This window comes from Agrobacterium sp. ST15.16.024, from assembly GCF_027956545.1.
GTDB lineage: Bacteria > Pseudomonadota > Alphaproteobacteria > Rhizobiales > Rhizobiaceae > Agrobacterium > Agrobacterium cucumeris.
Genome location: NZ_JAQKGO010000008.1, coordinates 115,344 through 173,014, shown reverse-complemented (window position 1 = coordinate 173,014; position 57,671 = coordinate 115,344). Strand labels below are relative to the sequence as shown.

At 60.8% G+C, this 57,671-nt stretch carries 35 protein-coding genes and 1 pseudogene (2 of these 36 cut by a window edge); 18 read left to right on the top strand and 18 right to left on the bottom strand.

Features of this window, described 5'->3' with window-relative positions:
• Both PL640_RS20740 and PL640_RS20735 read right to left on the bottom strand, forming a co-directional pair.
• A protein-coding gene (locus PL640_RS20740; protein ID WP_271363342.1) for a bifunctional aconitate hydratase 2/2-methylisocitrate dehydratase crosses the window boundary here: on the bottom strand, position 1 shows a 1-nt sliver of it. It extends 2,789 nt beyond the left edge of the window; only 1 of the gene's 2,790 nt is visible here; only part of the start codon is in view: it crosses the left edge, with 1 base visible at position 1; its stop codon lies beyond the left edge, outside the window.
• A 275-nt stretch (positions 2-276) separates the two neighbouring features.
• Complete coding sequence (locus tag PL640_RS20735) at positions 277-2,220, bottom strand: methyl-accepting chemotaxis protein (protein ID WP_271363340.1); 1,944 nt, start codon at positions 2,218-2,220, stop codon at positions 277-279.
• Positions 2,221-2,682: 462 nt separating this feature from the next.
• Here PL640_RS20735 and PL640_RS20730 point away from each other — a divergent pair, with 462 nt between their 5' ends.
• The 6 genes from PL640_RS20730 to PL640_RS20705 are packed head-to-tail and all read left to right on the top strand — an operon-like array spanning position 2,683 to position 8,226.
• Positions 2,683-3,834, top strand: coding sequence for an extracellular solute-binding protein (locus PL640_RS20730; RefSeq protein ID WP_065116457.1), 1,152 nt, complete (start codon positions 2,683-2,685; stop codon positions 3,832-3,834).
• Positions 3,835-3,875: 41 nt separating this feature from the next.
• A complete protein-coding gene (locus tag PL640_RS20725) occupies positions 3,876-4,715 on the top strand; it encodes an ABC transporter permease (RefSeq protein WP_271363379.1) in 840 nt (279 codons plus the stop codon).
• 1 nt (position 4,716) lies between these two features.
• On the top strand, positions 4,717-5,541 hold the full coding sequence (locus PL640_RS20720) for an ABC transporter permease (RefSeq protein WP_271363338.1): 825 nt from the start codon (positions 4,717-4,719) through the stop codon (positions 5,539-5,541).
• 8 nt (positions 5,542-5,549) lie between these two features.
• Positions 5,550-6,584, top strand: a complete 1,035-nt coding sequence (locus PL640_RS20715) for an ABC transporter ATP-binding protein (RefSeq protein WP_271363336.1) — start codon at positions 5,550-5,552, stop codon at positions 6,582-6,584.
• Between the two features lie 2 nt (positions 6,585-6,586).
• Positions 6,587-7,423, top strand: a complete 837-nt coding sequence (locus PL640_RS20710) for a glycerophosphodiester phosphodiesterase (protein ID WP_271363334.1) — start codon at positions 6,587-6,589, stop codon at positions 7,421-7,423.
• Positions 7,420-8,226, top strand: a complete 807-nt coding sequence (locus PL640_RS20705; protein WP_065116462.1) for an inositol monophosphatase family protein — start codon at positions 7,420-7,422, stop codon at positions 8,224-8,226. The genes PL640_RS20710 and PL640_RS20705 overlap by 4 nt, the downstream gene beginning before the upstream one ends.
• A 76-nt stretch (positions 8,227-8,302) precedes the next feature.
• On the opposite strand, the gene PL640_RS20700 is transcribed toward PL640_RS20705, so the two are convergent.
• The 9 genes from PL640_RS20700 to PL640_RS20660 form a co-directional block, all read right to left on the bottom strand.
• Positions 8,303-9,064, bottom strand: a complete 762-nt coding sequence (locus PL640_RS20700) for an SDR family NAD(P)-dependent oxidoreductase (RefSeq protein WP_271363332.1) — start codon at positions 9,062-9,064, stop codon at positions 8,303-8,305.
• A gap of 3 nt (positions 9,065-9,067) precedes the next feature.
• Entirely contained in the window at positions 9,068-10,750 is a 1,683-nt protein-coding gene (locus PL640_RS20695) for an SMP-30/gluconolactonase/LRE family protein (RefSeq protein ID WP_080839107.1), read from the bottom strand.
• Positions 10,747-11,730: an NAD-dependent epimerase/dehydratase family protein gene (locus PL640_RS20690; protein ID WP_271363329.1), complete on the bottom strand. Its 984-nt coding sequence runs from the start codon at positions 11,728-11,730 to the stop codon at positions 10,747-10,749. The genes PL640_RS20695 and PL640_RS20690 overlap by 4 nt, the downstream gene beginning before the upstream one ends.
• Positions 11,727-12,809: an ABC transporter ATP-binding protein gene (locus PL640_RS20685; protein ID WP_271363328.1), complete on the bottom strand. Its 1,083-nt coding sequence runs from the start codon at positions 12,807-12,809 to the stop codon at positions 11,727-11,729. The genes PL640_RS20690 and PL640_RS20685 overlap by 4 nt, the downstream gene beginning before the upstream one ends.
• A 2-nt stretch (positions 12,810-12,811) precedes the next feature.
• Positions 12,812-13,642: a carbohydrate ABC transporter permease gene (locus PL640_RS20680; protein WP_271363326.1), complete on the bottom strand. Its 831-nt coding sequence runs from the start codon at positions 13,640-13,642 to the stop codon at positions 12,812-12,814.
• A gap of 10 nt (positions 13,643-13,652) precedes the next feature.
• Complete coding sequence (locus PL640_RS20675; RefSeq protein ID WP_080820109.1) at positions 13,653-14,579, bottom strand: carbohydrate ABC transporter permease; 927 nt, start codon at positions 14,577-14,579, stop codon at positions 13,653-13,655.
• An 83-nt stretch (positions 14,580-14,662) separates the two neighbouring features.
• Positions 14,663-15,934, bottom strand: coding sequence for an ABC transporter substrate-binding protein (locus PL640_RS20670; protein WP_065116468.1), 1,272 nt, complete (start codon positions 15,932-15,934; stop codon positions 14,663-14,665).
• Between the two features lie 24 nt (positions 15,935-15,958).
• On the bottom strand, positions 15,959-17,125 hold the full coding sequence (locus tag PL640_RS20665) for a mandelate racemase/muconate lactonizing enzyme family protein (protein ID WP_271363324.1): 1,167 nt from the start codon (positions 17,123-17,125) through the stop codon (positions 15,959-15,961).
• The gene (locus PL640_RS20660; RefSeq protein WP_271363323.1) at positions 17,122-18,030 is read right to left on the bottom strand and encodes a dihydrodipicolinate synthase family protein; all 909 of its coding nucleotides are present in this window, start codon (positions 18,028-18,030) and stop codon (positions 17,122-17,124) included. The genes PL640_RS20665 and PL640_RS20660 overlap by 4 nt, the downstream gene beginning before the upstream one ends.
• A gap of 115 nt (positions 18,031-18,145) precedes the next feature.
• Between PL640_RS20660 and PL640_RS20655 the strand changes: the two genes are divergently transcribed.
• Positions 18,146-19,057, top strand: coding sequence for a 2-dehydro-3-deoxygalactonokinase (locus PL640_RS20655; RefSeq protein WP_271363321.1), 912 nt, complete (start codon positions 18,146-18,148; stop codon positions 19,055-19,057).
• A gap of 117 nt (positions 19,058-19,174) precedes the next feature.
• Here PL640_RS20655 and PL640_RS20650 read toward each other — a convergent pair.
• Positions 19,175-19,276: pseudogene (locus PL640_RS20650) on the bottom strand (ABC transporter permease); the annotation flags it as partial.
• A gap of 198 nt (positions 19,277-19,474) precedes the next feature.
• Between PL640_RS20650 and PL640_RS20645 the strand changes: the two are divergent.
• Both PL640_RS20645 and panD read left to right on the top strand, forming a co-directional pair.
• Complete coding sequence (locus tag PL640_RS20645) at positions 19,475-19,963, top strand: Rrf2 family transcriptional regulator (protein ID WP_142843115.1); 489 nt, start codon at positions 19,475-19,477, stop codon at positions 19,961-19,963.
• A 23-nt stretch (positions 19,964-19,986) separates the two neighbouring features.
• The gene (gene panD / locus PL640_RS20640; protein WP_142843117.1) at positions 19,987-20,454 is read left to right on the top strand and encodes an aspartate 1-decarboxylase; all 468 of its coding nucleotides are present in this window, start codon (positions 19,987-19,989) and stop codon (positions 20,452-20,454) included.
• Positions 20,455-20,486: 32 nt separating this feature from the next.
• Here panD and PL640_RS20635 read toward each other — a convergent pair whose 3' ends face one another.
• The 6 genes from PL640_RS20635 to PL640_RS20610 all read right to left on the bottom strand — a co-directional run bounded on the left by PL640_RS20635 (position 20,487) and on the right by PL640_RS20610 (position 33,863).
• Complete coding sequence (locus PL640_RS20635; protein ID WP_271363318.1) at positions 20,487-21,008, bottom strand: Rrf2 family transcriptional regulator; 522 nt, start codon at positions 21,006-21,008, stop codon at positions 20,487-20,489.
• A gap of 131 nt (positions 21,009-21,139) precedes the next feature.
• Positions 21,140-22,492: an MATE family efflux transporter gene (locus PL640_RS20630; RefSeq protein ID WP_271363316.1), complete on the bottom strand. Its 1,353-nt coding sequence runs from the start codon at positions 22,490-22,492 to the stop codon at positions 21,140-21,142.
• A gap of 31 nt (positions 22,493-22,523) precedes the next feature.
• Positions 22,524-25,904: a non-ribosomal peptide synthetase gene (locus PL640_RS20625; RefSeq protein ID WP_271363314.1), complete on the bottom strand. Its 3,381-nt coding sequence runs from the start codon at positions 25,902-25,904 to the stop codon at positions 22,524-22,526.
• A 13-nt stretch (positions 25,905-25,917) separates the two neighbouring features.
• A complete protein-coding gene (locus PL640_RS20620) occupies positions 25,918-26,985 on the bottom strand; it encodes an LLM class flavin-dependent oxidoreductase (protein ID WP_271363313.1) in 1,068 nt (355 codons plus the stop codon).
• Between the two features lie 39 nt (positions 26,986-27,024).
• Positions 27,025-31,584: a type I polyketide synthase gene (locus tag PL640_RS20615; RefSeq protein ID WP_271363312.1), complete on the bottom strand. Its 4,560-nt coding sequence runs from the start codon at positions 31,582-31,584 to the stop codon at positions 27,025-27,027.
• A gap of 41 nt (positions 31,585-31,625) precedes the next feature.
• Positions 31,626-33,863 (bottom strand): AMP-binding protein, encoded by a 2,238-nt coding sequence (locus tag PL640_RS20610; RefSeq protein WP_271363378.1) that lies wholly within the window; start codon positions 33,861-33,863, stop codon positions 31,626-31,628.
• 337 nt (positions 33,864-34,200) lie between these two features.
• Here PL640_RS20610 and PL640_RS20605 point away from each other — a divergent pair, with 337 nt between their 5' ends.
• The 9 genes in view from PL640_RS20605 to PL640_RS20565 are tightly spaced (at most 37 nt apart) and all read left to right on the top strand, a layout consistent with a single transcriptional unit that may run on beyond the window.
• Complete coding sequence (locus PL640_RS20605) at positions 34,201-38,769, top strand: non-ribosomal peptide synthetase (RefSeq protein ID WP_271363311.1); 4,569 nt, start codon at positions 34,201-34,203, stop codon at positions 38,767-38,769.
• Complete coding sequence (locus PL640_RS20600; RefSeq protein WP_271363309.1) at positions 38,766-39,662, top strand: class I SAM-dependent DNA methyltransferase; 897 nt, start codon at positions 38,766-38,768, stop codon at positions 39,660-39,662. Before PL640_RS20605 ends, PL640_RS20600 begins: the two co-directional genes overlap by 4 nt.
• Positions 39,659-41,134, top strand: coding sequence for an aspartate aminotransferase family protein (locus PL640_RS20595; protein WP_271363308.1), 1,476 nt, complete (start codon positions 39,659-39,661; stop codon positions 41,132-41,134). The genes PL640_RS20600 and PL640_RS20595 overlap by 4 nt, the downstream gene beginning before the upstream one ends.
• 14 nt (positions 41,135-41,148) lie before the next feature.
• Complete coding sequence (locus PL640_RS20590; RefSeq protein ID WP_110760101.1) at positions 41,149-41,388, top strand: MbtH family protein; 240 nt, start codon at positions 41,149-41,151, stop codon at positions 41,386-41,388.
• An 11-nt stretch (positions 41,389-41,399) separates the two neighbouring features.
• On the top strand, positions 41,400-41,918 hold the full coding sequence (locus tag PL640_RS20585; protein ID WP_271363306.1) for a siderophore biosynthesis protein: 519 nt from the start codon (positions 41,400-41,402) through the stop codon (positions 41,916-41,918).
• Entirely contained in the window at positions 41,915-42,478 is a 564-nt protein-coding gene (locus PL640_RS20580) for a siderophore biosynthesis protein (RefSeq protein ID WP_271363304.1), read from the top strand. The genes PL640_RS20585 and PL640_RS20580 overlap by 4 nt, the downstream gene beginning before the upstream one ends.
• A gap of 37 nt (positions 42,479-42,515) precedes the next feature.
• Positions 42,516-46,949: a type I polyketide synthase gene (locus PL640_RS20575; RefSeq protein ID WP_271363303.1), complete on the top strand. Its 4,434-nt coding sequence runs from the start codon at positions 42,516-42,518 to the stop codon at positions 46,947-46,949.
• A complete protein-coding gene (locus tag PL640_RS20570; RefSeq protein ID WP_271363301.1) occupies positions 46,946-54,160 on the top strand; it encodes a non-ribosomal peptide synthetase in 7,215 nt (2,404 codons plus the stop codon). Before PL640_RS20575 ends, PL640_RS20570 begins: the two co-directional genes overlap by 4 nt.
• A gap of 11 nt (positions 54,161-54,171) precedes the next feature.
• A protein-coding gene (locus PL640_RS20565; RefSeq protein ID WP_271363376.1) for a non-ribosomal peptide synthetase crosses the window boundary here: on the top strand, positions 54,172-57,671 show its start. Its footprint extends 4,204 nt past the window's final position; 3,500 of the gene's 7,704 nt are visible here — the first part of the coding sequence; the start codon lies at positions 54,172-54,174; its stop codon lies off the right edge, out of view.

Sequence of the window (57,671 nt, the reverse complement as noted above, 5' to 3'; positions counted from 1 at the left end):
TCGCTATCCCAACGTCCTGATATGTATGGAGCCAAAACCCAGCACCACCGAACTGCCACGTCAATAGGTCTGGGTCTTTTACCGGTTTCGAGTACGCCAACCGGGGCCGGCTGACAAGATGTCGCATTTCAGTATAATCGTTTCAATCGTTCCGTTGTCCGACTGTCGCGACAAAAATGGGCGGCCCTTCTGCGAACCGCCCATTCCTATATCAGACCATCGTCTTTTCGGCGATCAAAAGGAGCCGTGAATCCGCCGTCAAAAACGCGGCAATCATCAAAACTCCTCCCAGCTGTCCGCAGAGGTGTTCAGCGCGGCATTGCCGGAAAACGCAGCCCTGATCCTGCCGCCGAGCGCGCGCGCCGGAGACGCCGCGGGCCTGTCGGACGAAGAGACGGTGCGGACCGGAGCGGAAGCTTCACTGTAACCGCCTTCGGACAGCTTGAACTGGGCGATAAGTCCGTTGAGCGAAGACGCCTCTCGTGCAAGACCGTGGCTTGCAGCCGTGCTTTCTTCCACCATGGCGGCGTTCTTCTGGGTGTCCTGATCCATCTGGTTCACAGCCGTGTTGATCTGCTGGAGGCCGGAGGACTGTTCCTGTGCCGATTCCGCGATCGCCGCGACGTGCCGGTTGATATCCTGCACTTCGGTGACGATCAGTTCCAGCGCCCTGCCGGTTTCGCCAACCAGCTGCACGCCCTGCTCCACCTGACTGTTCGATGTCGTGATCAGGTTCTTGATTTCCTTGGCGGCACCGGCGGAACGCTGCGCCAGTTCACGAACCTCCTGCGCGACAACGGCAAAGCCCTTGCCCGCATCACCGGCACGCGCCGCTTCCACGCCGGCATTCAGCGCCAGAAGGTTGGTCTGGAAGGCGATCTCGTCGATCACGCCGATGATGTTGGAAATCTGATTGGCGGATGTCGCGATCTGTTCCATCGCCGCGACGGCCTTCTGCACAACTTCGCCCGACTTTTCCGCGCCGACCTTTGCGCGGCCGACGAGATGACCGGCTTCCTGTGCACGTTTGGTGGAGTCCTTCACCGTGATGGTGATTTCTTCCAGCGCCGCCGCAGTCTCTTCCACGGCCGCCGCCTGCTGTTCGGTACGTCTCGCCAGATCATCTGCCGCAGACCGGATTTCGTTGGCGCCGGCATCGATGCCACGGGCATTCTGTGCCACTTGGGTAAGGGTCGATTGCAGCTGTTCGGCCGCCCGGTTGAAATCACCGCGAATACCGTCAAGCCCGGCAACGAACGGCTGAACGATCCGATAGGTGACGTCGCCCTGGGCGATCTTCGAAAGCGCGGTGGCAAGATTGTCGACGGCAAACTGCACGTCGGCACCCTCTTTCGCCTTCTGTTTCTCGCGCTCTATCCGGTCCTTTTCAGAAGTCGACCGGTTGGCCTCGGTTTCATTTTCAAGCCGCACACGCTCGATTGCATTTTCACGGAAGGCCTGAACCGCAGCGGCCATCTGGCCAACTTCATCCTTGCGGTCCATTCCGTCGATTTCGCCTGCCGTATCACCGGCCGCCAGCGATCCCATGCGCTCACGAAGCCGCGCAATCGGGGTGGTGATGCCACGCGACGAGACAAACAGGCCAAATGCGATCAGGGCCAGGGAAACAAGCGCAATGCCGATCAGGCCCGTCCAGATCGTCGTATCGGTGCTGGCGCTGAGCTGCTGCCGGCCGTCATTCATGACCTGGATAAGCTGCTCGTTGCCGGCGCTGATCTTCGGCGACACTTCGCCGATTTTCCGAAGGACGTTCAGTGCCATCTGCTGCGCTTCGGCGGTTTTTCCCGCCTGCATCAGGGCGATGACCTGATTGCCTATCTCCTCGACTTCAACGACACCCTTCAGGATATCGCGGGCGGCATCCGTGCGGGCCGGCACCAGTTCCATGATCTTGTTCTGGCGCTCTTCGAGCTGTTTGCGGTCTGCCCTGAACGTCTTGACCGCCGATTCGAAATCACTGCCGGCTGGATCATTCAGGCTGGCGCGAAGCATCTGCATGCCGAGCGCATTGAGATTGCCGCTGGTCCGGGCGTTCAGCACCGCCGCAAGAGCCTCGTTGGCGATGAAGTCGCTATAGACGCGGTCGGTATTGTTATATTGCAGGCTGACGTAGCTAATGCCGGAAAGCGACATCAAACTCATCAACGAGATGACAAAAACGACCTTCGTTTTTATCTTGGTATTCTTCAGGAAAGACATGAATGGCCTCGGGGCAAGCGCTCCGCCAGCCGTCCGCGTGGGGTGGCCGGGGAGAGATATAAAGAAACATCGCGGGTAGCTGTGCCCTTCATAGGGCTACAAGCGGACATCAACTCAAAACCGCAAAGGCTTGGGTGAGATGGGGGTCCGATTGCTCTACCGGCTCCGCCGATGAAACCTTGGAACCTGCGTATTTTAGATTTCACAAAACCACTGAATGAAGTGTTACCCGGCCCATGCAAGTCATGACAATTTGCGACATTGCTAAATTATTTAGACGCTAATTTTCATCAGCCGATCTGCGTCTCCGGGTGTCACGAAAGCGTTAAGGAAAGTCATTAGAAACGCCGCCGACCCGTTAAAAAATGCACGGCTGTGCAAAAGCGGGCCAGCGCCGTTCCGATCTTTCCAAAAAGGGTCAGCGCTCAACAATTCCACTCGCCGAGAGCACTGGAGACAGAGATGAAACGCCGCACCTTCATGATATCAGCAGCTGGCGCCGCCGCTGGCCTTGCCCTTGCGCCGCGCATGAGCTTCGCCGCCCCGGGCACGATCGACTGGTATACTGGCGCCGACAGCAACATCCTCGATTTCTGGACCAACACGGTCAAGCCCGCTTTCGAGGCGGCCAATCCGGGCATCAAACTCAACCTCGTGGACGCCGGTGACAATGCCGGCATTATCGCCATCGGCGAACGCGCCATTGCAGCAAAGCAGACAGGCACCGACCCGCAGGCTGACTATTTCGAGCATTCCGATCCGCTGCTGCCCGCAGGCGCGATCGATGCCGGCATCTATGTGAACATGGCGAAAGCCGGTCTCTCCAACTATTCGCGCGTCAACCCGCTTGCCATCCGCAGCGAATACAGCCTGCCCTATCGCGGCAGCCAGGTTCTGCTCGCCTATGACACAGCCAAGCTGAAGCCTGCGGACGCCCCGAAGACCTGGGAGCAGCTGGTCACCTGGATCAAGGCCAATCCCGGCCAGTTCGTCTATAACCGTCCCGACAAGGGCGGTTCCGGCGGCAATTTCGTTCGCCGCGCCATCCATCAGGCCAATGGTCTCGACCCCAAGGCTTTCACGGTCGACAACTACACCCAGGAATTCGGCGACAAGGCACTGGGCAAGGCGTGGGATCTGCTGACCGATATCGCCCCGTCGCTTTATGACAAGGGCGCCTATGCCTCCGGCAACACCCAGTCTCTGCAGCTTCTGTCGCAAGGCGTCGTGACGATGACGCCCGTCTGGTCCGATCAGGTTCTGAAGGCGATCGATCAGGGTGTGCTTCCTGCGGAAACAGGCCTCGTTCAGCTTCAGGATCTCGCGCTTTGCGGCGATTTTTCCCGGGCCGTGGTGCTGGCGAACGGCACCAATCGCGATGCCGCCCTCAAGCTGGCGAATTTCGTTCTCTCCGAAGAAATCCAGGGCGCCATCCTCACCGAACTCGGCGGTTTCCCCGGCGTTTCCTGGGACTATGTCCCAGCCGATCTGCGCAAGCGCTTCGCCGACATCATTCCGCAGACCATTCCGACCTTCCCGGCCGGCAAATGGGAAACCGCCATCAATGACGGCTGGTACCGTCACGTTGCTCCGAACGTCGACCGCAAGTCGTGACCGAGGCAGCAGAAGGAGCGGTCCGCCCGCTCATCGACAATATGGCAGGCAGGAGACCAATCGGCCTCCTGCTCGTCGCCATTCCCGTTTTCCTGATGATCTGGCTCGTCATCTGGCCGGCCATCAACGCCATAGGGCGCACCGTCTGGCGTACCGGGACCAATGGAGAAACGACGTTCGATCTTTCGAGCTACGTCTTCTTCTTTTCGGATCGCTATAGCCTCGACAATCTTGCTGTCACGCTCTGGACCACTCTGGTCTGCGCCATGCTGCTTCTGGTGATCTGCCTGCCGGTCGCGCTTTATCTGCGCTTTTCCCAGGGCCGCCTTTCGGCCTATGTGCAGGCGCTGGCGATCTTTCCGATGTTCGTGCCTTCCATCATCCTCGCCTTCGCCTTCATCCGCGTGCTTGGGCCCAATGGCATGGTGGATATTTTGCTCAACGCGGTCGACCTGCCGAAAATCCGCACGCCCTATCTGACCCCCTGGGGGCCGGTCATCGGCCTTGTCTGGGACAATATCCCGCTGACGGTGCTGATTTTGCTGGCGGGCCTCGGCAGTGTCGCCAACCAGTCCGTGGAAGCGGCGCGGGATGTGGGCGCCAACGCGCTGCAGGTTTTCTGGCACATCATCCTGCCGCGCATCTCCAATTCCATTCTCGTGGCGCTTTCCTTTTCGGTGCTCGGCATTTTCTCCTCCTTCACCCTTCCTTATCTGCTTGGCCCCGCATCGCCGGAAATGATTGGTCCCTTCATGCAGCGCACCCTTCGCGATATGCAGGACCCCGTCGGCGCCATGACCCAGGCCGTTATCGCCTTCGGCTTCTGCATTGCCTTCGGCCTCTTTTATGTGCGCTCAGTCGCACGCAATCAGGGGAAGTGACATGGCCGTTTTTGCACCGGCGCGCAGGCGCCTCGACTGGCCCGGCATATTCTTCGCCGCCCTTCTGACCGTTGCGATCGTCGGGCCGCTCATCGTCGTCGGCACCTGGGCTTTCACCGAAGTATGGCGTTACCCCAACGTCGTGCCGCAACAGTTCGGCTTCCGTTTTTGGGGCCAGACACTCGGACGCCCCGATGTGTGGAACGCCCTGATGCTGAGCTTTCGGCTGACGACGGTGGTGACCCTGCTTTCGGCGCTGATCTGCCTTCCCGCCGCCTATGCCTTTGCCCGCATGAGCTTTCCCGGCCGCAACCTCTTGTTCTTCTCCTTCCTTGCCGGTCATGCCTTCCCGAAATTCGGGCTGCTGGTGGCAATTGCGGCGATCTTTCTGCAACTCAACCTCATCGGCACCTTCTGGGGCGTCGTCCTGATCCAGCTCGTCGGCACGCTGATGTTCATGATCTGGATACCCGTCGCCGCGTTTCAGGCCGTCGATCGCCGCATGGAAGAGGCGGCCCGCGATGTGGGGGCCAGTCCCCTGCGGGTCTTCTGGTCGATCACGCTGCCACAGGCCGGGCCGACCATTGCCGCCGCCGTGCTCCTGAGCTTCGTCGGCACCTTCTATGAAACCGAAGGGGCATGGCTCATCGGCGCCCCCGGCATCCGCACGATGCCGGTGCTGATGATCAGCTACATCAACAACCAGATGGTCATCCAGTATGGCGCGGTCCTGTCCGTCGTGCTCTGGGTGCCGTCATTCATTGCCCTCATGTTCGCCCGCCGCGTCATTGGCGGCGGCGCCTTCGCCCGCGGCTTCGGCGGTTAGGAATATTCATGTCCGTACTTCATATCCGCGGGGTTACGAAAACCTTCGCCGGTGGCACCAAGGCAGTCGACAACTTCTCGCTCGACGTCGCCGATGGTGAACTCGTCTGCCTTCTCGGCCCCTCCGGTTCCGGCAAATCAACGCTGCTGCGCATGGTCGGTGGTTTCGAACAGCCGACCGGCGGACGGATCACCATCGACGGCGAAGACGTCACCCATCTGCCACCCGAGCGCCGGCCCACCGGCATGGTGTTCCAGAGCCACGCGCTCTGGACCCATATGAACGTCTTCAAGAACCTCGCCTTCGGCCTCAAGCTGCGGCGCATGCCGGCCTCCGTCATCAACGAGAAGGTCGAAGCGGTACTCGAACTGGTCGGGCTTTCCGGTTATGGCGAACGCGCCACCAGCCAGCTCTCCGGTGGCCAGCAGCAACGCGTGGCGCTCGCCCGCTCACTGGTCCTGGAGCCGAAAATCCTGCTTCTGGATGAACCCTTCGCCAGCCTCGACCAGCATCTGCGCGAGCGCCTGCGGGAAGAGGTGCGCGATATCCAGCAGCGTCTCGGCATCACCACGCTGTTCGTCACGCATGGACAGGACGAAGCCCTTTCCATGGCCGACCGCATCGTCGTGATGGCCAATGGCAGGACCGAGCAGATCGACCGGCCGAACGTCATTTATCGCGAACCGCAGACCCCATTCGTCGCCGGCTTCATCGGCACCATGAACCTGATCGAAGGCGTGGTTTCGGGCGGAAACTTCACCCATGCCGGCCTGACCGTGCCGCTGCCCGTCTCCGACGGTCCCGCCATTCTCGCCATCCGCCCCGAGGCCGTTGATCTGAAGGCATCCGAGACGCCGCAGGCAAGCGTTCACCGGGTAACCGATTACGGCACCCATGGCCTTGTCGATCTCGATCTTCCCGATGGTGTCAGGATCAAATCGATGGTCGCCCATCCCGATCTCTTCCGGGCCGGACAGGGGGTCGATATCCTGCCCCGCTCCGTCACGGCCTTTCGCGACAACCGGCAAATCTACCGGAGCTGACCATGAACATGCCCATCCTCCTCGAACGCGACGGCCACCGCACCTGGCTTAAATGGCATCGCGGCCGCCGCCGCGCCGCCGATCCCGCCTTCACCGGCGAGCGCATCATCGAGGCCATGTGCCTTGGCGCGAGCATCGAAGTCGATCTCGTCATTCACGCCGACCACGGCTGCGCCGTGCTGCATGATCTGACGCTGGAGCGGGAAACCACCGGCGCCGGAAGGGTGCGAGATGCCTCCGCCGCCAGCCTGCGCCAGCTGCATCTGCGCGATAATCAGGGTCAGCCCGTATCCTCAAGGGTGATGCTGCTCGAAGACCTCTGCGCCCTGCTCGCCCGCGAGATCATCCATCCCGATGCCCTGCTGCAGCTCGATTTCAAGGAGAACCGGCACGCCCTCACCCCGCAGGTCATCGCCGGTTTCAGCGCAAGCATCGCGCCATTGGCGGGCTCCATGATCCTGTCCGGCGGGGATTTCGACGCCATCGCCGCGCTTGCTGCATCGGTCCCCGATCTCAAGACGGGATATGACCCGTGTGAGGAAGACACACTCACCAGGCTGCAGAGGGGCGAAGACTTTTCCGGCTTCATCGAACAGGCGCTCGCTACGGCACCGGCTGCCGGAATGATCTATCTCGATTACCGGATCGTCCTCGCTGCCGAAGATGCCGGCATCGATATCATCGCCCCCGTCCACGCCGCAGGCCGCCGCGTCGATGCATGGACCATCAACAGCATCACGCCGCAATCGATCACCGATGTCGGGCGGCTGTTGCGGCTCAAGGTCGACCAGATCACCACCGATGACCCGGAAGGGCTAACCGAGGCATTCAGCCGATGACCGTCAACTACACCGCCATTCTGGAAGACATGATCGCCACCACCCGCGAGGCCGGCGCATTGACGCTCGAGCATTTCAGGCGCTTCCGCGATATCGAGATCGGCGTCAAGGGACCGGGCGACTTCGTGTCCGATGCGGACCGGCAGTCCGAAACGCTGATCCGCGAACGCCTGCTCGGCCGGTATCCCTGGGGGCTGACCGGCGAGGAATTCGCTCCGGTTGACGGCTCGGATGCCGAACATCGCTGGCTGGTCGATCCCATCGATGGCACCACCAATTTCATCTATGGCCAGCACTACACCATCACCATTGCGCTGCGCCGCGGCAACGAGACGATCTGCGGGCTTGTCTATAATCCCGTCGCCGACGAGATGTTCACGACGATCAAGGGCGAAGGCGCATATCTCAACGGCGAACGCCTGCGCGTCAATGCCAGCAGCGATATCGCGCTCATGTGCGTCGGCACCGGCCTGCCAACACCCAATCTTTCGCTTTATCCCGGCGCCTACCAGCGTCTCGACGATATTCGTGCCCCAATCGGCGCGGTGCGGGTCGTCGGCAGCGCCGCCAATTCCTGCGCTTACGTGGCCTGTGGCCGGCTTACCGGTTATTACGAGGAGACGGGGTTTGTCGATACCGCAGCCGGCATCCTGCTCGTTGAGGAAGCCGGCGGCATCGTGACGGACTGGTGGGGGCGTGGGCCTGAAATCTACGAGCGGACCGGCACGCTGATCGTCGCCAATGCCGCAACCCACGCCTATCTTCTCGAGCGGCTTCGCGGCGTTCCGCCCAAGGACCCCTGAGCGGCACAGCGCGCGTGGTCAGTACATCCGCCGGCACGTATCCGCCAATATGCGGGTCCTGCGAAGGATAGCGTGATCAGTAACCGCCCGTCATCAGCACGGTTTCACCGGTCATGAAACTGCAGGCCTGCGACGACAGGAAGATGGCGGCACCCACCATTTCTTCCGGCTGCCCGGCACGGCCCATCCAGTTCAGCGTCCGGACGTATTCCGCCCAGCCTTCGGGGTCCTCATCACGACGGTGGGCATTGCGGTCGGTGTCGATGAGGCCGGGCGCGAGTGTGTTGAGCAAGACATTGTCGCGCGCATAATCCCGCGCCTGACTCTGGATCAGATTGTGCTGCGCAGCCTTGGTGGCGGCATAGGCGGTGACGATGCCCTTCGGACGCAGCTGATTGACCGACCCGATGGAAACCACCCTGCCCCATTTGCGGGCCGCCATGCGCGGCAGGGCCGCCTGCAGCATATCCACCGTCGAGCCCAGATTGACCGCCAGCTGAAACGCCAGATCGTCGGGTGTCAGTTCCGAAAGCACGGCGTTGATCTGGGCGCTGGCATTGATGACAAGAATATCGACCGGTGCTATCGCCTCGGCCCGTTCGATGAGATCACGACCGGCACCGGGTTCGGAAAGATCGCCCGCCAGTTCCTGCGCCGTGCCGCCACTTGCGACGATCCGATGCTGCACGGCTGCGGCAGCGCCCGGCTTTATGCCATGCAGGATGACATGGGCGCCCGCGCCCGCCAGCCCCTCGGCAATGGCGGCGCCTATGCCACGGCTGGAACCGGTGACGAGCGCCGTGCGGCCCTTCAATCCAAAGACGCTTTCGAGACGCATCCTTTATCCTTCAAACAGCGAGATGCGCGCGCCGGCAATTCCCGGGCGGCAGGAAAACAGGCCGCCGGAGAGCGGCGCATCGGCGAGTGTCGAGGCAGGCAGGCGCGTGCGGGCGCTGGTGATGAACAGCGTCGACAGGTCCGGCCCGCCAAAGGCGATGCTGGAAGGGCGCGGCACCGGCATGTCGATCACCTGGTCCAGCTTGCCGTTCGGAAGATAACGGCGCACGCACCAGCCATCCCAGATGGCGCACCAGACACCGCCTTCCGCATCCACGGCCAGACCATCCGGCCGGCCATCGGCCACCGGAATGCGGGCGAATTCGCGGCGCTGCGACAGCGCGCCCGTCGCCGGATCGCAATCATAGGCATGGATGAGGCCGGGCACTGTATCGACGAAATAGAAGGTCCTGCCATCGGGGCTCCAGCCGAGACCGTTGGAGACGATGATGCCGCCTTCCTTGCGCTCGGATGCGCCATTGGCATTGATGCGATAAAGCGCACCCGTGGGCTTGGAAGCATCGATGCGCATCGAGCCGACCCAGATCGCGCCATCCGGCCCGCATTTGGCATCGTTCAGGCGATTATCGGCAATGCCCGCCTCCGGGCTGACGAAGGGGGTCAGCCGACCGGAGGCGAAATCCAGCCATTCGACGCCATCCTGCGACGCCACCAGCAACCGCCCGCCGGTGACCGGAATGACGGCGCTGACCAGCTTGCCAGTCTCGCAGGTTTCGTTGCGGCCGGTGGCGGGATCGAAGCGGTGCACCGCCGGATGCAGGATATCCACCCAGTAGAGCGCGTTTTCCCCCTCGTGCCAGACCGGGCTTTCCCCCAGCTGCGCACCCCACGGCAGAATGCAGCTGAGTTCGGCGCTGGGGCGGCCCGTTGCCGAACGCGGGCGTGGCCGCGAGCTGATCGCTACGGCCCCGGCTGCACCGGTAATGCGGCGGGCGGCGGCAATCAATTCACGTCCGGCGGGATGGATATTGGAGGAATCCAGCCGCGACGACGGCCCGAGCGCAACGAGCACGCCCATCGGCGTATTGTCCCGGCCCATGACAGGGGCGGCGACCGAATTCACCCCCGGCAGATGCTCCTCGTAGGAAATCGAATAACCCCGCGCCCGCGTCAGCGTCAGATCGGCCTGCAGCGCATCGAGGCTGGTAATGGTTTTGGGTGTCTGCAGATCGAGCGTCAGGCGATCCAGCAGCGCGCGGCCAACGGCGGGGTCCTGAAAGGCGAGCAGCGCCTTGCCCGGTGCGGTGCAATGCAGGGGAACACGGCGTCCCACCTCGACGCGCACCGAAAGACCGTTCGGCGAACGTTCGGCGAGATATTGCGTCATGGTGCCGTCAAGCCGGCACAGCGCAACCGTCTCCCCCAGTTCGGCGGCCAGCCGCTCCAGTTCCGGCGTCGCCGCCGAGACGAGATCGAAGCTCTCCCAGACCTTGTGGGACATTTCCAGAAAACGCTGGCCCAGCACATAGGTGCCACGGGCCTCATCCTGACGGACGAGGCCATAAGCGATGAGGGTGCGCAGGATGCGCGCGAATGTCGGCTTCGGCAGACCTGAGGCGCGCAGCAGCTCGGCAAAACGCAGCGGTTCCGGCGCATCGGCGACCATGTCGAGCAGGGTCAGACCCTTGGCCAGCGCCGCCGTGCCGCCCGGCGTCTCCGGTTTCATTGCCTCTGCTCCTTCGCGAGTCGCTGCCGCCTTGCGGCCGCCGCGTCGTCCAGCATCCGGTCCATCGTCCATTCCGCTTCAAACCCCAAAGTGTTTCTGATCCGCTCGTTGGACGTATGGTAATAAACGCCGTCGCCGGGAAAATCGACTGTCACGATGGGCAGGCCGGTCAGTGCCGCAATTTTCGGCAGAAGCGCGGAGAAATCGGCCGGTTCATCGGCACCGAGATTGAAGGTGCCGCCCGCCGCCCCGGGGTGATCGAGAGCAAGCAGAATGCCCGCCACCATGTCGCGCGTGTCGGTTATATGCATACGGAACGGCCGGCCGTTTTCATTGCGCGCCAGAATGTGCGACGGCTCACCGATATCGCGGGACTGGAGCAGTTCGGCGATAACAGTGTTTCCGAAATTCTGCTGCTGGCGAATGCGCGGCCGCAGGAAAAAACGGGGACCGGAAAAGAAACTCTCCTCATCCAGCAGTTCCGCCGCATCCTGCGTATGAGAAAACCGCAGGATCACCGTTTCCATGGTGCCGCTTCGCTGGTGGAAGCGCACCAGCTCTTCACCAAGAAGCTTGGTCAGCCCATAGGGCGAATTGGGGCAGAGCGGATGGTCCTCGGTGACCGGCAGGAACTCCGGCCGGTTTTCCGGATAGACTTCACCCGACGAAGCGAAAACGAACCGCCGCACGCCAGCTGCTGACGCCGCATCCAGAAGCCGGCGCGTGCCCTCGACATTGACGGCGAACATGCGGTCACGATCCGCCGGAGCCCATGACATGAAGGCGCCAAGATGCAGGACGGCACTCACGCCCCTGATGGCTTCGGACAGTGCCTGCGCATCCTCCAGCGACCCGACGACTTCCTCGCCGCCGGTTGCCGATGGCCTCAAATCAAAACCGCGAACGGCGCGGCCCTGTGCGCGCAAGGCGGCGACAACGGCACGGCCGACACGGCCTGCCGATCCGGTGACGAGGATCATAGCCGTGCTCCGGTCTTTGCATCGAAGAGATAAAGCTGGGCCGGATCAAAACCGAGCCGGAGCGCCTCATTGCCGGGAAGGCTGCCGGTATGCGAGACGCGGGCGATCAGCCCCTTGGACTTGCCCTCCTCGCCATCCGCGACCCTTGCGCCCTCCGCATCGAAATAGACATATTTTTCCGATCCCAGGCTTTCCACCAGCGTCGGACGGACATCGAAGGCAACAGGCGCATCGCCCAGAACGAGATGTTCCGGCCGCAGGCCGACAATCACGCTGCCCTGACGGCCGACGGCACCCGGCAGGGAGACCTGTTGCCCAAAAAGGGTAGCAGTGCCGTCACGCAGTTCCGCATTGAGGAAATTCATGCCCGGCGAGCCGATGAAACCGGCAACGAAAAGATTGGCCGGATTGTTGAAAAGCTCGTCGGGTGCGGCGATCTGCTGGATGATGCCGCCCTGCATGATGACGACGCGGTCCGCCATCGTCATCGCCTCGACCTGATCATGCGTCACATAAACGGTGGTGACACCGATGCGCTTGTGCAACGCGCCGATTTCGGCACGCATGTGGACGCGCAGCTTGGCATCGAGATTGGACAGCGGCTCATCCATCAGGAAGGCCTGCGGCTGGCGCACGATGGCACGGCCAAGCGCCACGCGCTGCCGCTGGCCGCCCGAGAGATCCTTGGGCTTGCGATCGAGATAGGGGGTCACTTCCAGAATGCGCGCCGCATCATCAACCCGGCGGTCGATCTCGGCCTTGTCGGTGCCGCGCATCTTCAGGCCGAAGCCGATATTCTGGCGAACGGTGAGGTGCGGATAAAGCGCATAGTTCTGGAAAACCATGGCGATGTCGCGGTCACCCGGCGCCAGATCCGTCACTTCGTTGTCGCCGATGAAGATCTGGCCTTCGCTTGCCGGTTCGAGGCCGGCGAGGATTTTCAGCATCGTCGACTTGCCGCAGCCGGAAGGCCCGACCAGCACCACGAACTCGCCGTTCTCGATCTCAAGCGAAAACGGCCTGAGCACGTTGAGCGCGCCATAGGACTTGCTGACGTTGCGAATGGAAATATTGGCCATGCTTATTTCTCCGCGCCAGCGGTGAGGCCGCCGACCAAATAACGTTCCAGGAACAGGTAGATTGCGATGATCGGCAGCGCGATGAACACGGATGCGGCGGAAATGTCGTTCCAATAGGTGACATATTCGCCCTGCATCGTGGTGATGCCGAGATTGGCCGTCCAGTTGTCCGGCGAGTTGACGAGGAAGGTGCGCGCATAGGCATAGTCTGCCCAGCTGAGCACGAAGGCATAAAGTGCGGTGGCGGCAAGCCCCGGTGTGGCGATGGGAAGCACGACGCGCACCATCGCGCCGATCGGCGAGCAGCCGTCGACCATGGCAGCCTGTTCCAGTTCCTTCGGAATGGTGTCGAAATAGCCTTTCAGCATCCACGTGGCGAAAGGAATGATCATTGTCGAATGTGCCAGAACCAGCGTCCACAGGCTGCCGATCAGGCCGAAGCTGGAAAAGATCGAAAACAGCGGAATGACCAGCAGCGTCGCGGGAAGCATCTTCGCCGTCAGGACGAAGAGGCCCATGGTCGCGCCACCCCGCATGGAATAACGCGACAGCGCATAACCGGCGCTGACCGAAACCAGCATCGACAACGCCACCGAACCGATGGCCGCCAGCATCGAATTCCAAAGCCACAGCAGGATCGGTTTTGACGCCCAGACGCGGGCGAAGATGTCCCACTGCGGATCGTCCGGCCAGAAGGTCGGCGGCAGGCGGTAAAGCTCATCGGTGGTGGAAAGTGCCGTGACCAGCAGCCAGTAGACCGGGAACAGGATCATCACCAGCGTGAAGATCACAGTCGCGTAAAGGGCAAGGCTCTGTAAAAATGTCCGTTTCATCAAAGCCTCCTCAATAGATCGATTTCGAACGCCGGCCGAGCATCAGGAGGCTCGCGACGATGCAGATCACCAGCGTCAGCACGCCGACGGCGGCGGCACGGCCGAAATTGTGATACTGGAAGGCCTGGTCATAGGTCATGATCGACAGCGTCTGGGTTGAACGCAGCGGCCCGCCGCCGGTCAGAACCTTGATGATGGAAAAGTCGCGGAATACCCACAGCAGCGTCAGCACCAGCGTCACGCCCAGCACCGGCATCAAAAGCGGCATGGTAATCCAGCGGAAACGCTGCCACACACTCGCGCCATCGACCTTGGCCGCCGCATAATAATCGGCGGGGATGGACTGCAGGCCGGCCAGACACATGATCGAGACGAAAGGAAAACCCTTCCAAACCATGGTGATCGCCACGGCCCAGAATGCGGCCGTGGAACTGCTGACCCACGGGATCATCTGATCGGTGAAACCGAGCTTGATCGCCAGCCAGCCGAACAGGCCGAAGGAAGTGTCGAACATCCACGCAAAGATGACGACCGCGATGATTTCCGGCACCGCCCAGGGCAGCGCCATTCCCAGCCGCGCGACGGTGCGGCCCTTGAAACGGTTATTGGCGAGAAGCGCCGTGCTGAGACCGACGGCGACGCTGCCGGCGGTAACGACCACGACCAGTTTCAGCGTTACCCAGCAGGCCAGCCAGAATTCCGGCGACGAGAACAGCCAGGTGTAATTGCTCAGCGAAAACGGCCGGCTGGCGCCGCCAAGCCTTGGTATCTTGACCTGCTGGAACGACAGGTCGATGGCCAGCACGAGCGGCCAGACGATGATGGCGGCAACCATCAGGACCGCGGGCGCGATCAGAATATAGCCGAGGAGATGTTGCCGGCTGGGACGCGCAAGATCGAAGAACTTGCGACGCCCAGCCCGAACGGGTTCGGTCATGGATGGTCCTCCTGCCGGATGCGAATGATGGCCATGGCCCTTTACGGGCCATGGCAGGACAACAAGATCAGGACAATGGGGGATCAACCCTTGATGGCTTCGGCCTTTGCCTGCATGGTTTTCGCCACCTCCGCCGGATCGAGATCCTGAATGATCATCCGCTGGCTTTCTTCCATCACCATCTTGCTGAACTCGTTGTAGAAAAGCTCAAGCCCAGTCGGAATGCGGTCGATACCGGCTTCAGACGCGGCCTTCATCGTTTCGATCAGCACCGGAAAATGCGGGATGGTCTTTTCAACACCCGAGACATCCGCCTTCGGGCTTGGCGGGGTGTTGCCGCCAAGGGTGGCGTAACTGCGCTGGAATTCCGGCGTCATCGTCAGCTTGATGAAATCCCAGACCAATGCCTTCTGGTCGTCGGGAATATCGGCCGGCATGGCCAGCACGTTGGACGAGCCGCCAAGCGGCGGATGAAGCGGCGGCGCGACATAAACGATGTCACTCTTGGCCGAACCCTTTTCAGTCGTGCCATAAAGCCACGGTCCATCGAGCCGCATGGCCATCTTGCCATCGGCAAACAGCTTGCGCACGTCGCTGGCGCTCATGTCGACCGGGCTGATGCCGCTCTTCATCACGGTTTTCCAGCGTGAAAGGCCCTCGACCATCTGGGGCGTATCGATGGTGATGTTGCCATCCTTGTCGGTCCAGTAAGCGCCGGCATCGATGATGTAGTTCAGCATTTCCGTCAGATATTGCCCCGGACCACCCTTGGTTTCGTGGCCGGTGCCGAACTGGTCGATGATGCCGTCGCCGTTCAGATCCTTGGTCGTGGCTTTTGCAGCGGCCAGAAACTCGTCATAGGTCTTCGGAACCGCAACGCCCGCTTCTTCCAGCAGCTTCTTGTTATAGGCCATGACGAAACCGAAATAGTTGGTCATGATGCAGACGGTTTCGCCGTTCCATTCGCATTTCTGCTGGCCGGCCCAGCCGGTCATGTCGATGCCATCCTTCTTCAGCCACGGGTCAAGCGGTTCCAGCCAGCCGCTATCGGCAAACATCTGGAATTCGAAGGACGCCAGATGCACGATCTGCGGCGGCTGGTTGGCGGCGAAAAGCGTGGTCATCGTATCCGCGTAGGAACTGCGCTCCGCCTTGGTGAATTCGATCTTCACCCCCGGATGCTGTTTCTCGAAGGCGGCGATGGCGGAATGCCACCATTCGCCCGTTCCGGCATCGTCGGTCTGCCAGGAAATGAACTTCAGCACGGTATCAGCCATGGCGGGCGCAACAGCGCCCATGGTCATCAAAACGGCGGTCGCGGTGCTGAGCGCCAGCTTTTTCATTCTTTTGGTCATGGTTTCCTCCTCCAAAAAACCAAATCAGATACGTTCAATCAGACCGAGCGCCGCCTCCGACGGTCTTACCCCAAGTCCCGGTCCGGACGGCAGGTGATACCTGCCTTCGCGGCAATCCATGTCGCCGTCCAGCAGGCGGCGGTTCGGCTCGAAGATCGAGTGCTGGAATTCGTGTCCCTTCAGCATCGACAATGTCGACGACGCCTGCAGGCTGGCGGCAAGGAAGATGCCGGCGCCAACGGTGGCGTGCGGGATCACGTCAATGCCGTGTTCGGCGGCAAGGGCGCCGATGCGGATGAAATTGGTAATGCCCTTATGGCCCATTTCCGGCTGCACGATCGCGATGCGGCAGCGTTCGATGCGGGCGCGCATATCCCAATGGGTGCGCCATTCCTCACCGACGGCAATCGGCACGTCGGTATTCTTCGAAACCTTCTCCAGACCGGCAATGTCCTCCGTCCAGACGGGCGCTTCGGCGAACCACGGGTCGAAGGGCTGCATTTCGGCAATCAGTTCCAGCGCCCGTTCCGGCGTCTGGTTCCAGTGCATGTCGGCGGCAATCTTCGCCTGCGGCCCAAGCACCTGCCGGAGATTGGCAATTTCGGCCGCCGGGCCATCATCAGCCACCGGCGTTGCAAATTTGAAGGCGTTGAAACCGCGATCCTGCCAGTATTCCGCCAGTTCCCCGCGCGCCTTCAGCGTTTTTTCAGGCAGACCGGAAACATAGGCCGGAAACGTATCTACCCCGCCGCCGAGAAGGTCGCGAACCGATTTGCCGGCTTCCTGCCCGGCAATATCCCAGAGCGCAATATCGAGTGCGGCGAGCGCATCGACGTAAAAGCCGCCGGTATAACCACGCACCCGCATCATGTCGTAGAGGTCGTCATAAACAGCCGAAGGATCGGACGCATCGCGGCCGATCACGAAACCGGCGAGAAGATCATTGATGAGGGCGGCGACCGCGCCGGGGGCGACGATGCCATAGGTCTCGCCCCAGCCGACGGTGCCGGCTTCGGTCGTCATGCGCACCAGCACGCTGCGGTCGAAGGTGGGGTAGACCGTGCGATTGCCCTTGCGCACGATGTAGCCGTTGGGATTGACCACCTCGCCTTCCCTGAGCGCGCCAAGATAGGGCACCTTGCGCGGCTGGGTCAGCGTGAAGACTTCGACTGTTGCGATGGGGCTGTTCATGCGGCCTCCGCGGCAACAAGGCCGAGTTCGACCAGATTGGCGTCAATATCGGCAATGGCCGCCGCATCAAGCTCGGGTGTCGGCGCACGCACGCCGACGCCTTCGATCACGCCGCGACGGGCGAGCACATATTTGGTCAGCCGCATGCGATAGACCGCCTGCAACACCAGAAGCGGCAGGGTGCGGACATAGATCCGGCGAGCCTCTTCCTGCCGCCCGGCGACAAGCGCCCGGTCGATGGCCACATGTTCCTCGGCGATCTCCAGCGCCGGCATGGCCGCCGTAGCACCTCGGGCATATTCGTCGAGAATGTAACGCGCGCCGCCGCCACCGATGACGCCCTTCAGTGTCGAAGGCGCATGGGCGATGATGTGGCTGATGGCCGGGCCGGCGGGAAGCGTTTCTTCCTTGACATAGGTCACCTGCGGCAAGGCGCGCACGATCTCCACGATCGCCTGCGGCGAAAGGTCGGAGCCGCGCGGCGCAGGCGCATTCTGCAGGATGATTTCAACCTCGGGTAGCACCTCGACGATCCTGCCGAGGAATTCGATCAGCGCCGGCGCATCCGTGCCGACCGACTTGGGCGGCTGCACCATCAGGTGGCGAATGCCGAGCACCGATGCCGCCCGCCCATGCTCGACCACCTCGCGCCAGTCGGCCGCACTGGCGCCGGCCACAACAGGCACCCGGCCGGCCACCGCATCCACGACGATCGTCAGCAGCGTTGCACGCTCGGCGGCATTCAAAGCCTCCACCTCGCTGGCGAAACCGGGAAACACGACACCATCCACGCCCTTGTCGAGCGCAAAGACCACCAGCCGCTTCATACCCGCTTCGTCAATGCCGCCATCAGCCAGAAACGGCGTGGGCAGAACAGGCAAAATCCCCTTGAGGCCAGCCACCATCTTTCTCCTCCCAATTAAGTATCATATTTTGATACCTTGAATTCACTAATTGACACTACATAGACTCGCACCCTATGACAAGCCCCAAGATGAAATGAACGAGGAGGTTCAAGACATGGCAGCAGCGGCGACATCGATCATCGTTGATTGGGGAACGACATCACTGAGGGCGGCGCTCGTTGGTGAAGGCGGCGAAGAACTCGATCATCTGGAAACCGCCGACGGTATTTCGAGCCTTGGCAAGGGTGAACATGAGGCGGCGCTGATGGCGGCACTCGCACCCTGGTTCTCGCGCCACGGGACCTTGCCCGTCGCCGCACTCGGCATGATCACCAGCCGCAATGGCTGGGTTGAAGTCGCTTACGTGCCATGCCCCGCAGGCCCGGCGGAACTTGCCGCCGGCACGGTGCGCAGGACGCTGCCGAACGGCTCCGACCTCGTCTTCTTGCCGGGTCTCAACGACCCCGCCCGCCAGCCCTTTCCGGATGTGATGCGCGGCGAAGAAACCCAGATCGTCGGCCACGGCCTTGGCGAAGACGCCACCCTCATCATCCCCGGAACCCACAGCAAATGGGCGCGGGTGAAGGCGGGGCGGATTGACGGTTTCCAGACATTCGTGACCGGTGAAATCTTCAACCTGCTCATCAATCATTCCTTCATCGCGCGCGGTTCAACGCAGCCGCCGGTCGATGATCCCGAGGCCTATCGCTGGGGTCTGAAAGAGGCAAAACGATCCGCCGCCATGCTGTCGCTGCTGTTTTCGGCGCGCACCGGCGGGCTTGCCGGCCGGCTTTCGCCGGATCAGCTGCGCTCCTATGTGCGGGGACTGGTCATCGGTCAGGAATTTCGGCAGGCCCGCGATGCCGGATGGTATGCGGAGGGAGACGAGGCAGCTATCGTCGGCAATGATGGGCTGAACGATCTCTATCTGGTTGCCGCAGATGTGTTCGGGCTTAGGACATCGATCGGCGCGGACGACATCCTGACGAAAGGGGCGCTCGCCGTCCTCAAACAGACGCTTTCCTGAGCGCAGACCATCGCCGGGTGCAATCCCGACAGATCAGGGTTCAGGCAGAGCCTGTTCCTTTCATGAAACGAGGCGGCCCATAGGCCGCCTCGTTTTGGTATCAGCACAAGCCAGACCTCAGGCAGGTCGTTCTTCACCCGCATTCGGCCGCCAGGTGATCAGCCTCTTTTCGGCGATATCGAGAATGAGGTCGATGATGAGAACGAAGACGGCGAGAATGCGGACCACCAAAGTTTTCACCGCAAACCGCCCGCAACGCGGACGATCCGGTTGCTCGGAGTTCCATCCGCCATTTCCCGATACCGCCCTCCGACGCAATATTTTTTTATGACAGGGTCCTAAAGAGCAAATCCTGCTCGTCTAAACAACGAGAGAGAATTTGAACGTCCTGTCTCTCGGTGTGAGGAGAACCATGTGATGTATCTGACCAGGGAATCTGAAATCGCCATCGGCATTCTGACGAACTTCGTACACGAAACAGAGGAAGCCCATACGACGAGAAAGCTTGCTCATCGGCTTGGGGTCACAAAAGATCACGCCGCAAGGGTGGTCGCAATTCTGGTCAGAAACGGGCTGCTGCAAAGCAGGCGCGGACGGACCGGCGGCATCGTTCTCAATGTGGATCCCGAAAGTCTTTCCGTGGGCATGATCCTGCGGGCAACACAGCCGACGATTGTCAGGCGGCCGCGCACACGCAATGCCAATCCTTCCGGCACGGCGGGCATTTTTCACATGCTGGCGGAAGCAACCTCCGACTATTTCATCGAACTGGCGGACACCTGCAAGATAACCGATGTCACCCCGACGAAGCTCAGCAGTTCAAAGTGTCGCAGCCGACGAATGACGCTGCCAGCGCCATCTGCGGGAGAAACCGAAGCTGTAAGCCGGTTGAATGCGACAATCTGAAATCATGTTGAGGAGAGTTGCATTTGATACGCATCGTCAGAGCCAAGCTACACGGCATCACCGTAACGGGAGCCGATCTTGATTACCACGGGTCGATCACTCTGGATCCCGAGCATTGCGACCTCGCAGGTATCAGGCCTCTTGAATTCGTCGATATCTGGAACAAGCAAAGCGGCGCCAGAATTTCGACATATGTGATTTTCGGCGAGGCAGGATCAAAATGCTGCATCTTGAATGGTGCGGCGGCACGCACCTGCCAGCGTGGCGATCAGGTCATCATATGCTCGTCGTCTTACGTTCAGGAGAGCGCGCTTTATGACACCGCGCCCATGGTCCTGACATTCACGCCGAAAAACGACGTGAAGGATGTTCTGCGCTATCGCGTCAAGGAAACGGCACGTCGTCCCTTCGACTTCTTTATCGAAACCCTGCCCAATGGGCAAAACACCGATATGGAAGACGAGGAGATGGCAGATCGAGCCATAGCCTGAAAAAATGCGCCGGCCTTAACCGGCTGGCGCATCTAGATGCGATAGCCGGACTGTCTGGCGACCAGAGGCTGAGGCTGGTCATCATCTGCCATGGAGATCGTTGCCTGGTGGCGGGACGCCATCAGGCCGCAATCCAGACAACTGACACGGAGATTACTGTCAGGAGCAATCAGGTCGGCAACCGTGAAGCGATCGAGAAGGCGGGCAAAAAAAGACGATGTCGTGGAGACGATGCGGCCAAGCAATGCTTCGGCGTCCGACTGGGGCAACGGGAGGTTATCTGCGCCTTCCCCGAGCAATTCGGGCTGTATCAGCCGCAGCACCTCGGTCAGCTTCACTGCCTCCGGCTCCCTTGCCAGTTTAAGGCCGCCACCGGGACCTCGTTCGCTCAGCAGCAGACCGTTTCGCGCCAGCAGGGCGACAACCTGATAGGTGTGGTCTTTCGTAGAACCGATTTCCTGCGAGACCTTTTGAACCGATACGATTTCGTTCCCCTGTCGCGCGCATACTGCAAGTATGCCAAAGGCGATTTCAGTCTGCCGTTTCAGATGCATCGTTTATGAACGTCCTCATGACGAGTTGGGGATCGTCGATCCGGTTCTCACACTACCGTGTTATATCGCTCCGTTCAATTGTTCCAGGGATATAAGCCGGCCTCCGGCATGCCGTATGGATGATCCTGCCCCTATTGCCTTACCTCGCGCGCGAGCCAGCGCTGCAGGAACAGGCCGCCCTTTATGGTTTCCTCGATAATCAGCGCCCACCATACGCCCGTCACTCCAAGATTAAGGAACGAGCAGAAAAACCAGGCCATGGGAAGGCCGAGCCCCCATGTCACTGTCAGGCTGACCAAGACCGGCCAGCGGACATCTCCGACAGCCCGCAGCGATTGAAACAGGATCGTGTTGAATGCAAATCCGGGCTGAATGAATATCGTCAGAAACAGCAGGCTGCCGACCAATTCGATGATCGCCGGGTTGTCGGTAAACAACCGGGTATAGGGAACCGAGGCGAGCCAGATCAGCGTGGCAAGCCCGGTTGTTGCGGCTGTCGCGATGCTTGCTGACCGGAGAGCCTGACGGGTCGCCGCGTCAAGCTTGCGTTCGCCGAACCGGTAACCGATCAGAACTTCGTTGCCCTGACTGATTGCCATGACGACAACGATCAGAAAAGCCATGGCAAGCATCGTGTAAGTGCGCCCCAGCACGGCCTCGACGCCAAATCTGGCGACCAGCCCCAGAAGAATGATCTGGTAAAAACTGTAGGCGATGTAATCGGTCACGCTCGGCAAAGCGATTGCGATCATCCGCCGGGCCGTCGCCAGACGTGCAATGGTATCGGCAAGCGAAAAACGCAGCCCGAGCTTGCGCACCAGAACCGGCGTCAGAACGGCAGCGGTCAGCAGGCGAACGCTCAGGGTGCCGATTGCCGCACCCGTCACGCCCATGCCCGGCAGAGGCCCGGCTCCCAGAATGAGAACCCATTCAGCAAGGAGATAAAAGGCCGATACCCCCACCCCGAATGCCAGGATCAGCCGGCTGTGACCGAATGCGCGCAGGCAGGCCAGACCGGCAGCAATGAAGCCGTTAAAGACCATGGCAACCGCGACGATGTTCAGATAAAGGCCAGCTTCAGCACTCAGCGACGTCGAACCCGCCAGTTGCTCAAGCACGAGGGGTCCCGCAACGATCAATGACAGCCCAAGCGCAAGACCAACGATCGTGTTGGTCAAAAGCGCGACCGCAACCACCTGCCGCGCCGCCTCCACCTCACCCCGGCCAAGGTGCCGGGAAATGACGATGACGGCGCCGATGCCGATAAGTCCGGATAATTCAAACGCTATCAGCAGAACCTGTTTGGCGACAGCAACGGCGGCCGCGGCTTCTGCCGAATAGGCACTTATGATCGCCGTATCGGCCAGATTGACGAAGAAGCTCAGCAGCGAATGAAGCAGGAGCGGAAAGCTCAGCTGGAATAAGGTGGGCTTTCCATGCGTGTTGATGTCTTCTGTCCCGGCGGTTGCGGCGCCCTGTTCCATGGCTGTTATCCTGATCGGCTTCATGGACAGGTCAGGCGAAATTGCCTGACCTGATGCGCCGCTGCAATTGCCGTTCACGCCCCTGTACCCTGGTGTCGCTTCGCCCACGTCCACTCTCCGATGGCTCGGCTTTGCCCTGCTGCAGATCGATTATGTGGCCAGCCAGCGTTTGCAGTGTCGGAAAACGGAAGAAATCCGTGACTTCCAGCTCGATGCCAAGCGCATCGCGAACCCTCGCGGGCATGGCGACGATCAGCAGGGAATCGCCTCCCAGCTCGAAAAAATTGTCGCTGACGCCAATATCCTCGCGCTTCAGCATCTGCTGCCAGACGGCGTGCAATGCCTGTTCGACCCGGTTTCCCGGAGAACTGATTTCGGAAACCGACCTTTCCGAGCGATCCGGCAGCGGCAGACGCTTGCGATCCACTTTGCCATTCGCATTCATGGGAAACTCTTCCAGAAGAATGAAATGCGACGGCACCATGTAACGCGGCAACCGAGCCGAAAGCGCCCTGCTGAGCCGGATACCCATGGCACCCTTGTCGACCTTGCCGGAGCGATCCTCAAGGAGAACATAGGCCAGAAGCTGCTCCCTGTTCGCATCGAGCAGAACCAGAACCTGATCGACCCCCTCTTCTTCCTGAAGCAGGCTCTCGATTTCTCCAACCTCGATGCGATAGCCGCGCAATTTGATCTGGAAGTCGGTTCGTCCAACGAAGTCCAGATTGCCGTCCGGCCTGCGCACGACAAGGTCACCCGTTTTGTAAAGGCGGGAGCCCGGCGCAAATGTCCGGTCATAGGGATCGGGAACGAATTTTTCGGCCGCAAGCGCCGGCCGGTCCCAGTAGCCACGGCTGAGGCTTATGCCACCAATGTGCAGCTCTCCCGGCACGCCTTCGGGAACGGGATCCATATAGGCGTCGAGGACGAGGAACGAGGTGTTATCCAGACGGCCGCCGATCGGCACCTTGCCGCTTCTGGAATGCGCCTCCTCCACCAGCAATGCACCAGCCCAGATCGTCGTCTCGGTCGGGCCATAGACATTCCAGAGAGAACCGATCTTTTGAATGAGCCGGCCGGCAAGCTGGGCATCGAGAGCTTCGCCGCCGCATAGTCCGGTGAGGGATTTTTTTCCTTCCCAGCCGCTGTCCAGCAGCATTCTCCATGTGGCAGGGGTCGCCTGAAAATGCGAAATATCATATTCGCCGATCGTCCTTCCCAGCTTCTCGGGTTGAAGCAGAAGATCCGGTTCGCGCATGACGGCCGTGGCGCCGACGCTCAATGGCCAGAGCATTTCCAGAACGGAGATGTCGAATGCCGGCGTCGTCACCGAGAGCATCCGGTCTCCAGCCCCTATACCGGGGTGGCGCGCCATGGACTGGAACTGATTGAGCAGGCCCGTATGCGTAATCGGCACTCCCTTGGGTCGCCCCGTGCTGCCGCTTGTGTAGAGAATATAGATGTCACTGTTATCAGGCATCGCCGGAAGCCGGGCTTCCGGCTGATCCGCAAGATGATGAACGGGATCGATGCAGGCAATGCCGGGGAAAAGCCCCGCATTGTCAGTCAGCACCAGAACCGCTGCGGCATCCTCCAGCACGTAACCGATCCTGTCTGCCGGGTGGCGCGGATCGATCGGAACATAGACCGCGCCGGCCTTTATGATCGCAAGGAAAGATATGATGCAGCTCGCCTGCCCCGGCAGCGAAACCGCCACGCGCATTCCCGGTTTCACTGGCTGGTCCAGTGTCAGAAGCGCTCTTGCGAGATTATTCGACGCCTCTTCGAGCTGACTATACGTCCAGCTCCTGTCCAGGCATTCAATGGCAATCTTTTCGGGATGGAGACGTGCCGCACCGCTTATCAGGTCGTGCACCCCCTTGACCGGGAGAGGCCGCGCCACGAGCGCGCCCGCCGACAGAAGACCCTCACGCTCGCCGGCGGAGATATATTCGAAGGTCGGTAAAAGCGCGTCGGGGGAAGCAACGACCGACCGCAGCAGGTTTTCAAAATGCTCCAGCTGTCGCTCCATCCGCACCGCCTCGAACCGGCCGGACCGGTACTCGACGGTGACGAGCGCGCCCGATGCGCGCTCCATGATCATCCAGCTCATGTCGAGCTTTGCTTCCGCGACCGGTATCGCTTCCTGCCTCACCCGCAGGCCGGCATTGCCCAGATCGAAGCCCTGCGCATTCTGCTGCCTGTAGCCCTGGGTCTGGACCTGAAAGGAAATCTGGAATGGCGAATTTTCCACCCCTTCGCGGTTGCTGCCCAGCACATCCATCAACTCCGCAAAGGGATAGTCCTGATGTTCCAGCGCGTTGGCGAAATCTTCCTGTATGCGTCTCGCCCAGTCCCGGAATGACATGGCCGGGCTGAGATCATTGCGCAACACGATCGTATTGGTGAACAGGCCAATCAATCCTGCCAAATCGGGATCGCTCCGACCGGCAACGGGGACGCATACGGCAAGGTCACGGCGACCGGTATAGCGATGGTGCAAAAGCTGGAAAACGGCGGCAAACACCACAAAGGTCGTCGTACCGAGCCTGGCGGCCAGAGCAGACACTTCCGCCATCAGATCCTGCGAAATCTCTTTCACCAGCGTTTCGCTGGCCATGTCAGCCGTTTCGTGGCGGGGATAGTCGGCCGGAAACTCCTGCGGCTCGAGATTTTGCAGCCGGTTGACCCAGTATTGTTTTTGCCGCTCGTAATCCTTTGTGCCGGACCATTTTTGCCTCGCGCGGACAAAGTCGCCATAGGATTGCGGCAAGGGATCGAGGGCCGGTTCCTGACCGTTCGCCACAGCAGCGTAACACAACGAAAATTCACGCATGAGAATGCCGCGCGACCATCCGTCGGCAACCGTATGATGAAAAACGAACACAAGAATATGCTCGTTTTCTCCAAGCTGCAGCAGATGCGTGCGCATCAGCGGCGCCTTGGACAAATCGAAAGGGGTGCGGGCGATCCGGCCTATCGCATCGTCACAATCGGAAGCAGACATGTTCCGGCAATCGGAAACGACCAGTTCGGGCACCATACTGCCGTGAACCTGCTGCCACGGTCTTCCCTCTTCGAGCGGAAACGCCGTGCGCAACGGCTCGTGCCGTGCGACGAGAATTTGAAGCGTGCGGATGATGGCGTCGTGGTCCAGCGGGCCATCAATATGCCACCTGAACGGAATGACATAGGCCGAACTATCAGGGTAGATCTTCTGCTGCAGCCAGAAATGCATCTGCGATGACGTCAGCGGCAATCGCCCGGCAACACCGGCATCGCCGTCGTCAGGCGCAACATCCTGCCAGGACATGCCACGTGCTTCAAGCTGCGAGCGCAGCCGTGCCCGCTGCTCCGGGTCAAGATTTGCGATGCGGTTACGCAATAGAGCAATCGTTTCGGCATTCGACATCATCGCAAATCCTTCAGACCGCTCTGGCAACACGAACCGGCGGGCGGTTTGCTTCCACGAGTTTCAGCAGAAATGGCAGGCTGCCCATGACGAGGTCGTAATCCTGAACGAAATCGATCAGGCAGGCGATTTCATCGACGCCCATCTCCGCCAATGTGTCGACCGTCGACTGGCAGCTTTCCGGCGTGCCGATCAGCGACCTGCCTTTCATGAAACCCTCGATGCCGAACTCGATCAGGCTGTCGAGGTCGTCATCGCTGAAGTTATCGAGCGTAATGTCGACACCCATGCTCCGCCCAAGGCCTTCGAGAAGATGATAATGCGTGCGAAGATAATCTCCGAAAGGTTTGGAAACATTTGATTTTACCTTACCGGCATCATCGCCCAGAAACGTGTGGACCATCATGCTGACGGTTCCCGCCGCCGGATCATGCCCATGTTTTTCCCGCGACTTGCGGTAGGCCTCTATCTTCGGCGCAAGCGACTCCGTCGTCTCACCAAGCAGGGCCGTCAGAACATTGAGGCCACGGCGGCCTGCTTCGATGAAAGTCTCCGTGGACTGGCATGCAACCCAGAAGGGGATGCGCGACTGCACGGGCCGCGGCAGGGTTTTTGCGTCAACGATGTTACCGTCCGCATCCTCGAATGCGACCGCCTCACCGGCGAGAAGACGGCTGATCTGTTCATAAGAGCGCCACATGGTGCTGCGGCGGTTCCCGTGCGGTTCCTTCGAGAAAACGAATTCATCTTTGGTCCAGCCGGCCGCAATCGCAATGCCTGCCCTGCCGCCGGATAGATTGTCGACGACCGCCCATTCCTCCGCCACCCGGGCAGGATGATGCAGGGCGGCAACGACGCTGCCGGCCCTCAGCTGTACCTTACGCGTGACCATCGCCAATGCGGCACTGACGATCGAGGGATTGGGGTAGAGGCCCCCAAATGCGTGGAAATGCCGTTCCGGCACCCACAGTGCCTCCAGGTCATTCGCATCCGCAAACTGTGCGCTGTCCATCAACAGGCGGTAGTTTTCCTGACCCGGACGCGACCCGTCACCGTCAAAATAAAAAAGGCTGAATTTCATCAGAATGATCCCGATTGTGTGTGAGCGTTATCGGCGTCTTCAACGCCCGGCCTCGACGTCATCAAGCATCGAGGCAAGCATATCCGCCTCATGGTTGCGGGCGTCGAGCCCCTCCTGAATGACCCTGGCGAGGCCGGCGGCCGTCGGTGCGTCGAAAAGCAGGGCCCGCATTGGAATTTCAACGTCGAAACGCTTTCGAAGCCGGGCGACGACCTGGATGGCGAGCAGCGAATGCCCGCCGAGTTCGAAGAAATTGTCGGCAACGCCGATACCATTTATCCCGAGAAGCTCCGCCATGATGGCGACGACTTCTTCCTCAAGCGGCCCCTGCGGCGCGGCATAGGCGGCCGACACCCCGCTGCGGGCGGATTTCTGGCCGTTCACCGTGGTGTCGTCGGAACCCTGGACGTCCGCTGCCGGACGGTTTTCGAGATCATAGGGCGTGACGACGATTGACGCCGGCGAAGCCTGCGAAAGCACCAGCGCCGTGATCTGCCAGACCTCCTCCGGGGTTATTTCCCGATGGGCGGCATGGCCAGCCTCCGTCGCGTGAACCGACGCGCAGGCATCCCAGTTGACGGATTTCCAGACCGGACCAGACGCGTGCCTTTTTGCGGAGACGAAAGCATCCAGATAGGCATTTTCCGCAGCGTATCGGCCAAGGCCTTTGCCACCAACGATCGATGAGAGCGACGACTGGACAAGCACGAAAATGTCGCTGCGCTGTCCAAGAACGCGATCAAGGGCGTCAATGGTACCGGATTTTACGGTCTGAAGGCTTTTGGCGTCGAAACTTTCATTGCCGAGCAGCCCGAAATACTGGTCGCCCATCGCGGCCGTGTGGAAAACACCCTTCACGGTGCCGAGGCTTTTTTCTCCCTCTTCCAGTACGGAGCGAAGCCATTTCGCCTCACTGACATCCCCGGAAAAGAGAAGATAGTCCTTGCCAGGGGTTCCGAGCGATCTGAGCGTCTGGATGAAAAGGCTGACCGGATGACGGGGGCTGTGAGATGCAAGCCAGCGCTCCCAGTCCGGCACCAGCGGAATTCCCGCGCGACCCGCCAGAATGACTTTTGCTCCAGCTTTGATGAGCGCGCGGGCATAGACCAGCCCCAGCCCTCCCAGAAGTTCGCCTATGACAAGATAGGTTTCACCGGGCTTTGCAAGGGAACCGGCTTCAGCATCGCTGAGTTCGACCCGCTCATGGGAGAGCGCGAACAAAATACCGTCGCGAAGGGCATAAATCTGCTCCCCTTCGACCAGAGGCGAAGAGACGACATCCCGAATATATTTTGCCGCATTTGCGTCCGGCAGACCCTGAACATCGATACTGCGGCACGATAGTCCCGGCAGTTCCTGGCTCAGCATCCGCGCCAGCCCGTTAATCCGGGCTTTGGCGGGCTGAACCTCATCGGCGGCAAAAATACCGTGCATGGACCTGCCGATGAATGTCACATCCGGACGCAGGGCGCCACCGGCAAGCGTTCTGGCAAGAGCAAGCGCAAAATTCCACGCGGCGTCCGGCAGGTCCGTATCCGCCAAGCCGAAACCGCTGATGATCTGATCCGGCGTCCAGTTCTTTTTGGCGAGATCGTCGAACAGGGCAAGCAGATGCTCGGCGCTCGCCGGATCGATCGTATAGGCTTTCTCCGCAGCGCTGAATGTCGCTCCCTCACCCACAAGAACCGCATCGATCCCGTGCGGAATTTCCGGAAGAGCCGCGCCGAAAACAAGCCAGCGACCTTTGGCGGCTGCCGATACGTCGATTTTCAACGGCCGCGTCTTCCACACCGGCTGATGGAACCATTCGGCCATCGGTCTGTGGGTTGCGGCAGCAGCCGTTTCTCGCCCAACCGTGGGTGGCGCAATCCAGTATGATTGCCGCTCGAAATGATAACCCGGCAAACCCACGCGGCGGCGCGGCGATCCATTGTCGAGCGCCTCCCAGCGGACATCGATGCCGGCCAGCCATAGCTGTCCAAACGCCAGCAACGCATGGTCGGCAGCGTCGACCGTTCCGGCCGCATCCGGCAGGGACGTTACGATGCGGCAATCATCATTCGCCTGCTGGCGCGCCAGCCTTGACAGCGTCGAGCCGGGCCCGACCTCCAGCAGAATGGGAGCGGAAAGTTCGAGAAGATGTTTCATCCCGCCGCTGAAATTTACCGCCCTGCGAAGATGTTCGGTCCAGTATGCCGGGCTGCGGGCCTCTTCGGGTCGCAGCCAGTTTCCGGAAAGATTGGACATCACGTCGATTGACGGCGCAGAGAGAGCGATGTCGTCGAACAGGCCCGCAAACTCCTCAAGGATCGGCTCCATCGCCGCACTGTGAAACGCATGCGATGTCCTGAGCAGCCGGCAGCCGGCCCCGTCCTTCTCCAGCCGTTCGGCAAACCGGCGCAGAACCTCCGTGTCGCCAGCAACAACGCAGCTACCCGGGCCATTCACGGCAGCTATTTCCAGCCCCTCATCCAGCCGGGCGCGCAGATCAGCCTCGGTCAACATGACCGACAACATTCCGCCGGCGGCGCAACCCTGCATCAACCGCCCCCGTGCCAGCACGAGGAACATGGCATCCTTGAGGGAGAACACGCCGGCGAGGCAGGCGGCGACATATTCGCCAACGCTGTGGCCAATCATGGCCCGCGGCTGCAAACCCTTGTGCATCCACATTCTGGCCAGCGCATATTCGATGGCAAATAGCGCAGGCTGGGCACGGTCCGTGCGGTCCAGCCCGGTATTGGAGGCATCCGGCCCTGCAAGAAGCAACGCCCGGATTTGAAGATCGTCCGGTATCAATGACAGGCATTCATCGAGTGCTGCCCGGAAGTGCTCTTCGCGCTCATAGAGTGACCGGGCCATTCCCACATGCTGGCTGCCCTGACCCGGGAACATGAATACCAGGCTTGGGTCATGCTGCGGGATCTGGCCTGTGGCGAAACCGGGCCCGGAGGCGGCTTTCAGTCTCTCGACGGCGTCGGATAATGTCGTCGCAAGCGTGATGGAACGGTGGTTGAAGGTCTCTCGTCCCGTCTGCAGCGTATGGGCAACATCGGCAAGGGACACCCCCTGATGTTTTCCGGTTTTCGAAAGCGCATCCGAAAGGGAAGATTGCATTGCGGCGAGCGAAGCGGCCGAACGTGCCGAGAGCGGCAGCAGCAACGCGCCCGTCTCGCCTTCCGCCGATTCCTGTCGTGCGGGCGCTTCCTCTATGATCACATGGGCATTGCTGCCCCCCATGCCAAATGCACTGATGGCGGCGCGGCGCGGCCTGTCGGCATCGGCTTTCCAGTCGGATTTGCCTGCCGCCACCCGGAAGGGGCTGCTTTCAAAATCGCAGGCGCTGCTGGGCGTCGTGAAGTTGCCGCTCGCCGGCAGGCATTCATGCCGCAGGGCAAGGACAGTCTTGATGAGCCCGCCAATGCCGGCCGCGGCATCCATATGCCCGACATTTCCCTTGAGTGAACCGATGAGGCAAGTCCGGCCTTCGGCGCGAAGCGACGGCCCGTAGATACGGTTCAGCGCGGTCAGTTCGATCGGATCGCCGATCGCGGTCGCGGTCGCGTGGGCCTCCACATAATCCACTGCCGAGGGAGCTATGCCCGCATTGGCCAGCGCCTTCTTGAGAACAGAGGCCTGGCCTTTGACGCTCGGAGCCGTCAATCCCACCTTGGAGCTGCCGTCGTTACCGATCGCCGACCCGGCAATAACGGCATAAACCGTATCGCCGGCCGCCCTCGCATCGCCAAGGCGCTTCAGGATCACGGCGCCAACGCCGTTGGTGAATATGGTGCCGCTGGCAGCCGCATCGAATGGCCGGCATTGGCCATCGGGAGCACCGATGCCCCCTGCCTCATAGAGATAACCGGCAGGCTTGGGCTGGCCAATGGAGACAGCACCTGCCACCGCCATCTCGCATTCGCCCAAAAGCAATGCCTGAACGGCGAGATGCACCGACACCAGACCGGTGGCGCAGGTTGCCTGAACGCCCACACTCGGACCCTCAAGATCGAGGTGGTAAGCCACGCGCGATGCGATCATGCCGGAAACATTGCCGAGCCCCGCCTGCAGCGGTGCCACGCTGTCGCGCAGGGACGGGTCGGAATGAATATGGGTGAAGTGATAATTCAGCGAACCGCCGGCATAAACACCCGTGCGGCCCCGGCTTTTCCCGCTTCCGTAACCGGCATGTTCCAGCGCGTTCCAGGCGCATTCCAGAAACACCCGTTGCTGCGGATCAAGCAGCTGGGCTTCCCTTGGCGCATAACCGAAAAACCCGGCATCAAAAGCGGTCGGATCGCTGAACCCACCCCAGACCCTGACATAGTCGGACTGCCCCGACAATTGTGGGTCGATACCGGCGCTTTCGAGATCCGCATCCGTGACCGCCGTTAATCCAGAGCCGCCACCGGCAAGCAGCTGCCAGAACCCGTCAATATCATCGGCACCGGGAAAACGGCCTGCGAGGCCGATGATCGCGACGCGCTCATCATGGCGTTTCTGGAAAATCTCCAGACGCTCCCGCGCGTCGCGCAATATTCCGAGCAATGTCGCCTGATCGGGCTGACTGCCGGCCCCGGCCTGTTGTTTTACGTTCATCGGCGATGGCTCCGATCATCAATTGCATGAAAAGCGTGAGATTATTTTCGGCCTGTTCCAGCCTGCAGAAGCGATGACAGGGCAGCCAGTTCGGACGACAGGTCGCTTTCTTCCCCCGCTTCGTCCGACCGGGAATTCTGCGCCGGCGTCTCCTGCACTTGCGTCGTTACCTCGGGGGCGAGGAGATCACTGCACAGATGCTCCACCAGCGCATCGATCGTCGCATGCTCGAAAAACAGCGTCGGTTGCGTTCTGATACCCAATTCACGCTCCAGCGTCCCGGCAAGGCCGACAAGCGCCACGGAATCCAGTCCGAGATCAAAAAAACCGGCATTTGCAGCAGGTAGGGTTCCGGCAGGAAGACGGGAAAGCCATGAAACTTCTTCCCTGATCCACTGCCGAAGCAAAACCGGATGCCGGGATCGGTCAACCCGAGACAATTGTTGCGCCCAGTCGACAACCGCACCCGGATCGGCAACCGGCGTGAAACTCGCCTGTGGGGTGGCCTCCCAACGCTCGACCACCTTGAGATTGTCGTTCAGCAGATCCTGGCGGCAGGCAAAACGCCGGACCTTGCCGCTCGGCGTGCGCGGCAGGCTGCTGGGGCGGATGAGGACGATGGTGGCAAGCTTGAGCTTGTGAACACGGGAGATGGCCCCGCGAATGGCGTGCAGAACGGCTTCGGCATCCAGATTGCGCAGACCATCACGGGTAAGCTCGCAGACGAGACCGACCTGCTCCTCACCATCCACATCAAGCGCAAAAGCACCCGCCCGCCCCTGTGCGAGCGCGGCATGCGACGAGAAGGCGGTCTGTTCTATGTCCTCGGGGTGATGGTTCTGCCCCCTGATGATGATGAGATCCTTCAGACGACCGGTAATGAAATATTGCCCGTCATGGCGAAAGCCAAGATCGCCCGTGCGGCGCCAGCCACCCTCACCGGCAATTTTCTGGTCGAAACTTTCAGCGCTTGCTTTTGCCCTCGCCCAGTAACCGGGCGTGACATTCGGACCACGAATCCACAATTCGCCGACATGCCCATCGCCGAGCAGCCGGTTTTCCTCGGGCTCCATGACAACGATCTCGATATCCGCTCCGGGACGGCCGCAGGCCGCAAGTTCGATTGCATCATGCTCATCCGCACCAGCGGGGAGCAGCAGCGCCGTTCCCTGCTTTGCCAGCGTTTCACGCTCGAATCTCCGCAATTGCGGCGGATCAGACGGTGCATTTCCGGTCAGGAAAAGTGTGGCTTCGGCCTGGCCATAGCAGCAATAAAAGGCTTCGTGCCGAAAGCCATGGTCGGCAAACAGCGCGCTGAAGCGCCTCAGCGTATGCGGGCGCACCGGCTCCGCACCATTATAGGCGATCCGGACCGTGGAGAGATCAAGCTGCGCGGCGGCTTCTTCACTGTAGCGGTCGGCACAATGCTCATAGGCGAAATTCGGTCCGCCGATAATGGTTGCCCGGTTTTGCGTCGCCAGTTCAAGGAACCGCAGCGGCCGTCGCAGAAAGCTCGCAGGCGCCATGATCGACACCGGAAATCCGTTGAAGATCGGTGACAGGATGCCGTCGATCAGCCCCATGTCGTGATAATGGGGCAACCATGTCGCGGACCGATCCTCCGGGCCATAATGAAACGCAAGGCTGATCTGCCGCAGATTGGCCATCAGATTGGCATGCGTGACCATGACGCCTTTCGGGTCACTGGTCGAACCGGATGTATATTGCAGAAATGCAATCCGGCTGCCGTCGAGGACCGCTGGAAGGCTCGAGGAAGGCGTAAGATCCTGCAGCGGAATATTGGGATCGGCGCCTGAAGGCGCAAGGCAAAATCCATGGCCGACGGCCCTCTGAAGCGGTTCCAGCAGCTCCTTCAATTCGGCGGCGCACACTATTCCCGAGATGCCGGCGTCTTTCGCAATATGCAACCAACGGTGTATTCCCTCATTCCGCCGCGGCGCCGGGACAGGCACCGGAACGGCACCGGCATGCAGGCATCCGAGAAAGGCTGCGATGAAGGCGAGACCGGGCGAGTAAACGATGAGGACCCGGCCGCCCTGCCCGACAAGACCCGTTCTGGAAACCTCGTCGGAAACAATTTTAACGCGAGCACTCAGCTCTCCCCATGTCCAGCCATCACTGCGACTTTCGTCGATAGCACCTGGATCGTCAGGATAAAAACGGAAGGCCTCATCTGCTGGACGGTCGGCGGCGATGTCCTCAAGCCTATGTATTATTGTTATAAAATCTCTTTCCCCAGATGGCTTTCGAGCGAACATCGGTATGATCTGCATCTGAAAAAGCTCCTGACGTCGGGACATCAATATTCGCGACGAGCAACCATAGGATGCTCACCGTTCCAATTGCCCATACTTATCCGCCAGCGGCAGTCGTCGCTGCTCGCTGCGTCTCGATGACAACAATTACCTCTTGCATATAATTCTTGAATCGCCTAGTCAAGAATAAGAAATTGAAATTGACGACCGGTTTCAGGCAGCTGAATATGCAATTGATAGTTGTTTTGCCGATGAGAACACTGCTGCTTGACGCCAGCCTGAAAGGGCTTGTCGCTGGTTCTCCGGATGGCGTGAAGCCGATACAGCCAAGGGACGGCTTATGAATTACATCGAGCCAGTCGAAACCCTCATAACCCGGCTTCATCAAAACAATATCCGTGTCTGGATCGACGCCGGCAGCCTGAAATGCTCGGACCCTGACGGTCGCCTGAACGATGCCGTGATGAGCGAAATCCGGACCAGAAAAAACGACATTCTGGCATTCCTCAACATGGCGCACGCGGAGGCCGGTGCACCCGGCCAGAACAATATTCCTGCCCGCCACGAGACCTGCCCGCCGCTTTCATTCGCCCAGGAAAGACTGTGGCTGATCGACCAGATCTATCCGGGCTCTGCATTGCATCACATCTGCATTGCGCTCGACGTTCAAGGCACCCTCGACCTCGATGCGCTGAGGGCGGCGCTTGCCGCTGTCATGAACCGCCACGCGGTGCTTCGCGCCCGCATATACAGCGACAAGGGCGTGCCCGGACAAACCATATCCGCTGATTGTGACACGCCTTTTTCCGTCGTCAGTATTTCACCTGCCGATGCGGCAATCGAAGATGTCATTCATGCGGAAGCGAGCAGACCCTTCGATCTTGCCGCCGAACCGCCTATCCGCCTGCTCGTCGTCAAATGCGGCGATGGCCGCCATGTCCTCGTTTTTACGCTGCACCACATATGCGCCGACGGCTGGTCCACTGAAATCCTGCTGAGAGACCTTGGCGCGTTTTACAGCGGGCAGGTGTCCGGCAGCGCGACGCCGGAAGCTGCGTTGCCGATACAATATGGCGATTTTGCCACATGGCAGCGCCAGCATCTGGCGGCGGAAACGGCAGGAGCAATCGAGGAATTCTGGAAGCAGCACCTTTCGCAGCCTTTGCAGACAACGCAGCTGGTGACGGACATGGCGCGCACTGCAGGCCATGGCCATGCAGGTGAACTGCATGACTTCTCGATCGACAAAGCGACGGCCGATGCGCTGCGCAAGATTGCCGCAGCGCATGGCACGACGCTGTTCACAGCGCTTTTTACCGCCTTTAACCTGCTGATCCACCGCTATACCGGGCAGACCGATCTGGTGATCGGCACGCCCGTCGCCAGCCGCCCGCATGTGGAGACGGAAGATCTGGTCGGGCTGTTCGTCAATCCTCTTCCCGTCAGATCGCGTGTCGATCCCTTCGGCAATTTTGAAAAGGCCCTGCGGCAAACACATGAGACCCTGCAGCAGGTCATCAGCCATCAGGACATGCCGTTCGAGCGCATTGTCGATATGGTCGGCGTGCAACGCGACCCCGACAGCCACCCGCTGTTCCAGATAAAATTTCAGCTCGACGCAGCACCACGCGAGCGCATCCGGCTTCCCGGGCTGGAAATGCGCCGGCTGGCGCGCCAGGACAAGGTTTCGAGGCTCGACCTGTGCCTCGATCTACGCGAGACGGAGGCCGGGCTTTCCGGCACGGTCGAATACAAGACCGCACTGTTCTACGCCGAGACAATCGGCCGGTTCGCCAGCCATTTCCAGCAACTGCTGAAATCCATCATCGCCAACCCCTCCCTGCCGATCGCAACCCTTGCGCTTTTGACACGGGAAGAGCAGCAACAGCGGGCTTGCGACTTCAACAGCACGGCGCAGGAAAACGCTGGCCCGCACTACTTTCATGAGCTGTTCGAAGCACATGTGGCGCGCGCGCCGGACGCCGTGGCACTCATCATGCCGCGCGCGGAAACTGATGGCATCCTGACATATGGCGAACTCAACGCGCGCGCAAACAGGCTGGCGCGGCTGTTGCGGCATAAAGGCGTGACGTCGGAAACCGTCGTCGCCATCTCGTTGCCGCGCGGTTTCGACATGATCGTCGCCTGGCTTGCGGTCTGGAAAGCAGGCGGTGCCTATCTGCCTCTCGATCCGGATTATCCCGCGGAGCGGATTGGCGCGATGCTGTCGGATGCACGCGCCCGGCTTGTCGTCAGCCACAGCTCGATCGATCTCCCAGCGACAGCCGACCGGCTCAATCTGGATGAGGATGTCCCCCACGACGAACGCGCCGACAATCTTGAAACGGTGACGCATCCGTCACAGCTGGCTTATGTGATCTACACGTCGGGATCGACAGGCAAGGCAAAGGGCGTCCTTGTCGATCATAGCGGGTTGATCAATCTGACGAGGGACAAGATCCGCGCCTGCGACGTCAGGCCCGGCGATTGTGTGCTGCAATTCTTCAGCTTCAGTTTTGATGCCTCCATTCCCGAACTCGTCATGAGTCTCGGCGCCGGCGCCAGACTTCTCCTTCTGCCCGGATATGCGACGCTTCCCGGCGCCGAACTGGCCGATATCCTGCACACGCGACAGGTAACGCACCTGACGATGACGCCATCCGCCCTGCTTTCCCTGCCGGTCGACGATCTGCCATCGCTGCGCACCGTTCTGGTCGGGGGAGAGGTTCCGATGCCGGAACTCATCGAAAGATGGGGAAAGAACCGTCGTTTCATCAATGCCTATGGCCCCACCGAAACCACCGTCAATGCCAGCATGGTCGACATGGGAGGCGGGCGTGCCGGCCTGCCGGTGCTGAGGCCTGCGGCAAACAAGCAGCTCTATGTGCTGGATGATAATCTCGAGCTGTTGCCCTTCGGCGTGCCGGGAGAGCTTCATATCGGCGGCTGCGGCATTGCCCGCGGTTATCACGACCGGGCGGCGCTGACGGCCGAACGTTTCGTTCCCGATCCATTTGCCACAAACGGGAGAGCGGGCGTGCTCTACCGCACCGGCGATCGCGCCGTGCTGCTTGCCGATGGCCGGATACACGTGTCAGGGCGGCTGGACAGCCAGGTCAAGATCCGTGGATACCGCATTGAGCCCGGGGAAATAGAGGCCGGCCTGCTTGCCCACCCGTCCGTTGTTTCAGCGACTGTGGCGATACGTGACGACGGACGCGGCGGCAAAAGGCTCGCCGCCTATGCGGTTCCCCAAACCGATCAGGACGTGGCAACCAGACCCACGCCGTCGGAAATCCGCGCATGGCTGGCAAACCGCCTGCCGAAATTCCTTGTGCCCGACACGTTCGACTGGCTTGAGGCGCTGCCACTCACCGTGAACGGCAAGATCGATCCCTCAAGGCTTCCCGCGCCGCGCGCCGAAACCAACCCCGATGGCCGGGCGCCGGAAGGCGAAATGGAAACCCGGATAGCCAGCGCATTCGGGCATGTTCTGAATATTGATCAGGTTGCCGCAACCGATGACTTCTTCGCGCTTGGCGGCCACTCGCTGCTGGCCACGCGTTTCTGCGCCGTCGCAAAGGAAAAATTCGGGCTCGATATCGGCGTTCTCGATCTTTTCAACGCCTCCACGGTGGAAGCGCTGGCGAACCGTTTGCGGACCAGAGACGCCGGCAATAGCGGCAGCGACGAAGAAACCCTGCTGCTGAAGCGCGATATAAAGCTGGATGACGCAATCCGCCCGAGTGCGACGGCAAGAGCGGAAAGCGGCACCGCCCACGTCTTCCTGACGGGCGCGACCGGCTTTCTCGGCACCTATCTGCTCCACGAGCTGCTTCGCGACCCGGCGAGAAAAGTCACCTGCCTGGTGCGTGGCGATGACGGAATGAACCGCCTGCGGCAGGCCTTCCGGCAATATGACCTGCCCCAATCCGTGCTGACGGAGCGTGTGACGGCATTGTCGGGCGAGCTTTCCAAACCAAATCTCGGGCTAGCCGCGGCAGACTACGACCATATTGTCCGAAATGCCGATTGCATTTTCCACAATGGCGCGGAAGTGCACCATCTGCATCGGTATGAGTGGTTGCGCGAGACCAATGTGCTTGGAACCCGCGAAGTTCTGAAACTGGCCTGCGCCGGGGCGGGGCGGCATGTTCATTACATCTCGACACTCAGTGCGCTGACGCCGCGCCGCGGTTCCGGCAGCGATGCCGGGCCTGTGTGCGAACTGGAGAGCGTGGAAGGGTTTGCCCCACCCGCCGGCGGTTATAACCGGAGCAAATGGGTGGCGGAGCATCTCGTCAACGAAGCTGGAAAGCGGGGATTGCCGGTGACGATCTACCGGCCGGGAGCGATATCCGGCGACAGCGTTACCGGCGCCTTCAACGGCTCGGACATATTGTGCCGTCTGGTGCAGGCCTATCTCTACACCGGGACAGCGCCGGAAGGCGAAAGGCTGCTCGATATGCTGCCGGTCGACCATGTGGCCCGGGCGATTGTCCATCTCTCCGGCAAACAGGCTTCGGCGGGACAGGTTTTCCATCTCATTCACTCCTCCCCCGTTTCAAGCGCCCGGCTCTTCGAGGCCTGCGAAATGGAAGGGATCGAGCTTGAGCGGGTTTCGCAGCGGGAATGGCAGGACATGCTGGGCGATGTGGCGCGTGGAACGCCAGACCACCCGCTTTATCCATTGCTGGGACTGCTGCGCTCGCCTTCCGCCGCCGGCAAGAGCGATGAAAAACAGACACGCAACTTCGATTGCCAACTCACACAGGCGGCAATGTCCGACGCACCATTCCGCGAACCGGCACTGACATTCGAGCTTTTGCGAACATATCTGCGCGCATTTGCCAAGGCCAACTTTCTGAACGCGACGTCCGATGACGCGCGAAAGCAGGGTGAACGATGAGCACAGTCATATCAAGCGAAGCCGGCAATTACGATCATTGGGCCTGGCTCTACAACCACACGCTTGGCCCGCGCTATAGCGAGCAGAAGATCGAGCCCCTGGCACGGGCGGTTCTTTCGCAACTGCCCGACGGCGCTTCGGTTCTCGATCTCTGCTGCGGAACGGGACATCTTGCAAAGCTGATGGCTGCGCGCGGATATGCCGTGACCGGGCTGGATGGTTCGCAGGACATGATAAACCATGCCCGCGGCAATGCGCCCGATCTTGGATTCGTTCTGGGAGACGCAAGGGATTTCACCTTTGAACACCCCTTTGACGGCGTGGTGTGCACCAGCGCATCGTTGAACCACATCCAGAATACCGAAGACCTGCAGAAGGTTTTTTCAAGCGTTCGCCGTTGCCTGAAGGATAACGGAATTTTTGCTTTCGACATCAACCATCCCGGCCAGATGGTGCGCTACTGGCGCGATGTGCCGGCTGAGGGTGAACTCACCGACGATTATGCCTGGCTGATCACGCCTCGTTATAATTCACGGTCGAACGAGGGGTCCTTCACGGTTGAAATCCATACGAGGTCAAAAGAGGCGGGCTTCTCCCCAGTGGAGGCGGCATACAGGCTGGCGGCCCGGCTGCTTTCCAATCACCGGCGGCTCGCTCTCATCGCCCGCTTCGGCATTCCCGGAAAGAACTGGCAGCGTCACTCCGTGACCAACCCTGTTTGGGGGCACAATCTGGAAACCGTGACCGAACTTCTCCGGGCATCGGGCTTTTCGGTGAAAATGCGAAGCACCGATGGCGGTCCGGTGACCGATGAGAGAGCAGTCTACTTCCTCTGCACGAAGATTGCCGGCGACAGCGCGGGGCAGGAAGTCACACAGGAGGCCGTCGAATGAATATTCACAACAATGCCGGCCCAGCGACTGCCCCCGCGACCGACCCTGTCACCACAATCGTTGCCAGCTTCAATCTCAAGACACCGGGTTCGAAGCGCGCCGCCGCCTATAACCGGGATTTCCTTTCGGACAAGAGCTCGATCGGCCTTCCCTTCACGATGCAAACCAAAGAGGCCCTGTATCCCATCGTCGCCACCCACGCGGAAGGCGCCTATTTGCAGGACATCGACAACAACAGATATGTCGATATTCTCATGGGCCTCGGGACCAATCTCTTCGGCCATAATCCGTCCTTTATCCGCACGGCAATCGAAGCGCAGCTGGCCAAGGGCTTTGCACTTGGGCCGCAATCCGATCTGGCCGGCGAGACCGCGGAACTGTTTTGCCGCATCACCGGAAAAGACCGCGTCACATTCAGCAATACCGGCACCGAGGCCGTGCAGACGGCCATGCGCATCGCCCGTGCCGCAACGGGGCGCGACAAGATCGTGCTGTTCACAGGTTCGTATCACGGCCACTCCGACCCTGCCCTGCATAAGGCGACCAAACTTGAATATATCCGCAGGGGCGCGTTGCTGCGGTCTCATCCGGCATGGCTGGTGGCGCTGAAGCCGCTCCTGAAACGCATGGTGCTGACGAAAGCAGTTCCCGGCTTTTCGGGCGTCGCCCCTTCCTCCGCCCGCGATATCGTGCTGCTGGAATACGGCAATCCCCGTTCCATCGACTATATCAGGCGTCACGGCGAAAGCCTTGCCGGCGTGCTTGTCGAGCCTGTTCAAAGCAGGAACCCGGAACTGCAGCCGCGCGAGTTTCTGCATGAATTGCGAAGCGTGACTGAGAAGACCGGAAGCGCGCTGATATTCGACGAGATGATCACCGGCTTCCGCGTCGCTCCCGGCGGCGCGCAGTCCCATTTCGGCATAGATGCTGATATTGCCACCTATGGCAAAATCGCCGGCGGCGGATTGCCGCTGTCGCTCATCGCCGGCAAGGGGCGGTTCATGGATTTCGTTGATGGCGGAGCATGGGCTTACGGCGACAGCTCCTTCCCGAAAGTGGCCCCGACATTTTTTGCCGGAACCTATTGCCGCCATCCGCTGGCGCTCGCAGCCGCAAAGGCGGTTGCGACGCGGTTGCTGGAAGACGGACCGGCCCTGCAAGAAAGCCTCAACGCCAGGACCCAGGCATTCGTGGAACGGCTGAACGGCACGCTCAAAGATGCGGGGTTGCCCGTTGCGTTCATGAGCTTCGGTTCGTTCTTTGCCATATCCGCTGCCCGCAGCCGCATCTCACCGCAGGCTGTCACCATGCTTTCCTTCCTTCTTCTGACCTCCGGCGTTCACCTTCGTGCCGGAGATCGCGGCGGTTTTCTCTCAACCGCCCACAGCGATGACGACATCACCTTTGTTCACGACGCTGTTCTGCAAGGCCTGACGGCTCTGGCGGACCACCGTCTTCTCGACAGACATTGATCGGAGTGACCACCATGAGTTCCCAGACCCCGGCTGAAGACCTGCACTACAACGTCGTGATCAGCGACGAGGAGCGATATTCGATATGGCCGGTCTACAAGGCGGTACCGACAGGTTGGCGACCGAGCGGCTTTTCCGGATCGAAGCAGGCGTGCCTCGATCATATCGAGGTGGAGTGGACCGACATGCGCCCCTTGAGTTTGCGGCGGCTGATGGACGGCGAGGCCGTAAACACAACCAGCGTGCAAGAATAGGACGTGACCCCATGGACGATCAACCATGGCCAAGCCCGGTGCCCCGCGAGGACGCCGGACCGGACAGGGACTGGCTTGCGCAGGATGCCATTCTTGATCTGCTCCTGCCGGAGGCACTGGCACCGGTAATGGTGCCGGAAGAACACGAAAGAGCCCGCCTGCAGCACATCATCTGCGAGGCACTCGAAGCGTTCACGCTGCATCATTCCGAATGCCGCGCGCGCATCGCCGCGCTTCTGGGCAACATGGAAAAGCCGATGTCCGATCCCGGCGTCGTGGATATCAGCGGCCTGCCGCTGACGTCCTTTCACGCCAATGACTACGACCGGTATTTCCGCGTGAACCGCATTACCACGGCCCAGCCCGCCCATGTTCTGCTGCGCAGCTTCCTGCAGGTCGCGCTGTCGGTTACCGATCTTTTCTGCCGGGCGCCACACCTGTCGGAAAAGGCCGCCAAAGCCCAGTTTGATGGTTTTAAGGTTCATGCAAGGCTTCTTGCAAGGTGCTTTGGCGTGGAGTGTGCAAGATGACCATTGCTTCCCCCTCGCCTTCCCGGATCTGGCGCGAATTCCACTGGGCGTTTTTCATGAACGTGCAGGGGCTGGTTCTGTGCCTTCGTCGTTTCAATATGCAGATGCATGAGGGCAACCATGCCGAAGCAGACGGGGAATTGCGGGCCGCCGCGGTGCTTCTGCGCACATCTGCCAGCTCCATGGACCTCGCCGCCAGCTTCAGCAAGGCGGATTACGAAAATACCATCCGCGTCTCCATGACGCCGCCATCAGTCGAATCCGATGATTTCAGCGGGCTGATGTCGTTTGATCATGCCGTCCTCATTCAGGTCTGGCGTGAAATGAAGGACGTGTTCGCCACCCTGCCGGTCGAACTCCATGACGCACACGCGGAATTCGTCGCAGCCTACAAATATCTGGCGGAAGGGCATGTCGGCGTCTGCTCACGTTTCGTGGGCTCCGACGCCGGAAGCCTGCGATACGGCGACCGGAAGGCAATCGATACGCTCCAGCGTTTCGAACGCGGTCGCCTCGGCATGATCGATCCGCCCAAAAAAGGCTGCCCGTTCCACAAGTAACGTGCGTGTTCAATTTCTAATCCAGCGAGAACTGCATATGTCCGACTATACCAGCGCTTCAAACCAGGATCGGAATGCCTTTCGGGTCGCCGTCATCGGTATGGCAGGCCGCTTTCCGGGAGCCTCCGACATTGAGAGCTTCTGGGATAATCTGGTTCATGGCCGGGAGTCGGTCAAAGAATGGACCGACGAGGAACTCAGCGCGCTGGGTGTTCCGCCCGAGCAGCTCATCGATCCGGATTTCGTGCGGGCTTCAGCGCCGCTGGAGGGCGCCGACCAGTTTGACGCCGAATTTTTCGGCTACAGCCCCAGCGAGGCGGAGATTCTCGATCCGCAGCAGCGCCTGTTTCTCGAATGCGCCTGGGCGGCGCTGGAGCGCGCCGGATATCAGGGCGACACTTTCGACGGTTCCATCGGCGTCTATGCCTCGAGCGGCTTCAACACCTATCTTCTGAACCTGCACGCCAATGCCGCGGTGCGCCAATCGATCAGCCCCTTTGAACTGTTCGTCGCCAACGACAAGGATTTTCTGGCGACGCGCACGGCTTACAAGCTCAATCTGCGCGGACCTGCCATGACGGTGCAGACGGCCTGCTCCTCATCGCTTGTTTCCATCCATGTCGCGGCCCAGAGCCTCATTGCGGGCGAATGCGATATTGCGCTTGCGGGCGGCGTGACGGTTTCCCGTTCGCACGGATATGTAGCGCGCGAAGGCGGAATATTGTCTCCTGACGGGCATTGCCGGGCATTCGATGCGGATGCCGCCGGAACCGTTCCCGGCAGCGGCGTCGGCGTCGTCGTGCTCAAGCGTCTTGAAGATGCGCTTGCAGACGGCGACACGATCGATGCCGTCATCATCGGTTCAGCCATCAACAATGACGGCGCGCTGAAGGCGAGCTTTACCGCGCCGCAGGTGGACAGCCAGGCCATGGTCATAAGCGAGGCCCATGCAGCTGCGGGAATATCGGCCGATTCCATCGGTTATATCGAAGCGCATGGCACGGGAACATCGCTGGGCGACCCCATCGAGATCGCGGCGCTGACGCAGGCCTTTCGCAAGACGACGACGCGCACCGGATATTGCGCCATCGGCTCCGTGAAGACCAATATCGGCCACCTCGATACCGCCGCAGGCATTGCTGGTTTCATCAAGACCGTGCTTTGCCTCAAGCACGGCAAAATCCCCGCAAGCCTTCATTTCAAGCAGGCAAACGCTAAGATCGACTTCCCGGCAAGCCCCTTTGCGGTCAATACGGCCCTGCGAGACTGGGATGCGGTGGAAAGCCCCCGGAGAGCCGGCATCAGTTCTCTCGGTATCGGCGGAACGAATGCGCATCTGGTGCTGGAAGAGGCACCAACCGACGCAGGCGCGCGCGCCAAGACGCAACCGGCATCGCCGCAGCTTCTGGTATTTTCAGCGCGCAATGATGCAGCCCTCTCGGCACTGCTTTCGGCACAGGCGAAAGCGTTCGAGGCGAACCCGGAACTTGCGATCAACGACGTTGCCTTCACGCTGCGTCATGGCCGGAAAGCTTTCAGCCATCGCCAGTCGCTGATTGCGGATGATCTGGCGTCAGCCGCAACGGAACTGCACCGTCTTGCTGCGCAAAAACCATCCATTGCCGGCGGCACGCCGTCCGCGGTTTTCCTGTTTCCCGGACAGGGAAGCCAATATGCCGGAATGGGCAAGGATCTCTACGAGCGGGTGGAGCTTTTCCGTGCGCCTTTCGATGCCTGCGCGGATCGTCTTTCCAAGATCATGCAACGCGATTTCCGCGCTGATCTCTTTGCCGGACATGAGGATATCCATAATACGGATTTTGCCCAGCCGGCGCTGTTTGCCGTGGAATATGCCCTTGCAAAGGCATGGATGGCGCGGGGTGTGATACCGCAGGCGCTCCATGGCCACAGCATCGGCGAATATGTAGCTGCCTGCCTGGCGGGCGTCTTCGATCTGGATACGGCACTTTCGCTTGTGGTGGCGCGCGGCCGGTTGATGCAACAGGCCGCCCCCGGTGCAATGCTTGCGGTCGTTCATCCCGACGCGCCGATCGACCGCTGGCTTAACGCGGACATCGCCCTGGCGGCCAGCAATGCGCCGGGCCTCAGCGTCGTTTCAGGCAGTACGGACGCCATCGCAAGGCTCGAAACGGAACTCAAACAGGCACGTTACGTGACGCGGCGGCTGAAGACCGGACATGCGTTCCATTCGCCGATGATGGCGCAGGCCGCAGCGCGCTATCTGGAGGAACTGCGAAATGTCAGGCTTTCCCCGCCATCCATTGCGATGATCTCCAATGTGACGGGAACCTGGCTGAGCGCCTCGCAGGCGACGGATCCGAATTACTGGGCCAGACATCTGGAACAGACCGTGCGTTTCGACGAGGGGATGCGAACCCTTCTCGGCATCGACAATACAGTCTTCATCGAGGCCGGACCCGGCTCGGCACTGTCGGGTCTCATCAGCGAACAGGCTATCGCGGAAGACCGGATCATACCGTGCCTTGGCCGTGCCAGACCGGAAAACGAGACGGGCCAGTACCTTGCCGCACTGGGACAATACTGGCGGACCGGGGGACATCTCGACTGGCAGGCCGTATCGGCTGAAGGCAGCCGCGTGCCACTCGCTACCTATCCGTTTCAGGGGCAGCGTTACTGGATTTCCGCCCAGACGGCAGAAAACCAGGCGCCCGCCTCCACCGCCGTCGACAGCGCCAGAATCTATCGTCCGACATGGCAGCGCCTGCCGGCGGCAACCCCGGCAGATTGCAGAAACCGCCGTGTCCTGATCCTTGATGAAGGACGCATCGGCAAATCCCTCGCCGCACGGCTGGAAGGCGCCGGCGCTCAGGCCTATCGCGCCATTGAAGGCGACAGGTTCGACGAGTGCGATTTCCGCTGCTTCAGCCTTGCCGGACATTCCGCGGCGGATTTTGCCCGGCTGCTCGAGACTCTCGGCGAACGCGGGGCTCTGCCACAGGACATCCTATATCTCTGGCCGCTGAAGCCCGGCCGGCGGGACGAGGTTACGACCCTGCTCAATCTCGTGCGGGCGCTCACCGCACAGGGGCACAAAAGTAATCTGACGCTGGTGACCAATGGCGCAACGGATGTCACCGGTCTGGAAAATCTCGACGAGCTGCAGTCTCAGTTGCCGGGCATCCTGAAGGTTGCGGGCCAGGAATATGAAGATCTGACCTGCAGGCACATCGATATCATGGTGGCGCAGGACATGGCGGATCAGGCGATTGCGGACCGCCTTCTGGCGGAATTCAACGGAAGCGGTCCAGTGGTCGCCATAAGGGGGCCGCATCGCTGGTCGCATGGATTTGCGCCGCTCGACCTGCCTGAACCGCAGGCAGCCGCCCGCCTGAAGAAAAACGGCATTTATGTCGTGATCGGCAATATCGCCGAAGGTGTCGGCACTGTCTGGCTGGATCATCTGGCGAAAATATCTGGCACACGCCTGTCCGTGCTGCACTCCATCAAGGATGCGGAGACCGCCATTCAGTTGGACGCAGCTCTCGATACGCGCCGGATCGACTGCAATGATCCGGTTGCCATCGGCGCGGCACTCGATGAGGTGGTTTCGAGGCATGGCCGGATCGACGGAATTTTTCTGAGCATGCCTCAGGCAAACCGGCAGGCGGCAGCGCCGCTCTCAATGATGGACGACACGCATCTCAGTTACAATGAAGCGGTTCGCATCGCGCCGCTGCAGGCGCTCATAAAGGCGATGGAGCAACGGCGGGCAGGTTTCTGCTGCATCCAGTCATCGCTTGCAACCGTCATCGGCGGTGTGGGCTTGGCCGCCTATGCATCGGGATATCAGGCGGTGGAGCTGCTTGTGGCTGCCCAGTCGCGCAGCGCGAGAATGCCCTGGTTCGCCATTGGTTATCCGCTCATTGATGTGCTGGCCACCGGCAAACGTTCATCGCTCGACACCAACGCCTATGCGGTTGCCTCTGATGATGCCTGGGACCTGACGAGAAGGATCATCGAGAACGGCATTACCGGCACAACGATGCTTTCGCGCAGCGACATCACCGTTGCCCCGACGGCGGTCAAGAAGGCGCAGCTGTCGAAAGCGCCTGTTTCGGGGCGCGCAAGGCCGGCGATGTCCACACCCTTCATCGCCCCACGCACCCACACCGAAACCACAGTCGCGGGCATTTTCGAAGAACTGATCGGCGTGAGCGGGATCGGCGTCGATGACGGGTTTTATGAGCTGGGCGGCCACTCGCTTCTGGCCATCCGCGTTGTCGCCAAGCTCAGGGAAACATTCCCGGTCAAGATCGAAATGCGCGAACTCCTCTTCGAAAACCCGACGGTCGCCCGCGTGGCGAGCATGATTACCGCCCATATGCCTGATGAAGGCGACCTGGACGAGATGGCAGCGCTGTTGATGGAAATCGAAAGCCTTTCCGACAGTGAAGTCCAGAGCGCGCTTGGAGGAGCAGAAGCACGATGAACGAATTCTACGCCAAACTCGCGAACCTTTCACCCGAGCGCCGTCGCCTGATAGAGCAGCGTCTTGCCGAGCGGGGATATCAGTCGGCTCTCGACTCTGTCATTCCGGGACGCGAGGAAGGCGATGGTGATCGGCCCCTGTCCTTTGCGCAGCAACGCCTGTGGTTCATGCAGCAGCTTGAACCTGACAACACGGCTTACAATATGCGCAGTATCCTGCGGTTTCGCGGAAAACTCGACAGGACGGCGCTGGAAGAGGCGCTGGCGAAGGTCGTACAACGGCATGAACCGCTGCGAACGCGCTTCATTCCCGGCGCCGACGGCTTTCCGGAGCAGGATATTCTGGCGGTCGGCGACGCGGCAATCGAATTCCTCGACCTCACGCAGGGCACCGATGCGGAAGCCGCAGCCAAACAGCACATCCTGCAACGGCTTTCCGAACCCTGTGACCTGAGAAATCCGCAATTGCGCGCAATGCTGGTGCGCCTTTCGGCCGAAGATCATCTGCTGGCGGTCGGGCTGCATCACATCGCCGGCGACCGGTGGTCGATGACCGTGCTCGCCCGTGACCTCGCGGGCTTCTACAAGGAGACGACCGGCCAGTCACACCATCTGCCTGATATTCGCGTTCAATATGCCGACTGGGCGATCTGGCAGGGAAAGATGCTGCGCGGCCCGGTGCTTGAAAACCAGCTCGCATACTGGAAAAAGGCGCTCGGAACGGATCTGCCGGTGCTGGACCTGCCATTCGACCGTCCGCGACCGGCCATCGCCACTTTCTTCGGCGCACAATTTGCGGTTTCCGTCGACCCTGCACTTTCAGGACAACTGAGGGCGCTGGCACGGGCACATAATGTCAGCCTCTACGTTCTGCTTCTCTCCGCTTTCAAACTGGTGCTGCATCTCTATTGCGACAGCGACGACATCGTCGTGGGCAGCGAAGTCGCAAACCGCGACCGGCCGGAAACCCAGGCGATGATCGGCCCTCTGGTCAACACGCTGGTGCTGCGTACCGATCTTGCGGGTAATCCGGATTTCTCCGGCCTGCTGCAGCGCGTCGGCGAGACCGTCCGCACCGGTCTGGCGAACCAGGACGTGCCTTATGAGCGGATCGTCGAGGCTCTCAATCCAAAACGCTCCCTGTCCGAGATGACGCCGCTGTTTCAGGCAAAATTCGATCTTCAGCACAATCTGGCAAGATTGCCTGAACTCGACGGTCTTGCCATCGAGACACTGCGCCTGCCCGATGGTGCTGCAAAAAACGAAATCCGCTTCAACCTCGAGGACAATGACCCCGACATCGGCGGCAAGATCGAATATGCAACCGATCTCTTCAATGAGGAGACGGTTGCTACGATCTGGCGGCGTTTCGAACATGTATTGCGCACGATCGCCGAGGACCCCGCCCGCCGGATATCGGAATTCTCCCTTCTTTGCGACGACGAGCAGCAGGAGCAGATCCGCCGGTCTGCCGGTCAGGCTCTTGCACCCAACGGGCTTTGCCTGCACGAGATGCTGACGGCGCAGGTGGCGCGTACACCGGAAAAATCCGCAGTGGCCAGCGAACATGGCGGCCTCACCTATCGGGAGCTCGATCAGCGAAGCGACGCGATTGCCGCTGCGCTCGCCGCCGGCGGGTTTGGCCGCGGCTCCATCGTCGGGGTCTGCATGCAGCGCACGCCGGATCTCATCGCGGCCCTGTTCGGTGTGTTGAAAGCCGGCGCGGCCTATGTGCCGCTCGACCCGGACTATCCGTCCGAGAGGCTTGCCTTCATTGCACGGGATGCGGCCATCAGGGTCGTCCTGACGGATAGCGACCGGCTGGCATTCGACGCCACGGATGAACTGACCCTCCTTGAGGTCGGCAAACTTCCCGATGCGGTCTTTTCCGCCGCTCACGCCTGCGATCCGGCCGATCTCGCCTATATCATCTATACATCAGGCTCGACGGGACGACCGAAGGGCGTGGCGATCACGCATGGCAATGCCGCCGCCCGCATGCAGTGGACCGGCAGCAATTTCACCGGTGACGAGCTGGCAGGTGTCCTGGCATCGACCTCAGTGTGCTTCGATCTCTCCATATTCGAGATTTTCGGCACGCTTTCCTGCGGCGGCCAGGTGGTTCTGGCCAACACGCTCTTCGATCTGCCGCGTTTGCAGCATGTCGCCGAGGTCAGCCTGATCAACACCGTTCCGAGCTTGCTGCGCGAATATCTGCGCCACGACACGCTTCCGACATCCGTTCGCACCATCAATCTCGCCGGGGAGCCGCTGCCGCCGGTCCTGCTTGAAGAACTGGCGAAGAAGGCACCGCAGGCGCGCATACACAATCTCTACGGGCCTTCGGAAGATACGACCTATTCGACTGGTGCGATGGTTTGCGCCGTCACCGGGGAAAAAACGGTTTCCATCGGCGCACCCCTGCCCGGAACGGAAGCCTATGTCCTCGACCGTGCCGGACGTCTCCGGCCTGACGGTCTTGCGGGCGAACTTTATCTCGGCGGAGCCGGCGTCACCCGCGGATATCTGCGACGCCCGGGCCAGACGGCCGAGCGTTTCGTTCCCGACGCTTTTTCCGGCAGGTCGTCCGCCTATCTCTACCGCACCGGCGACCGGGTCAGACGCCGCGCGGATGGCGCGCTGGAATTCCACGGACGTCTCGATAATCAGGTCAAGATCAGGGGCCTGCGGATCGAGACCGGCGAGATCGAGCACCGGCTTGAGGATATCGATGGCGTCAACGAGGCCGTCATTGCAGTCATAGGCGATGAAGCAAGCCCGGAACGCCAGCTGGCCGCCTATATTTCACTCGATGCTGGGCGACAGCTGACGGTGGACGACATCCGCTCTGCACTGGCAAGGCAGCTGCCCTCCCACCTCGTCCCGGCCTTATGGACCATCCTGCCGGCCATGCCGCATCTGCCGAACGGCAAGATTGACCGGAGCGCCCTGCGCGCACTTGAAATAAAGACGCCAGAGGGAAGCGGTACCGCGCCGCGAAACCATGTTGAGGAACGGCTTGCAGCCATATGGCAGGACGTCCTTCAAACCAGCATGATCGATGTCGAGCGCAGCTTCTTCGAGATGGGTGGTCACTCACTCCTCGCTATCAGGATCATTGCCCGCATCAAGGCCGATTTCGGGGTTTCACTGCCGCTGAAGGCAATTTTCGAGACACCGACAATCGCTGGGCTGGCAAACCGGCTTGATAATGAGGCCGCGGACGCCCTCAGCGTCGACGGGCTTGCGGTGGTCCATAATCCTGAAGACCGCCATGAGCCGTTTCCGCTGACGGATATCCAGCATGCATACTGGATCGGCCGCAACCAGGGTTTCGAACTCGGCAGCGTCGGTTCCCACGGCTATCGGGAATTCGATATCGACAATCTCGATACCGGTGCGCTGGAAAACGCCATAAACGGTCTTGTCGCGCGCCACGACATGCTGCGCGCGATCGTTGATGCCGACGGGCGGCAGCGCGTGCTGGCAGACGTTCCCCATTACGCGCTGCCGGTCGTGGACCTGCGTGATGCGGCCGATCGGGCCACGTGCCTGTTGGACATCAGAAACAGGCTGTCTCACAATATTTTCAAGGCGGACCGCTGGCCGCTGTTTCACATCGAAGCTGCCCGGCTCGATGAAAAAACGACGAGGCTGTTCGTCAGTTTCGATGTTCTCATCGGTGACGCCTGGTCGCTGAAATTGATGGGTACCGAGCTCGCGGCGCTCATGCAGAAACGCGCGCTTCCCGAAATCGGACTGACATTCCGGGATTATGTTCTGTTTGAGAAATCCGCGCATAACAGTGCAGCCTATGAGCGGGCGCGGGAGCACTGGTCTGCCCGGATAGCCGCCCTGCCAGCCTCACCGGATCTGCCGCTGGCATGCAACCCATCGCAGATCGAGCATCCGCGCTTCACGCGTCGCCGGAGCCGGCTTGCCGCGAAAGACTGGTCACGCTTCAAGGAACTGGCCCAGAGCGCCGGCCTCACCCCGACAGCCGCGATCATGACGATCTTTGCGGAGGTTCTGGCGCGCTGGAGCAGGCGTCAGGATTTCACCCTCAATCTCACCGTCTTCAATCGCGAGCCGGTTCATCAGGACGTGGAAAGGATCGTCGGCGATTTCACGGCGTCACTCCTGCTGGGGCTCGATTTTTCGGCCCGCGCCGACTTCACCACGCGTGCCCGTCAGGTTCAGTTGCGCCTGATGGAAGATCTGGAACACCGGCTTTTCAGCGGTGTTTCCGTGCTTCGCGAACTGGCGAAACAGAACGGCCGCTCCGGCGGCGCCCTGATGCCCGTGGTTTTCACCAGCGTTCTGGGCCAGTCATCGAGAGACGACAACGCTCCACGTCTCGATACCCGACTGGTGGACAGTGTCAGCCAGACGCCGCAGGTCTATCTCGACCATCAGGTTTCCGAAGATCAGGGCGAGCTCGTCTATAACTGGGATGCGGTCGAGGAACTCTTTCCGCCTGCCATGCTGGACATGATGTTTGCCGCCTATGAGACCCTGCTGCGGGCGCTGGCCAGCGACGACGCGGCATGGCAGACCGAGCCTGATATCGTTGATTGCCAGGCGTTCGAAACGCTGAACAACAGGGCGAAAATCGCGCTTCCCGACGACACGCAGCTCCTGCATGAGGCATTTTTCGAGAGAGCTGCGGAAAGCCCTGACAAGATCGCCGTCTGCGCAGGCGGCATCGAACTGACCTACGGACAGGTGGCCGAACGGGCGCTGGCGCTGGCGGCTGATCTGCAGAAGGCCGGAGCAGGTCCGAATGACCGGGTTGCCGTTTCTCTGCCGAAGGGCGCAGGTCAGGTGATCGCCTGCCTCGGTATTCTGGCAAGCGGCGCGGCCTATGTGCCTGTTGACCCCGACCTGCCTGCGCAGCGGCGTTTCGAGCTTGTGGAAGACACGGCGGCCGATCTCGTCATCGCCGAAGGAGGCGACTGGCCGCAGCGGGTAACCGTGATCGCGGTCCCCGAAGATGGCGGAGCCAGACCTTCACCGTCAGTGACCAAACCATCGGATCTCGCCTATATCATCTTCACCTCGGGCTCGACCGGCAAACCGAAAGGCGTCATGATCGATCATCGCGGTGCGCTGAATACGATCCTCGACATCAATCGCCGCTTTGGCGTTTCCACTGAGGACCGGGTTTTCGCGCTCTCGTCGCTGAGCTTCGATCTTTCGGTCTACGATATATTCGGTCCGCTTGCGGTTGGCGGCGCCATCGTCATTCCCGTACGCGAGGAAGTGTCGGATAATGCCCGCTGGATGAAGCTTCTACTGCAACATCGGGTGACTGTATGGAACTCGGTGCCGGCCCTTGCGCAATTGCTGCTGGCCGAGCTGCCGGCGCTCAAGGAAAAACCACCCCTGCGCCTGATCATGATGAGCGGAGACTGGATTCCCGTCAGCCTGCCTCCCTCCCTGAAAGCACAATTGCCAGATGCCGATCTCATCAGCCTCGGCGGGGCAACCGAAGCTTCCATCTGGTCGATTTTCCACCCGATCGGCGAAACACTGCGGGACTGGACGAGCATCCCCTATGGCCAGCCGCTGGCGAACCAGCGCTGGTATGTCCTCGATGATCAGGGGCGGCCCTGCCCGCCATGGGTCACCGGCCGGCTATTTATCGGCGGCATCGGTGTCGCGCGTGGTTACTGGGGGCGGCCGCAGCTGACCGCCGATCGCTTCATTCCCGACAGTTTTGCGGACGAAGAAGAGGCTGGAAATGGCGCGCTGCTGCTTTACGAAACCGGCGATCTCGGGCGGCTGCGGCCGGAGGGACTGCTGGAGTTTCTGGGGCGTGAAGATTTCCAGGTGAAGGTCAACGGCTTCAGGATCGAGCTCGGGGAAATCGAGACCGCGCTGCTGCAAAATGAAAATGTCGCCGAAGCCGTGGTAACGACGACAGGCCAGCCACCTGCCCTCGTTGCCTATATCGTTCCAGATACCCAAGGCAGCCTCATCGGCAAACTGGAAGCGAAGGCCGGCCGGTCAGGTGATGGCGGCTTGGCCGATGGCAGATTGGGCGATGCCGGAAGGACCATCGATTTGGCCACGCCGGACGGCCTGTTCCACGAAGCGATCGCCCGGCAAAGTCATCGCCGGTTTTTGACCGCCCCGGCAGAGCTTCAGAGCGTCGGCCATCTGCTCGCCAGCATAAGGGCCTTCAATGTCCCCGGCACACCGCTGAAAAAGGCGCTTTACCCGTCAGCGGGCGGACTTTATCCGGTTCAGACCCATATTCTGGTCCAGGACGGCCGGATCGACGGGCTGTCCGCCGGCTGGTATCGTCATCATCCCGCCGAACACCGGCTGGAATTTCTGGCGGCCGTTTCGCAGGAACAGATCGCGGCAATCGCTGGCAAAAGCGACGATATCGTCAGGCAAAGCGCTTTCCTCGTGGTTTTCGCCGGCCTCAAGGCGGCCATGGCGCGCAGCTACGGGCAAAAGGCCAGAGACTTCTGCCTGCTGGAAGCCGGCCATATGGCGCAGGTGATGATGCTGCATGCACCGCGTCTCGATATCGGCCTGTGCGCGGCCGGCGGCGTCGATCTGACCGCCATCGCATCGGCACTGGCAACCGAAGAAGATGAGGAGCCGCTTTACGTGCTGGCCGGCGGTTCCATCGATCCCGCATGGAGCACACAGTGGCAGGCATCCGCTCAAATCCGGGGTGAAACCCTCTCTGAGCGGCTGCGCGCCTTTCTTGCCGCAAAACTTCCCGCCTATATGGTCCCGCGCGAATTCGTGATCATGGAGCGGTTGCCTCTCAGCGCCAACGGCAAGGTTGACCGAAAGGCCCTGCCCGCACCGGGCGCGAGAGCACACCACAGCGTTGCTCCGGCAACGGAAAACGAGGCCGCATTGCTGGCGATCTGGCACGAGCTCCTGTCCAGTAACAGCGCCGGCGTGGAGGACAACTTCTTCGAAGCGGGCGGCGATTCCCTGACGATCATGCAGCTGCTGTCGCGCATAAGGCAGGAGTTTTCGGTGCACCTGACGCTCGCTCAGCTCTTCGGGGCCACCACCGTCAAAGCCCAGTCGGAATTGCTCGACTCTCTTTCACCGTCCCTGCCGGGCGGCGTGGAGGCGGGAATTTCCCCGATCGCCGCGCAGACATCCGTAAGCGACCTTTCCGATGATGACGTGGATAAAATGCTGGAGCAGCTGCTCTCCGGCCAAAAGGACCAGTAGACGTGAACACAATGGATATTTCCCGACTGACCGCAGATGAAAAGCGCCAGCTTCTGCAGCGCATGATGGCCGGACAGCAGGCATCCGAAAAAAAGAATTTCCGCCTGAGCCATGCTCAGGAACGTATCTGGTTCGTCGAGCAGATGCAGCCCGGCTCAGGCGCATATTCGATACCTCTGGCCATCAGGCTGAAAGGTCCGCTCGACCGCGACAGGCTGAAGACCTGCTTCGATATCGTCGTAGAGCGCCATGAAAGCCTGCGGACGGTTTTTAAGGTTATTGACGGAGAGCCATTCCAGGTCATTTCCTCCCGGTCAACGGCAGACTTCAGCTTTCACCAACCGGGCGATGACGAGACCGCACGCGATGCCACCATAGGCCGCTTCGCGCGGGAGCCGTTCGAGCTCTCGCAAGGTCCGCTGTTTCGCGTTGGCCTGTTTTCCGTCGCACCTGACGAGCATATCCTCGTCATGGTCATCCATCACATCATTTCCGACTACGCCTCATTGCAGATCCTCATCGACGAGGTCCACAGGCTCTATAGCGCGTCCGGATCTCCTGCCACCGGCCAGCTTCCGGCACTCGATATCCAGTATCGCGACTATGCCGAATGGCAGCGCAACGGCACCGCGGAGCTTTCCGGCCAGGTCGATTACTGGCGCGAACAGCTTCGTGACGCACCGCTGCTGCTACAACTTCCGTTCGATTTCGCCCGGCCGGTGACGCAGGCGTTTCGCGGCGCCCGGCACAAGTTCCACCTTGGGCCGAACCTCTCCGCCGCCATCAAGGATCTGGCGAAAAGCCGGAAACTGACAACATTCATGGTGCTGCTGGCGGCCTATCAAATTCTGCTCGCCCGCCTTTCGAGATCCGACGACATCTGCATCGGCACGACGGCATCGAACCGCAACAGGGCGCAGACCCGCAACCTCATCGGGCTGTTCGTCAACAATCTCGTCATGCGGACGCGCCTGCAACCGAATGACACTTTCGATGCGCTGCTCGAACGGGTTCGGAAGACGACGCTTGAAGCCCTGTCGAACCAGGATGTCCCCTTTGAGCAGGTGGTGGATGCGCTGAATGTCGAGCGTGACATCGGCCATAACGCCCTGTTCCAGTCGACTTTCGTGCTTCACAACGCCTCGGGTGCAACTTTCGACCTCGGCGATATCAAGGTCACGCCGATCGCGCTCGATTCAGGCGCGTCGCGTTTCGATCTCAGCCTCGACATGCACGAGGGACGAGGTACCGAAGGTTTCAGCGGCATTTTCGAATTCAATACCGAACTTTTCCTGCCTGAGACGGTGGCACGCTTCTCAGACTATTTCATGAGACTGCTCGGCGGGCTCGTGTCAAATCCCGGCGGTCGCATCGCCGAAATAGACCTGCTGGACGAGACAGAGCATGCGGCCATAGCGGCTGCCAACCGGACGACCACCGCCTTTCCATTGAGAGATGTCGCAGCGCTGCTGGAAGATACGGCGAAGGCGCGCGGCTCGTTTGCGGCCGTGCGCTGCGGCGACCGGCAATACTCCCATAGTGATATCAATGATGCCGCCAACCGCGTGGCGTCCGGTTTGCGTGATCGCATCGGCAACGGCAAAACCCATCCCCGTATCGCCATCTGCCTGCCACGTTCCGAAAATCTCGTCATCGCCATCCTCGCGGTGCTGAAACTCGGAGGCCATTATGTGCCTCTCGATCCCGGGCACCCGGCGGAACGGCGCTCACTCATTCTCGAGGACTGCAAGCCTGACATCATTCTCGTCAGCGAAGCTGACGATGACGCTGCGAAAGCGGCATATCCATGCGATTGCATGGCGATTGAACCTCTGCTGCGTGCAAACGGCTCCTTCAGCAATCCGCACCGCGAGACGTTGCCTGACGATCTGGCCTATATCATCTACACATCGGGTTCGACGGGCAGGCCGAAAGGCGTGCCGATCCGACAGAAAAGCCTGGTCAATCTTCTGACCAGCATGGCGAGACGGCCGGGGATGTCTGCGGAAGACCGGTTCCTCGCCGTCACCACGCCGGCCTTTGACATTGCTACCCTCGAGCTTTTGATGCCGCTCATGGTCGGCGGCCTGCTGATCATCGCCGAATCCGATGATGTCTATGACGATATGGCCCTTTCGGAACTTATCCGGAACCATGGCGCGACGATGATGCAGGCAACCCCCGCGACATGGCGACTGATGGCAGATGCCGACTGGAAGGCTCCGGCGGGTTTCAGGATGCTTTGCGGCGGCGAGGCGCTCGAGCCGGGCCTTGCCCGCCGCCTGCTGGAGACCGGCGGCGAATTGTGGAACCTCTACGGCCCGACCGAAACAACGATCTGGTCCACCTGCACTCGCATAACCCCCGAACATCTGGAACTTCCTGCCCTACCGATCGGCGAGCCGATCGCCAACACGCAGCTGCATTTGCTCGATGACGCGCTGATGCCGGTACCGGCAGGCGTTGTCGGAGAACTGTATATCGGCGGCGAAGGTCTGAGCCCCGGCTATTTCAACCGGGACGATCTGACGTCGCGCGCATTCGTTCGAGGCCCAGCCGCAGGCCCGAACGGTCGGCCTGAAACGTCAAGGCTATACCGAACCGGTGACCTGATGCGGCGTTCCGCCGCCGGGCACCTTCTTTATGTCGGCCGCGCCGATTTTCAGGTCAAGCTTCGCGGTTTCCGCATCGAACTCAGCGAGATCGAGGCGATCCTCGCCTCGCAGCCATCCATCGAACAGGCCGTCGTTACCCTTTGGCAGGATGAGGAAGGCTCGGGCACCCTCGTCGCCTATTGCCGCCGCGGGACAGGCGTGGTGGACGAGGAAGCGATCCGCACAGTGCTCGCGGCACAGCTTCCCTCCTACATGCTTCCCTCAGCCTATGTCTGGATGGACAGTTTTCCATTAAACGCCAATGGCAAGATCGATCGCAAGCGGCTTGAACGACCGAAACAGATCGTCTCGTCAGCCGCCTATGCCGCTCCGCGCGACGGCACCGAGCAGATGGTTGCAGCCATATGGCGTGAATTGCTCAGCGCCGAAAAGATCGGCCGCGACGACAATTTTTTCACGGTTGGCGGCCATTCCCTGCTGGCGACGCGGATGCTGGCGCGTTTGCGGACGTCCTTTACCGTTGACCTGCCGCTGCGCACCATTTTTGAGAAACCCAGACTTGCGGAATTTGCCGGTGCCGTCGATGCGCTGGTGGCCATCACCGGACGCGGATCGGAACCGGGTTCATCCGGACTGGTAAAGAGGAACCATACCGGTCGAACACCACTGTCGCATGCACAGAACAGGCAATGGGCGCTGGCGCAGCTTGAACCGGACAGCCCGCTTTATAATATTCCGTTTGCCCTGAAGATCAGGGGACCGCTCGATTTTGCAATCCTCTCGCATGCGCTGGAACTGACGGCGCAGAGACAGGATATCCTGCGCAGCCGGTTCGTCTCCGTCGATGGCAAGCCATTCGTCGAGACTGACCCCGAGATGACATTCCGGATCGTGCC

Excerpts from the sequence above, each read along its gene's own strand:
- PL640_RS20735 (WP_271363340.1), bottom strand. The coding sequence starts at position 2,220 with ATGTCTTTCCTGAAGAATACCAAGATAAAAACGAAGGTCGTTTTTGTC.
- PL640_RS20730 (WP_065116457.1), top strand. The coding sequence starts at position 2,683 with ATGAAACGCCGCACCTTCATGATATCAGCAGCTGGCGCCGCCGCTGGC.
- PL640_RS20725 (WP_271363379.1), top strand. The coding sequence starts at position 3,876 with ATGGCAGGCAGGAGACCAATCGGCCTCCTGCTCGTCGCCATTCCCGTT.
- PL640_RS20720 (WP_271363338.1), top strand. The coding sequence starts at position 4,717 with ATGGCCGTTTTTGCACCGGCGCGCAGGCGCCTCGACTGGCCCGGCATA.
- PL640_RS20715 (WP_271363336.1), top strand. The coding sequence starts at position 5,550 with ATGTCCGTACTTCATATCCGCGGGGTTACGAAAACCTTCGCCGGTGGC.
- PL640_RS20710 (WP_271363334.1), top strand. The coding sequence starts at position 6,587 with ATGAACATGCCCATCCTCCTCGAACGCGACGGCCACCGCACCTGGCTT.
- PL640_RS20705 (WP_065116462.1), top strand. The coding sequence starts at position 7,420 with ATGACCGTCAACTACACCGCCATTCTGGAAGACATGATCGCCACCACC.
- PL640_RS20700 (WP_271363332.1), bottom strand. The coding sequence starts at position 9,064 with ATGCGTCTCGAAAGCGTCTTTGGATTGAAGGGCCGCACGGCGCTCGTC.
- PL640_RS20695 (WP_080839107.1), bottom strand. The coding sequence starts at position 10,750 with ATGAAACCGGAGACGCCGGGCGGCACGGCGGCGCTGGCCAAGGGTCTG.
- PL640_RS20690 (WP_271363329.1), bottom strand. The coding sequence starts at position 11,730 with ATGATCCTCGTCACCGGATCGGCAGGCCGTGTCGGCCGTGCCGTTGTC.
- PL640_RS20685 (WP_271363328.1), bottom strand. The coding sequence starts at position 12,809 with ATGGCCAATATTTCCATTCGCAACGTCAGCAAGTCCTATGGCGCGCTC.
- PL640_RS20680 (WP_271363326.1), bottom strand. The coding sequence starts at position 13,642 with ATGAAACGGACATTTTTACAGAGCCTTGCCCTTTACGCGACTGTGATC.
- PL640_RS20675 (WP_080820109.1), bottom strand. The coding sequence starts at position 14,579 with ATGACCGAACCCGTTCGGGCTGGGCGTCGCAAGTTCTTCGATCTTGCG.
- PL640_RS20670 (WP_065116468.1), bottom strand. The coding sequence starts at position 15,934 with ATGACCAAAAGAATGAAAAAGCTGGCGCTCAGCACCGCGACCGCCGTT.
- PL640_RS20665 (WP_271363324.1), bottom strand. The coding sequence starts at position 17,125 with ATGAACAGCCCCATCGCAACAGTCGAAGTCTTCACGCTGACCCAGCCG.
- PL640_RS20660 (WP_271363323.1), bottom strand. The coding sequence starts at position 18,030 with ATGGTGGCTGGCCTCAAGGGGATTTTGCCTGTTCTGCCCACGCCGTTT.
- PL640_RS20655 (WP_271363321.1), top strand. The coding sequence starts at position 18,146 with ATGGCAGCAGCGGCGACATCGATCATCGTTGATTGGGGAACGACATCA.
- PL640_RS20645 (WP_142843115.1), top strand. The coding sequence starts at position 19,475 with ATGTATCTGACCAGGGAATCTGAAATCGCCATCGGCATTCTGACGAAC.
- PL640_RS20635 (WP_271363318.1), bottom strand. The coding sequence starts at position 21,008 with ATGCATCTGAAACGGCAGACTGAAATCGCCTTTGGCATACTTGCAGTA.
- PL640_RS20630 (WP_271363316.1), bottom strand. The coding sequence starts at position 22,492 with ATGGAACAGGGCGCCGCAACCGCCGGGACAGAAGACATCAACACGCAT.
- PL640_RS20625 (WP_271363314.1), bottom strand. The coding sequence starts at position 25,904 with ATGTCGAATGCCGAAACGATTGCTCTATTGCGTAACCGCATCGCAAAT.
- PL640_RS20620 (WP_271363313.1), bottom strand. The coding sequence starts at position 26,985 with ATGAAATTCAGCCTTTTTTATTTTGACGGTGACGGGTCGCGTCCGGGT.
- PL640_RS20615 (WP_271363312.1), bottom strand. The coding sequence starts at position 31,584 with ATGAACGTAAAACAACAGGCCGGGGCCGGCAGTCAGCCCGATCAGGCG.
- PL640_RS20610 (WP_271363378.1), bottom strand. The coding sequence starts at position 33,863 with ATGTTCGCTCGAAAGCCATCTGGGGAAAGAGATTTTATAACAATAATA.
- PL640_RS20605 (WP_271363311.1), top strand. The coding sequence starts at position 34,201 with ATGAATTACATCGAGCCAGTCGAAACCCTCATAACCCGGCTTCATCAA.
- PL640_RS20600 (WP_271363309.1), top strand. The coding sequence starts at position 38,766 with ATGAGCACAGTCATATCAAGCGAAGCCGGCAATTACGATCATTGGGCC.
- PL640_RS20595 (WP_271363308.1), top strand. The coding sequence starts at position 39,659 with ATGAATATTCACAACAATGCCGGCCCAGCGACTGCCCCCGCGACCGAC.
- PL640_RS20590 (WP_110760101.1), top strand. The coding sequence starts at position 41,149 with ATGAGTTCCCAGACCCCGGCTGAAGACCTGCACTACAACGTCGTGATC.
- PL640_RS20585 (WP_271363306.1), top strand. The coding sequence starts at position 41,400 with ATGGACGATCAACCATGGCCAAGCCCGGTGCCCCGCGAGGACGCCGGA.
- PL640_RS20580 (WP_271363304.1), top strand. The coding sequence starts at position 41,915 with ATGACCATTGCTTCCCCCTCGCCTTCCCGGATCTGGCGCGAATTCCAC.
- PL640_RS20575 (WP_271363303.1), top strand. The coding sequence starts at position 42,516 with ATGTCCGACTATACCAGCGCTTCAAACCAGGATCGGAATGCCTTTCGG.
- PL640_RS20570 (WP_271363301.1), top strand. The coding sequence starts at position 46,946 with ATGAACGAATTCTACGCCAAACTCGCGAACCTTTCACCCGAGCGCCGT.